Source organism: Chryseobacterium sp. 1B4 (genome assembly GCF_036631475.1).
Classification (GTDB): domain Bacteria; phylum Bacteroidota; class Bacteroidia; order Flavobacteriales; family Weeksellaceae; genus Chryseobacterium.
This window is the reverse complement of sequence record NZ_JAPNUF010000011.1, coordinates 518,242-575,912: the sequence shown is the minus strand read 5'-3', so window position 1 is coordinate 575,912 and position 57,671 is coordinate 518,242. Positions and strand designations below refer to the sequence as shown.

The 57,671-nt window shown below is 38.4% G+C and carries 50 protein-coding genes, 12 pseudogenes and 1 riboswitch (2 of these 63 only partly in view); of the genes and pseudogenes, 20 read left to right on the top strand and 42 right to left on the bottom strand.

Annotated elements, in window-relative coordinates; genetic code table 11:
• The 14 genes and pseudogenes from OWR28_RS25020 to OWR28_RS24955 form a co-directional block, all read right to left on the bottom strand.
• Positions 1-79, bottom strand: partial view of a hypothetical protein gene (locus tag OWR28_RS25020; protein ID WP_332388954.1) — the 5' portion only. It extends 59 nt beyond the left edge of the window; 79 of the gene's 138 nt are visible here — the first part of the coding sequence; its start codon is at positions 77-79; the stop codon falls past the left edge of the window.
• An 84-nt stretch (positions 80-163) separates the two neighbouring features.
• Complete coding sequence (locus OWR28_RS25015; RefSeq protein WP_332388953.1) at positions 164-457, bottom strand: hypothetical protein; 294 nt, start codon at positions 455-457, stop codon at positions 164-166.
• Between the two features lie 200 nt (positions 458-657).
• Positions 658-993: an asparagine synthase C-terminal domain-containing protein gene (locus tag OWR28_RS25010; protein WP_332389010.1), complete on the bottom strand. Its 336-nt coding sequence runs from the start codon at positions 991-993 to the stop codon at positions 658-660.
• Positions 994-1,013: 20 nt separating this feature from the next.
• Positions 1,014-1,688 carry an asparagine synthase C-terminal domain-containing protein gene (locus OWR28_RS25005; RefSeq protein WP_332388952.1) on the bottom strand — a complete coding sequence of 225 codons (675 nt, stop codon included), beginning with the start codon at positions 1,686-1,688 and terminating at the stop codon, positions 1,014-1,016.
• Positions 1,685-2,182, bottom strand: coding sequence for a hypothetical protein (locus OWR28_RS25000; protein WP_332389009.1), 498 nt, complete (start codon positions 2,180-2,182; stop codon positions 1,685-1,687). Before OWR28_RS25000 ends, OWR28_RS25005 begins: the two co-directional genes overlap by 4 nt.
• Before the next feature lie 269 nt (positions 2,183-2,451).
• Complete coding sequence (locus OWR28_RS24995; RefSeq protein WP_332388951.1) at positions 2,452-3,114, bottom strand: oligosaccharide flippase family protein; 663 nt, start codon at positions 3,112-3,114, stop codon at positions 2,452-2,454.
• 8 nt (positions 3,115-3,122) lie between these two features.
• A complete protein-coding gene (locus tag OWR28_RS24990; RefSeq protein WP_332388950.1) occupies positions 3,123-3,704 on the bottom strand; it encodes a hypothetical protein in 582 nt (193 codons plus the stop codon).
• 5 nt (positions 3,705-3,709) lie between these two features.
• Positions 3,710-4,048: a glycosyltransferase gene (locus tag OWR28_RS24985; RefSeq protein WP_332388949.1), complete on the bottom strand. Its 339-nt coding sequence runs from the start codon at positions 4,046-4,048 to the stop codon at positions 3,710-3,712.
• A gap of 119 nt (positions 4,049-4,167) precedes the next feature.
• On the bottom strand, positions 4,168-4,842 hold the full coding sequence (locus tag OWR28_RS24980) for a hypothetical protein (RefSeq protein ID WP_332388948.1): 675 nt from the start codon (positions 4,840-4,842) through the stop codon (positions 4,168-4,170).
• A 98-nt stretch (positions 4,843-4,940) separates the two neighbouring features.
• Positions 4,941-5,429: a hypothetical protein gene (locus OWR28_RS24975; protein ID WP_002983890.1), complete on the bottom strand. Its 489-nt coding sequence runs from the start codon at positions 5,427-5,429 to the stop codon at positions 4,941-4,943.
• Positions 5,430-5,530: 101 nt separating this feature from the next.
• Positions 5,531-6,315, bottom strand: a pseudogene (locus tag OWR28_RS24970) ((Fe-S)-binding protein).
• A gap of 78 nt (positions 6,316-6,393) precedes the next feature.
• Positions 6,394-7,729 (bottom strand): annotated as a pseudogene (locus OWR28_RS24965) (4Fe-4S dicluster domain-containing protein).
• An 8-nt stretch (positions 7,730-7,737) separates the two neighbouring features.
• Positions 7,738-8,688: an MlaD family protein gene (locus OWR28_RS24960; RefSeq protein ID WP_002983898.1), complete on the bottom strand. Its 951-nt coding sequence runs from the start codon at positions 8,686-8,688 to the stop codon at positions 7,738-7,740.
• Positions 8,689-8,816: 128 nt separating this feature from the next.
• A pseudogene (locus tag OWR28_RS24955) lies at positions 8,817-10,967 on the bottom strand (peptidylprolyl isomerase).
• Positions 10,968-11,226: 259 nt separating this feature from the next.
• On the opposite strand from OWR28_RS24955, the pseudogene lon reads away from it, so the two are divergent.
• Together lon and OWR28_RS24945 are read left to right on the top strand one after the other, a co-directional pair.
• Positions 11,227-13,631, top strand: a pseudogene (lon, locus tag OWR28_RS24950) (endopeptidase La).
• 207 nt (positions 13,632-13,838) lie between these two features.
• Complete coding sequence (locus OWR28_RS24945; RefSeq protein ID WP_332388947.1) at positions 13,839-14,951, top strand: AI-2E family transporter; 1,113 nt, start codon at positions 13,839-13,841, stop codon at positions 14,949-14,951.
• A gap of 108 nt (positions 14,952-15,059) precedes the next feature.
• Here the strand turns inward: OWR28_RS24945 and OWR28_RS27400 are convergent, their stop codons facing one another.
• Entirely contained in the window at positions 15,060-15,302 is a 243-nt protein-coding gene (locus OWR28_RS27400; protein ID WP_433988000.1) for a bacteriocin-like protein, read from the bottom strand.
• 152 nt (positions 15,303-15,454) lie between these two features.
• Here OWR28_RS27400 and OWR28_RS24940 point away from each other — a divergent pair, with 152 nt between their 5' ends.
• Complete coding sequence (locus OWR28_RS24940) at positions 15,455-15,832, top strand: DoxX family protein (RefSeq protein WP_332388946.1); 378 nt, start codon at positions 15,455-15,457, stop codon at positions 15,830-15,832.
• A gap of 101 nt (positions 15,833-15,933) precedes the next feature.
• Here OWR28_RS24940 and OWR28_RS24935 read toward each other — a convergent pair.
• Positions 15,934-17,290, bottom strand: a pseudogene (locus OWR28_RS24935) (acyl-CoA dehydrogenase family protein).
• Positions 17,291-17,497: 207 nt separating this feature from the next.
• Here OWR28_RS24935 and OWR28_RS24930 point away from each other — a divergent pair.
• From OWR28_RS24930 to OWR28_RS24875, 10 genes and pseudogenes are all read left to right on the top strand, one after another.
• Positions 17,498-18,409: a DUF4349 domain-containing protein gene (locus tag OWR28_RS24930; RefSeq protein ID WP_332388945.1), complete on the top strand. Its 912-nt coding sequence runs from the start codon at positions 17,498-17,500 to the stop codon at positions 18,407-18,409.
• A gap of 325 nt (positions 18,410-18,734) precedes the next feature.
• Positions 18,735-19,168 (top strand): annotated as a pseudogene (locus tag OWR28_RS27395) (RNA polymerase sigma factor).
• Positions 19,169-19,291: 123 nt separating this feature from the next.
• Entirely contained in the window at positions 19,292-19,762 is a 471-nt protein-coding gene (locus tag OWR28_RS24915; protein ID WP_332388943.1) for a hypothetical protein, read from the top strand.
• A 204-nt stretch (positions 19,763-19,966) separates the two neighbouring features.
• The gene (pgi, locus tag OWR28_RS24910; protein WP_332388942.1) at positions 19,967-21,607 is read left to right on the top strand and encodes a glucose-6-phosphate isomerase; all 1,641 of its coding nucleotides are present in this window, start codon (positions 19,967-19,969) and stop codon (positions 21,605-21,607) included.
• Between the two features lie 47 nt (positions 21,608-21,654).
• Entirely contained in the window at positions 21,655-22,539 is an 885-nt protein-coding gene (locus tag OWR28_RS24905; protein ID WP_002983915.1) for a bifunctional 5,10-methylenetetrahydrofolate dehydrogenase/5,10-methenyltetrahydrofolate cyclohydrolase, read from the top strand.
• Positions 22,540-22,546: 7 nt separating this feature from the next.
• Entirely contained in the window at positions 22,547-23,176 is a 630-nt protein-coding gene (locus tag OWR28_RS24900; protein WP_002983917.1) for a 7-carboxy-7-deazaguanine synthase QueE, read from the top strand.
• Positions 23,177-23,814: 638 nt separating this feature from the next.
• Positions 23,815-24,503 (top strand): annotated as a pseudogene (locus OWR28_RS24895) (sugar transferase).
• Positions 24,504-24,690: 187 nt separating this feature from the next.
• A pseudogene (locus tag OWR28_RS24885) lies at positions 24,691-25,442 on the top strand (MlaE family ABC transporter permease).
• Entirely contained in the window at positions 25,442-26,257 is an 816-nt protein-coding gene (locus OWR28_RS24880; protein ID WP_002983922.1) for an ABC transporter ATP-binding protein, read from the top strand. The pseudogene OWR28_RS24885 and the gene OWR28_RS24880 overlap by 1 nt, the downstream one beginning before the upstream one ends.
• The gene (locus tag OWR28_RS24875) at positions 26,241-26,852 is read left to right on the top strand and encodes an outer membrane beta-barrel protein (RefSeq protein ID WP_332388938.1); all 612 of its coding nucleotides are present in this window, start codon (positions 26,241-26,243) and stop codon (positions 26,850-26,852) included. Before OWR28_RS24880 ends, OWR28_RS24875 begins: the two co-directional genes overlap by 17 nt.
• A gap of 37 nt (positions 26,853-26,889) precedes the next feature.
• On the opposite strand, the gene OWR28_RS24870 is transcribed toward OWR28_RS24875, so the two are convergent.
• Together OWR28_RS24870 and OWR28_RS24865 are read right to left on the bottom strand one after the other, a co-directional pair.
• Positions 26,890-27,201, bottom strand: coding sequence for a hypothetical protein (locus OWR28_RS24870; protein ID WP_332388937.1), 312 nt, complete (start codon positions 27,199-27,201; stop codon positions 26,890-26,892).
• Between the two features lie 86 nt (positions 27,202-27,287).
• Positions 27,288-28,094, bottom strand: coding sequence for a M48 family metallopeptidase (locus tag OWR28_RS24865; RefSeq protein ID WP_332388936.1), 807 nt, complete (start codon positions 28,092-28,094; stop codon positions 27,288-27,290).
• A 194-nt stretch (positions 28,095-28,288) separates the two neighbouring features.
• Between OWR28_RS24865 and OWR28_RS24860 the strand changes: the two genes are divergently transcribed.
• Positions 28,289-28,747 carry a DUF4251 domain-containing protein gene (locus OWR28_RS24860; RefSeq protein WP_332388935.1) on the top strand — a complete coding sequence of 153 codons (459 nt, stop codon included), beginning with the start codon at positions 28,289-28,291 and terminating at the stop codon, positions 28,745-28,747.
• Here OWR28_RS24860 and meaB read toward each other — a convergent pair.
• A pseudogene (gene meaB / locus OWR28_RS24855) lies at positions 28,722-29,734 on the bottom strand (methylmalonyl Co-A mutase-associated GTPase MeaB). The gene OWR28_RS24860 and the pseudogene meaB overlap by 26 nt on opposite strands.
• A 195-nt stretch (positions 29,735-29,929) precedes the next feature.
• Between meaB and OWR28_RS24850 the strand changes: the two are divergent.
• Together OWR28_RS24850 and OWR28_RS24845 are read left to right on the top strand one after the other, a co-directional pair.
• Positions 29,930-30,223: a cytochrome c gene (locus OWR28_RS24850; RefSeq protein WP_332388934.1), complete on the top strand. Its 294-nt coding sequence runs from the start codon at positions 29,930-29,932 to the stop codon at positions 30,221-30,223.
• Positions 30,224-30,241: 18 nt separating this feature from the next.
• Positions 30,242-30,529 carry a cytochrome C gene (locus OWR28_RS24845; protein ID WP_332388933.1) on the top strand — a complete coding sequence of 96 codons (288 nt, stop codon included), beginning with the start codon at positions 30,242-30,244 and terminating at the stop codon, positions 30,527-30,529.
• A gap of 44 nt (positions 30,530-30,573) precedes the next feature.
• On the opposite strand, the gene OWR28_RS24840 is transcribed toward OWR28_RS24845, so the two are convergent.
• The 14 genes and pseudogenes from OWR28_RS24840 to OWR28_RS24775 form a co-directional block, all read right to left on the bottom strand.
• Positions 30,574-31,080 carry a hypothetical protein gene (locus OWR28_RS24840; RefSeq protein WP_332388932.1) on the bottom strand — a complete coding sequence of 169 codons (507 nt, stop codon included), beginning with the start codon at positions 31,078-31,080 and terminating at the stop codon, positions 30,574-30,576.
• Positions 31,067-31,765 (bottom strand): peptide chain release factor H, encoded by a 699-nt coding sequence (gene prfH, locus OWR28_RS24835; RefSeq protein ID WP_332388931.1) that lies wholly within the window; start codon positions 31,763-31,765, stop codon positions 31,067-31,069. The genes OWR28_RS24840 and prfH overlap by 14 nt, the downstream gene beginning before the upstream one ends.
• A 2-nt stretch (positions 31,766-31,767) precedes the next feature.
• The gene (locus OWR28_RS24830) at positions 31,768-32,313 is read right to left on the bottom strand and encodes a hypothetical protein (RefSeq protein ID WP_332388930.1); all 546 of its coding nucleotides are present in this window, start codon (positions 32,311-32,313) and stop codon (positions 31,768-31,770) included.
• A 75-nt stretch (positions 32,314-32,388) separates the two neighbouring features.
• Positions 32,389-33,780 carry an RtcB family protein gene (locus tag OWR28_RS24825; RefSeq protein ID WP_332388929.1) on the bottom strand — a complete coding sequence of 464 codons (1,392 nt, stop codon included), beginning with the start codon at positions 33,778-33,780 and terminating at the stop codon, positions 32,389-32,391.
• Between the two features lie 27 nt (positions 33,781-33,807).
• On the bottom strand, positions 33,808-34,542 hold the full coding sequence (locus OWR28_RS24820; RefSeq protein WP_332388928.1) for a hypothetical protein: 735 nt from the start codon (positions 34,540-34,542) through the stop codon (positions 33,808-33,810).
• A 450-nt stretch (positions 34,543-34,992) separates the two neighbouring features.
• The gene (locus OWR28_RS24815; RefSeq protein WP_332388927.1) at positions 34,993-35,292 is read right to left on the bottom strand and encodes a hypothetical protein; all 300 of its coding nucleotides are present in this window, start codon (positions 35,290-35,292) and stop codon (positions 34,993-34,995) included.
• Positions 35,262-35,489: a hypothetical protein gene (locus tag OWR28_RS24810; protein WP_332388926.1), complete on the bottom strand. Its 228-nt coding sequence runs from the start codon at positions 35,487-35,489 to the stop codon at positions 35,262-35,264. Before OWR28_RS24810 ends, OWR28_RS24815 begins: the two co-directional genes overlap by 31 nt.
• A 56-nt stretch (positions 35,490-35,545) precedes the next feature.
• Positions 35,546-37,662: pseudogene (gene scpA, locus OWR28_RS24805) on the bottom strand (methylmalonyl-CoA mutase).
• Positions 37,663-37,804: 142 nt separating this feature from the next.
• Entirely contained in the window at positions 37,805-39,907 is a 2,103-nt protein-coding gene (locus OWR28_RS24800; protein WP_433988018.1) for a prolyl oligopeptidase family serine peptidase, read from the bottom strand.
• Between the two features lie 92 nt (positions 39,908-39,999).
• Entirely contained in the window at positions 40,000-40,677 is a 678-nt protein-coding gene (locus OWR28_RS24795) for a hypothetical protein (RefSeq protein ID WP_332388924.1), read from the bottom strand.
• A 74-nt stretch (positions 40,678-40,751) separates the two neighbouring features.
• Complete coding sequence (gene prfA / locus OWR28_RS24790; protein ID WP_002983952.1) at positions 40,752-41,837, bottom strand: peptide chain release factor 1; 1,086 nt, start codon at positions 41,835-41,837, stop codon at positions 40,752-40,754.
• 160 nt (positions 41,838-41,997) lie between these two features.
• Positions 41,998-42,876 (bottom strand): amino acid permease, encoded by an 879-nt coding sequence (locus OWR28_RS24785; RefSeq protein ID WP_332388923.1) that lies wholly within the window; start codon positions 42,874-42,876, stop codon positions 41,998-42,000.
• A 23-nt stretch (positions 42,877-42,899) separates the two neighbouring features.
• Entirely contained in the window at positions 42,900-43,295 is a 396-nt protein-coding gene (locus tag OWR28_RS24780) for an amino acid permease (RefSeq protein WP_332388922.1), read from the bottom strand.
• A gap of 7 nt (positions 43,296-43,302) precedes the next feature.
• A complete protein-coding gene (locus OWR28_RS24775; RefSeq protein WP_332389007.1) occupies positions 43,303-44,406 on the bottom strand; it encodes a TonB-dependent receptor domain-containing protein in 1,104 nt (367 codons plus the stop codon).
• A gap of 348 nt (positions 44,407-44,754) precedes the next feature.
• On the opposite strand from OWR28_RS24775, the gene OWR28_RS24770 reads away from it, so the two are divergent.
• On the top strand, positions 44,755-44,922 hold the full coding sequence (locus tag OWR28_RS24770; protein ID WP_332388921.1) for a hypothetical protein: 168 nt from the start codon (positions 44,755-44,757) through the stop codon (positions 44,920-44,922).
• A 19-nt stretch (positions 44,923-44,941) separates the two neighbouring features.
• On the opposite strand, the gene OWR28_RS24765 is transcribed toward OWR28_RS24770, so the two are convergent.
• The 4 genes from OWR28_RS24765 to OWR28_RS24750 form a co-directional block, all read right to left on the bottom strand.
• A complete protein-coding gene (locus OWR28_RS24765) occupies positions 44,942-45,733 on the bottom strand; it encodes a TonB-dependent receptor plug domain-containing protein (RefSeq protein WP_332388920.1) in 792 nt (263 codons plus the stop codon).
• 92 nt (positions 45,734-45,825) lie between these two features.
• A riboswitch (SAM riboswitch) is annotated at positions 45,826-45,929 on the bottom strand.
• Between the two features lie 261 nt (positions 45,930-46,190).
• Positions 46,191-48,623: an alpha-amylase family glycosyl hydrolase gene (locus tag OWR28_RS24760; protein WP_332388919.1), complete on the bottom strand. Its 2,433-nt coding sequence runs from the start codon at positions 48,621-48,623 to the stop codon at positions 46,191-46,193.
• 47 nt (positions 48,624-48,670) lie between these two features.
• Complete coding sequence (locus OWR28_RS24755; protein WP_332388918.1) at positions 48,671-49,027, bottom strand: hypothetical protein; 357 nt, start codon at positions 49,025-49,027, stop codon at positions 48,671-48,673.
• A 191-nt stretch (positions 49,028-49,218) separates the two neighbouring features.
• A complete protein-coding gene (locus OWR28_RS24750; RefSeq protein WP_332388917.1) occupies positions 49,219-51,297 on the bottom strand; it encodes a T9SS type A sorting domain-containing protein in 2,079 nt (692 codons plus the stop codon).
• A gap of 153 nt (positions 51,298-51,450) precedes the next feature.
• Here OWR28_RS24750 and OWR28_RS24745 point away from each other — a divergent pair, with 153 nt between their 5' ends.
• Positions 51,451-52,323: an AraC family transcriptional regulator gene (locus OWR28_RS24745; RefSeq protein WP_332388916.1), complete on the top strand. Its 873-nt coding sequence runs from the start codon at positions 51,451-51,453 to the stop codon at positions 52,321-52,323.
• 93 nt (positions 52,324-52,416) lie between these two features.
• On the opposite strand, the gene OWR28_RS24740 is transcribed toward OWR28_RS24745, so the two are convergent.
• Positions 52,417-52,698 carry a hypothetical protein gene (locus tag OWR28_RS24740; protein WP_332388915.1) on the bottom strand — a complete coding sequence of 94 codons (282 nt, stop codon included), beginning with the start codon at positions 52,696-52,698 and terminating at the stop codon, positions 52,417-52,419.
• 93 nt (positions 52,699-52,791) lie between these two features.
• Positions 52,792-54,398 (bottom strand): annotated as a pseudogene (locus OWR28_RS24735) (fumarate hydratase).
• A gap of 224 nt (positions 54,399-54,622) precedes the next feature.
• Between OWR28_RS24735 and fumC the strand changes: the two are divergent.
• Positions 54,623-56,016, top strand: a pseudogene (gene fumC, locus OWR28_RS24730) (class II fumarate hydratase).
• A 75-nt stretch (positions 56,017-56,091) separates the two neighbouring features.
• On the opposite strand, the gene OWR28_RS24725 reads toward fumC, so the two are convergent.
• Both OWR28_RS24725 and OWR28_RS24720 read right to left on the bottom strand, forming a co-directional pair.
• Positions 56,092-56,949, bottom strand: coding sequence for a porin family protein (locus OWR28_RS24725; RefSeq protein ID WP_332388914.1), 858 nt, complete (start codon positions 56,947-56,949; stop codon positions 56,092-56,094).
• Positions 56,877-57,131, bottom strand: a complete 255-nt coding sequence (locus OWR28_RS24720; RefSeq protein ID WP_332388913.1) for a hypothetical protein — start codon at positions 57,129-57,131, stop codon at positions 56,877-56,879. Before OWR28_RS24720 ends, OWR28_RS24725 begins: the two co-directional genes overlap by 73 nt.
• Positions 57,132-57,276: 145 nt before the next feature.
• Here OWR28_RS24720 and OWR28_RS24715 point away from each other — a divergent pair, with 145 nt between their 5' ends.
• Positions 57,277-57,426: a hypothetical protein gene (locus OWR28_RS24715; protein ID WP_332388912.1), complete on the top strand. Its 150-nt coding sequence runs from the start codon at positions 57,277-57,279 to the stop codon at positions 57,424-57,426.
• 108 nt (positions 57,427-57,534) lie between these two features.
• Here the strand turns inward: OWR28_RS24715 and OWR28_RS24710 are convergent, their stop codons facing one another.
• Positions 57,535-57,671 carry the 3' portion of a hypothetical protein gene (locus OWR28_RS24710; protein WP_332388911.1) on the bottom strand. It continues 97 nt past the right edge of the window, so 137 of the gene's 234 nt are visible here — the last part of the coding sequence; its start codon lies beyond the right edge, outside the window; the stop codon is at positions 57,535-57,537.

The window sequence follows — 57,671 nt, the reverse complement described above, 5'->3', positions numbered from 1 at the left end:
CCTGAACCCTGTTATACAAAACTTTTGAAACCTGAAATACCGTTGGTGTATTGCGATACTGAACTTCCAAAGTGTCCACAACATTATCACTTGCATTAGTACTTTTGTAAATGTAATCTGCATTCTCGAATAATATGAATTACCTGTACCGGATTGTCAGGACTTATAGAGTCCAGACGTCTTCTTTGGCACCCGCAAGATATTCCATATAAAACAGTGAATCTGTAGTCATTTTCAATGGAATGCTTACCGGAGAATTATCTTTGGCCCCAAAAATATCATTGACGGAAAATCCTGTATAAGATCCTGTTTTCTTGCTGTTCAGCAAATCCTGGCCGGCACTGTTCTTTATGTAGATATTCAGTACCTGATCTATTCTCTGCAAAGAATCATCATCACTTTTGCAACTTATCAGTGCAAAAACCGCAACAAGTATACTCCAAAAATATTTCATCATAGCTACAAAGGTAAAATATTAATCTTTAGGCACCTTCTTTATTTTTCAAAATATTTCTGATACCATAGCTCAAAAGTAACCAGCTGCCATATTTTCACCCAGTCATATTCATGTTCCTGATGATTCCACCACTCATCAATCACTGCAGCATTAAAGAAATTTCTTTTTTAAGCTTTCAAGATTTTCAACGATAAAGTCTCTTACTTTTTTTCGTTTTTAATGAAATAATTGACAGGAAATGAAAATCCTTTTTTAGGCATATTCAGAACTGATTCCGGAAGATATTTTTGTGCGGTTTTCCGTAATAAGGGTTTATTCTGAGCACCATTAAATCTGATATTCTCCGGCAGTGCCGCTACATAATCTATCAGGCTGTTGCTCAGGTAAGGATAACGAAATTCAACACTGTATTTCATTGCACTCAGGTCATCACGAAAAACATGGTGGGATGAAAGTGAATATTTCATATCATATTCAAAATATCCGGAATAGCTTTTTGCTTCTGAAAGGTGATATTTTGAAAGATCCGGATCAATTGTATTATAAATACCCTGTTTTATAAGACTTTAGCTTCCAAAGGCCTCATACTGATCTGGCTCTGTCTGAAAAAATCAAACATAGCATTCTGAGAAAAATAGTTTTTTACACGCTGTGAAAGCTTATCTTTTGTAAAGATGAAAGGACTTATAAAATTAAAATGCCTCATGAAAAGCCATCTGTTCAGCTTCAGTGTATGGGAATACCCTGCAAAAAGCTCATCGGCTCCGTTTCCGCTTAACACGACTTTAAAATTTTTATCATGTGCATATTTTGCCGCATTGATCAACACTTCAAAACTGCTGTAGGGTTCTTCAAAATGCTGGATATTTTCTTTAAGCTGTTCAAGCGCTTCTTCATCACCCACTTCTTTCACCTCATGTGAAACTCCAAAATGCTTAGCCGCTAAAGCCGCATTTTCCACTTCTTCTTCCGAAAACGGATATGATATGGTGTAGGTGTTAATATCAGTCTTAAAAGCTTTTGATTTCGAAGCAATTAAGGTAGAATCTACCCCTCCGCTCATCATCACCGCTACAGGAACATCTGCATATAACTGTTCTGAAATACTTTCAGAAAGAAGCTCATCTATTGTTTTCACAACTTCATCTTCAGCAATATTCCCAGCAGAAGATAAAGGCAGTTTCCAGAACTTCTCTTTGCTGATGTGCTGATTTTTTAAATCAACCGTCATAAAAGAAGCCGGTTCCAGAGAAAAATATGCTGAAAACAGGTTTGCGGAGCTAAAGTAGTCTGAAAAAGGAAATTGGTATATACTCCATTCCAGTTGATTTCAGGCTTTACAAACTCATTTTTGAGTAATGCTTTTATTTCCGATGCCCAAACCAACCCATTTTCACTCTGATGATAAAATAAAGGTTTCATTCCCACCCTGTCCCTTGCCAGGATAAGTTTTTGCGAGATAATATCCACAATACAAACAGCAAACATTCCATCCAGCTTTTCAAAGGCTGCGGTTCCCCACTCTTCATATGCCTTGAGCATAACTTCAGTATCAGAAGTACTTCGGAAAACATGCCCGAAACTTTCAAGTTCTTTCCTTAACTTTTTAAAATTATAAATCTCACCATTAAACGTAATGATAATATGTTCATTTTCTGAAAGCATGGGCTGATGACCTTTTTCAGAAAGATCAATAATCGATAATCTACGGAAACCCAAAGCGATCTCTGAATCCCCACCCTTTAAAACCGGAAACTGTTCTTTAATTTTTGTGTGGAATCATTTCCTGAAAAGAAACTCCCCGGCCATCTTTACAGAGCCAGAACCCTTCATCGTCCGCCCGCGGTGCTTAATAGCCTGATTCATTTCCAGAATATTTGTAGAGGAAATACTTTTATGAAATGAATAATAGCCGCTGATTCCGCACATAGTAAACTTAATAGATTTGTAAAAATAGGGAAATGACTTTATTTTTCCGTATGGGTATAGAATAATTATTTTTTCAAAAACTTCTCTCTGAAAAGCAGTATTTCTTCTTTTGAAACCATATAATCTTTAAAGCTGAATGCGGTAGCACTATAAAATCTTCTGAACAGCAGAAAAGCGGAAACCAAATAGGATGATGTAGTGGCAATACATGCCCCCAAAATTCCCCATCTGGGTATCATCATGAAAGACAGTACCACCGTAACCACCAGACCCACAATTGATTTGATATTAAGGATTTTAAGCTCGCGCATTCCTGAAAAGTAGTGTCCCACCATATCACTTATGGCAATGGCAAAAATTCCTGGAGATAAAAGAAGCATAATTTCTTTGGTATCCCTGAATTCTTTCCCGAAAATCATTTCATAAACCTGTGCCGGAATGATAATAATTCCCAGAACGAAACCTATCATCAAAATAAAAGTCAGTTTTAAAGACTCCTTAGTTCTGTCTATAGATTCTTCCCGGCTTTTACTGTTAACTACATCTGAGTATAAAACAACAGCAATACTGCGGGTAATGGTCCATATGGCCTCCGAAAAAGTAACGCCGATGGAAAAAATCCCTACGCTGGCAATGCCTTCAAAATGTTCTAAAAAATAAAACGAGAGCCTGTAATTGAGAAACTGGACAAAAGCACTCAGCTGCGTTTTCCAGCCATATTCAAACATATTCCTGCCTACATCTTTACAGAATGATATTTCGAAATCTTACACTTTTTGATAATTTGAAAAAAACTCGTCAGGAAAAGGAGTGCCAGGCAACCGATCTGGGCAAGAAAATATACGGATACATCTTTCTTTCCGAACACATAAACCAATATTCCAATAAATATAATATGTACCAGTTGTTGCAGAACAGTATATGCATTGAACTTTTTAATATCCTGTGTTCCAATAAATAAACTGATATTCGTAGATAAAAGCGAAGAGAACACTGAGATTCCGATAAGATAGAAAAGATATTCACCCTGAATAGAAGCCAGACTGAATAAAAAAGGGATTAAAAGCCCTGTCAGAACCGACCAGAGATAGGCATAGAGTAAGACTTTTTCTATTTTAAATCTTGAAGCAAAATAAGAAGCGCTGCTCCCTGAAAAAATATTACTGAAGAAACTCACTGCAGCTGCATTGGCAATTACGATGGAAATAGTTCCCTTACCTTCACTTCCCCACATATTCGTAGAATAGATCACCAGTCCGAAACTGAGGATCAGAATAAGAAAACGTGAGACAAATGTTTTAATGATAGTAAGCTGCATAGTGATTATTTATCAATGGATTTTTTCACAAAATCAACGAAAGAATCCTTTATCATCTCCCAATTGTATTTTTCTTTAAATTCTTTTACAGCATTGAGCGCATGAGCGTGATACAACTCAGGATTCCTGATATAATCAATAATAATATCCGAGATCCCATCAGCATTATGAGGATCTGCCAAGCTCCCAAAAGAAAGTTCTCCCATATGTTTCCGGATCCCTTTCAGATCTGAATAAATTACCGGTTTTCCCGCTCCCATAAAATAAAACAGCTTTATCGGCAGAGAATGGTTGTTTTCAAAGTTGATTTCCCGAAGATCAAAACAAAGATCTGCATCAGCCAATTCTTCTGTAAACTGTTCAAAAACCGTTGGTTTTCTTATCTCAATATCGTCGAAATTATATTTCTTCAGTAGCGCTGAGAAATAAAGCTTATCCCTTTCTTCTACAGCGGACCCGATGATCAGGATTCTGATATGAAGCGAAGAAGCTTTTGACGGAGTTTATCTACAGCCTTAAAAAAATTATCAATTCCTTTATCTTTAGAAATCCGACCGGTATAGCAAAGGGTAATTCTACCCTGCTCAAGCTGTTTAACACTTTCTCTGATGTAATGAGTATCCGGATAATAAGGAAGAACCATCTGCTTTTTAAATCCGAAAAAATAGGCTAAAGGGAACTTTTTTGTCGTTTCTCCAAAAATAAAACGGGTACTCAAAAATCCTGCATACAGCTGAATAAAAGTAAATTTCACGGCCTGAAAAATTTTAACAGGAAACCGGTACTTCTGGAGCATTGACATGGAAGGATACCATTCTGTAACATCATAAATACAAGCTGCTTTATGCTGCTTTACAAATTTTCTTACTGCTACCACTGCAAGAGGTTCGGAGCAAATGATACACTGAGGCTGAAACGTATGGCAAACCTTTCTGAAAGTTTCCATTTTCTTGTCAATACTTTCTTCCAGTACAGCATAAGATTCTATATCAATGCCATCAATACTACCGCTGTAATCTGTATATAAACTGCATATTTTTACTTCGCACCCCTTATCTCTAAGAGCTTTTGCCTGATGATAGAAAATACGGTCATCATTATAGCTATGGGATGTCGTTAAAAAAAGTACTTTAGGCATTAGTCTCTACTCGAATCTACACAAAGATACATTAAAACAAAAAAGTGGAAATATATTTTCCACTTTATGATTATTCTGCTGTATTGGCTTTACAGCGGTTATTTTATAGAGGCCGCCCAGCTTTTCTCCAAAGGAAGAAGGAAGTGGCTCAAAAAATCCAGATAAGTATTTTTAGAGAAGTCAAAAACCTGAATATCATCTGAAAGCTCTCCGTTTCTCAGCTTTGTCTTGAAATCCATTAATTTTAAAGTTTTTACTTCACCATTCTCCACAAAACTTGCTTTCATTCTGTCGAAAAGACCTAATTGATATTCTTCATCAATTTCTCTCATTACTTTTCCTAAGGCATCAATACTGCATCCCGAGGCCATTTCTTTTTCTTCGTCTACGCAAACGATGATAAATTGATTTTTTTCAATTTTAAATGAAGAAGAAAGTGGTTTTCCATGAGCTGCCCATGTTGCAAGGAAATCAAATAATTTTTCAGTAATGGCTTTTGCTTCTTTGGTTTCAAAAGGTCTTGAAGCCGGATATATAATGACTCTGTAGTCGTTGGTTTCTACAATATTAGATTCTTCGATTTTCATATCCTTCAATTTAGATGATAAAATTACGATTTTTTCTCCAGAGTAAATAAAAACAATAAACTCAGGATGGCTCCTGAGTTTAAATCTATATGTAAAATTGATTACAAGTCTTCTGCTTCAGCAAGAAGTTCTACGATATCTTTTACGGCAACTTCAGTGTTTTTATTAAAGTGTTTTACCCCGTCTGTCATCATGGTGTTACAGAATGGGCATCCTGTAGCAATTACTTTAGGTTCAAAAGATAAAGCTTCTTCTGTTCTTTCAATATTGATGTCTTTATTTCCTTTTTCAGGTTCTTTAAACATCTGGGCACCTCCTGCTCCACAGCAAAGCCCATTGGTTTTGCAGCGTTTCATTTCTACAAGCTCTGCATCCAGTTTTTCAAGAAGCATTCTTGGGGCTTCATATTCGTCATTGGCACGTCCTAAATAACATGGGTCATGGAAGGTAATCTTTTTCCTCTGAATGCGCCTCCTTCAATTTTCAGTCTTCCTTCTTCCATCAGGCTTTTAAGGAACTGAGTATGGTGAACCACTTCAAAGTGCCCGCCTAAACTTGGATATTCGTTTTTAAGAGTATTAAAACAATGCGGGCAAGCCGTTACGATTTTTTTTACTTCGTAAGCATTCAATACTTCAATATTGGTAAGAGCCATCATCTGGAAAACGAATTCGTTTCCTGCTCTTTTCGCAGGATCTCCGGTACAGCTTTCTTCCTGTCCCAGAACAGCAAATTCAACTCCTATTTTATTTAATATCTTACAGAATGCTTTTGTAATTTTCTTTGCACGGTCGTCAAAACTTCCCGCACATCCAACCCAAAATAAAACTTCAGGGGCTTTTCCTTCGGCAGCATATTCTGCCATTGTTTTTATATTGAAATCCATCTTTTCAAATTTATCAATATGCTAATGTACCAATTTACCAATGATTGCTACATTGCTGCATTATTTTACTTTGTTACATTAATTTTCATTGGCCCAGTTCAGACGGTCGGCCTGATTGTACTGCCAAGGAGCAGCATTGTTTTCCACGTTGGTCATCATCAGGTTCAGTTCCTGCGGAGCAGCTGACTGTTCCATCACGAGGAATCTTCTCATTTCAAAAATAATGGAAAGCGGGTCAAGCAATACCGGACAGGCTTCTGTACAGGCATTACATGTTGTACAAGCCCAAAGCTCTTCTTTTGTAATATAATCGTTTAACAACTTTTTACCGTCGTCTACAAATTTTCCGTTTTTATCAATGTTTCTTCCTACTTCTTCCAATCGGTCTCTGGTTTTCATCAGGATCAGTCTCGGAGAAAGTTTTTTACCGGTAATATTGGCCGGGCACACTGAAGTACAACGTCCGCATTCTGTACATGAATAGGCATTAAGCAATTGTACCTGATTCAGATCAAAAATATCTTCTGCTCCGAATTTTGAAGGCACATCAGCTTCAGCACCTTCAGCCGGGGCAGCGTAAGGATCTGCATTTGGATCCATCATTAATTTGATCTCCTTTGTTACGGACTCAAGATTGTTGAATTTTCCTTTTTCTCAAGATTGGCATACCATGTACTCGGAAACGCAAGAATGATGTGTAAATGTTTTGAATAATACAGATAATTCATGAAGAAAAGAATCCCCACAAAGTGGAACCACCAGGCAGCTTCTCTGTGAACATCAAAAATCCGTTATCAAAATTGAATATTTCCAAAAACGGGACAAATGTCATTTCACTGATCGGGAAACTTCCATGTACCGGTAAAACACCTCTCGACTGTAAAATAAAATCTGAAGCATTCATTTTAAAGAAAGCCATCATCAGGGCAAATTCAATGATAAGAATCCAGTTGGCATCTTCTTTTGGCCATCCGAAAAGCTCTTTCATTGTTAATCTTTTAACCCCGTAAAAGTTTCTTCTGATGAAAAATATAACGACACCAATCACAACCAGAAGTGCTAGGACTTCTAATGTAGCTGTAAAGAAACTGTAGAATCCGTGTCCCAAAACCGAGGCCAGAAAACGGTGAGTTCCAAACAGTCCATCAACAATTATTTCAATGAGTTCTATATTAATGATAATAAAACCAACATAGACAAAAATGTGTAAAATCCCTGCAACAGGGCGCTTTACCATCTTACTCTGTCCCATAGCTACATTAGCCATGGTGCTCCAGCGCTCAGATTTTCTGTCATTTCTATTGATTTCACGACCCAGCCTGATATTTCTGTAGATCTTCTGCAGGCTTTTGGCAAACAGCCCGAATCCGGCTACTAATAAAATCAGGAAAATAATGTTATCGATGTACTGCATAAGGCGTATTAGTCTTTGTTATTTTTACCGAAAACCGAGAAGTTGATGTATCTCTTCGGATTCGCTTTCATATCTTCGATTAATGTATTCAGATTGGAAGAAGCTGAATTCAGGTTGTTGTAAAGCTGATCATCCTTCATCAGTTTACCTAAACTTCCTTCTCCTTTATCAATACCTCCAATCACCTGATTCAATTTTCCTACTGTAGCATCTAAACTTGCAATGGTAGCATTCAACTGTTTAGTGTCAATACTTTCTGCAAGATGTCCGTATTTATCTAATGTTACTTTTCCGCTCTGCATGGTAAGGCTTGCATCATCCAGCACCTTTTGCAGCTTTGGATCATTATGTCCTACCAGATTGTTTACACTTCCTGCTGTAGCCTGTAATGCACCAACCGTTTTGTTAAGGTTAGCTAACAAAGCTTTAATTTCAGCTCTGTTCTGAGCATCGAAAACCTGGTTTGCATTGGCCATCAGGGAGTCTACTCTATGAAGAACCACCTGTAACTGATCTTTTACAGGGCCTACCTGAGAAGAAAGGCTTCCCAGCGTTCCCAGTTTGAAAGCTCCTTTTAATGTATCACCGTCTTTTGCAGTCGGCCCTCCATACATAAGGTTTACTCTCATTTCTTTACCGGACATTAATCCCGGCTCAAAGATCTCCAGTGATGAGTTTTTTGAAAATTCAAATTTATTGTCGACAGTAACTTTTACAACAAAATTAATTTTTCCATCTTTTGAGGTGATAGGAATAATCTTGTCTACCTGCCCCACTTTAAGACCATTGATAGAAACTGCCGCAGACTGCGCCAGACCTTCTACATTGTCATATTTTGCGTAAAATATATTGTCGGTAGTAAAAAGGCTTTTCCCTTTCATAAACTGAAACAATACCACAAAGCCTACGATAGCTAGAAGTGCAATCACACCAGCTTTTAATTCTTTACTGAACTTCACTTGCTAATTTTTTTCTAATAAGCAAATATAATACATTTTAAATAAATCTTTTCCTTTATTATTCTGCGTTAAATACAAAAAAAGCGACAAAAAAATTTGTCGCTTTTTATATCATTGAAATGAATTTCTTATTGTTGCTGATTTCCCAGCTTGTTCCAGATCTCGATTCTGTAATCTTCGATATCTGCATTGTCCTGAAGACTCTTCATCCAAGCCTGTCCGAACATTCCTGCACTTCTCTGTGTAAGAGATTCTGTAAACTGCTTAAGATCTCCAGGCTGTTTGTTTACTGTTTCTGATTTTTTGATCAGAACATAAACGCCTGTTCCTCCTTCAACCGGATTAGAAAGTTTACCTTTTGCAACACCGAATGCTGCACCGGCAACTTTAGGCTCCATGGCACCAGCTACTGAAGGGTTCAATAGATTCACCTGAGCTGATTGTTTTGGAGCTGCAAATAATTTAGCAATCTGATCTAAGCTTGAAGCTTTTGCTGCTGCAATTTTTTCAGAAATTTGTTTTGCGGCCAATTTATTTTTAACGATAACTTCAATCTGATCTCTTACAGATTCAGGATCAGCAAGACCTGCCTCCTGTTTTCCGTTCAGATAAACTACAATTTTATCACCTGTTCCGTCTACTGTAAATAATTCAGTATCTCCTTTTGTTCTTTTCTTATCGAAAGCCCATGTAAGGATATCTGCATCTTTTTCAGTACCTAAGCCCTGAAGCTGGCCTTCAAATCTTTTAGCCGCTTTCGGATTAGAGAACTGGTAATTATTTTTCTTGGCAATATTCACGAAATCGTTGAAAGATTTCCCCTGAACCTGCTGAATGAATTTTCTTGATTTTTTGTCTGTTTCAGCCTCGGTAGCATCTGAAGGTTTGATTGCTTTTACAAGGTTAGCAACTTTATACCCCATTGATCCTGATTTTTTATCTTCAATATTGATGATATGATAACCGAACTGAGTTTCTACCACCCCTGTTGCTCCTTTAGGATTGTTGGCAAGGTAGGTAAGGAATTCAGGAACGAAAGGTGTTTCCGGAGTTGTCCATCCAAGGCTACCACTGAGCTGCAGAATTCGGATCGCTGGAAAGCTTAAGGAATTCTGTAAATTTAGCAGGAGTAGCTTTTACAATAGCACCAATAGAGTCTGCCAATTTCTTAGCCTGCTCTTTGGTTCTTGTCACCCCTTCCCTGCAGGGCTTCCTTTGAATGCAATAAGGATATGTCTTGATAATGTAGAATCTGAAGGTCTTTTACCTACCAGTTTAGATACTACATAAACATCTTGTTCTTTATAAGGACCAAAAGTCTGGCCTACTGCTGCTGAAGTAATCTGATCTTTGATCGTTGGAGGCAATTGAGCAGGATTCAAATACTGAGGGTTGAATGGCGCATCAGAGTTTGCGGTTACAAACATTGAGTCGTTTTTAGTATTCTGGAAGTTTTCAGTACCTCCGCTTGCATCCGTACCTCCTGAATATAATTTTGTAATTTCTTTCAAGGCTGCTGCATCATCTGCTGCGCTAGGCTTGGAAGGGAAAAATACGATACCGATATTTCTGCTTGGCTCAGCTTTGAACATTACAGGGTGCTGTTTGATGTAGTCAGCAAGATCCTGTGTAGTCACATTGATCTTTGTTTTTTGAAGATATGCCGCATAATCCACTTTCACGAAGTCGATATCTGCAAGCTGATCTCTCTGCTTCATCAGCTCCTCAGCCTCTTTCTTACCTGTAGTGATACCTGCTGAAAGATTAGTAAACACCTGTCTCGCCATCAGTCTGTACTCAATTGTTTTTCTGGTTTTCAGCCATTGAGCATATCCCTGGGGGTTGGTGTTTTGTAATGTTTCAATTTCTTTTTTAAGCTCTTGAGTTTTAAAGTTACCTTTCTCATCAAAGAACTGCTGATTCTGAGCGAACATCTGATCATACTGGATCTGATTCCAGAAATAATCATCAGTCATTTCAAAGCCCAGTTTTTCAAACTGTTGTTTGATAAGCTTAGATTGTACAAGTAACTGCCATGCCTGCTCTTCAAGACCGTTTTTCGGACGACCTTGCTGCTCAGCCTGCTGCTGCAACACGAAAAGCTGATCATTGAACTCTTCGCGGGTGATTTTCTCACCATTTACTTTTCCTAAAACATCAGGATTCTTACCAAAAACCTTGTCGATACTATCCGGGTTCACCAAAAACGCTAAAAGCGCTAAGGCTATTACTCCCATTAAAAGCCAAGGCTTACTCCTAATCTGTCCTAAAATTGCCATTTTATAAATTATAGTTTTTTATCAGTTTGCGAAAATACACATTTTTAAGAAATTACAGAAACAGAACTGCTTTATTTTGATTTTTAATGCAAAGATTATCTGAAAAAGGAAATTTTGACCGTATTTTTAAGTAAAAACAAATGGCATAAGTATTGTGCATTTTTAGAATATTATAATATGCCACACGTTTTCAGCGCATATTGTAAAAATTCCCTTTAACGATAAAAAACGAAAATGACAATTTGTCATTCGATTGACTATGACAGAATTTGAAGATATTAGTTTAGAAGAAATGATTAGTGACGGATTTGATATCGTGACTGAAGAAATCAATCTTTCAGATTTCGCAGAGACTGATAAAAATTCCGAACAAAAAATATTCCCTATCCTTCCTGTAAGAAATATGGTAATGTTTCCCAACGTGGTAATTCCTATTACCGCAGGAAGAAAGACATCAATACAGCTTCTTGAGGAAGCACAGAAGAACGGAGATTTCATTGGAATTGTAAGCCAGAAAAACTCTGATCTGGAACAACCTTCCGAAAAAGACATTTATACTGTCGGAACATTAGCAAAAATCATTAAGATTATTAAGCTCCCGGAAGGCAATATTACTGCTATAACCAAAGGTTTTCACAGGTTTAAGATCAAGAAAATTGTTGACAACCGCCCTTATTTCAAAGCAGAAATATCAAAATTAAAGGATACCCGTCCTAAAGATCAGGAAGAATACGAAGCATTGCTGGAGAACATCAAGGACCTTGCTTTAAAAATCATTGAGCTGGATCCTAATATTCCTAATGCAGCCAATTTCGCGATCAAAAATATTAACAATAATGATGATCTTCTGAATTTCATCTGCACCAACGCCAATTTTTCTTCGGTAGCAAAGCAAAAACTTCTTGAAGAGAAAAGTCTGATGACCAGGGCTAACCAGTGTTATGAAATGATGCATGAAGATTTCAGAAAGCTGGAACTGAGAAACCAGATTCACCAGAAAACTTCAAAAGATCTGGATAAACAGCAAAGAGAATATTTTCTGAATCAGCAGATCAGAACCATTCAGGAAGAACTGGGCGGAGGACCTGAAAGTGATGTTGAAGATCTTCTTGCAAAAGCTAAAACCAAAAAATGGAGCAAGGAAGTAGAAGAACATTTCCAAAAAGAAATCAGCAGACTTCAGCGTCAGAATCCTAATTCTCCGGACTATAACGTACAGAGAAATTACCTGGATTTCTTTACAGATCTTCCGTGGGAAACTTATACAAAAGATATTTTTGACATCGCAAAAGCTGAAAAAGTACTTGATAAAGCCCATTTCGGACTGGAAGACATCAAGAAAAGAATCCTGGAGCACATGGCTGTTTTAAAATTGAAAAACAACATGAAGTCTCCTATTCTGTTATTGGTAGGTCCTCCGGGTGTTGGTAAAACGTCTTTAGGGAAATCTATTGCAGACGCTTTAGGAAGAAAATATGTAAGGTTATCATTAGGAGGACTTCACGACGAGAGTGAAATACGCGGACACAGAAAGACCTATATTGGAGCTATGGCGGGCAGGATTTTACAGTCTATCAAAAAATCCGGTACTTCAAATCCGGTAATCGTTCTTGATGAGATAGATAAAATCGGACAGGGACTTCATGGGGACCCAAGCTCCGCACTACTGGAAGTCCTTGATCCTGAACAAAACAAATCATTCTATGACAACTTCCTGAAATGGGTTACGATTTGTCAAAAGTAATGTTCATTGCTACAGCCAACTCACTTTCAACAATACAGACTCCTCTTCTGGACAGAACGGAGATCATTCAGATTGCCGGTTATACGCTGGAGGAAAAGATTGAGATCGCCAAAAGACATTTGATCAAAAAGCAACAGGATGAAAACGGTCTGGATGCAAAATCATTTAAACTCGGAAATGCAGAGCTTAAACATATTATTGAAGCGCACACTTCAGAAAGCGGAGTAAGAACACTGGAGAAGAGAATTGCTGCCGTTGCAAGATGGGTAGCGCTGCAGACCGCTTTGCTAAAAGAATATGACCCAAAAATTTCAGTTGAAAAAGTAGATGAGATCCTTGGGGTACCAAGACCGAAAAGCTTATCTGAAATCACTGGTGTTCCAGGTGTTGTAACAGGGCTTGCCTGGACAAGTGTGGGCGGAGATATTCTTTATATTGAAAGCATCCTGAGCAATGGTAAAGGAGCTTTAACAATGACCGGAAACCTTGGAACGGTAATGAAAGAATCGGCTACCATTGCCCTGGAATATATTAAAGCAAAGCATGACGAACTGGACATTCCACAGGAAGATCTGGATAAGAAAAACATTCACGTACACGTTCCTGAAGGCGCAACGCCTAAAGACGGACCTTCTGCCGGTATTGCCATGCTGACTTCAATGGTTTCTTCATTTAAAAACAAGAAGGTAAAACCTCACCTTGCCATGACCGGAGAAATTACATTGAGAGGCAAAGTGCTTCCTGTAGGAGGGATAAAAGAAAAACTCCTTGCAGCAACAAGAGCAGGAATTAAAGACGTCATTCTTTGCGAAGCCAACAGAAAGGATGTAGAAGAAATCAAAAAAGATTATCTGAAAAACCTGAGAGTACATTACGTCAACAGAATGGAGGAAGTCATTGACATCGCCATTGAAGAATAAAACAACTTATAACATATCAACTTCTCAATATGAAACACGTTCTGAATATCAGAGCGTGTTTCTGTTTTGGGTGTAAAAAGTATAACATTCCCGGCCAGCTGGAATAAAATTTGCTTCAATACAAGAAAAATCCCTTAGAATTGAATAAAATTTTCAATTTACACAGGTTTTTTCTTATTTTTATTCCACACTGCAGACTTATAGATTATGAATTTTCTTAGACTTCCTTTCCTTGTCAAGCTTACACTTGTGGTGGTTTCCATCATCGGGCTTGGCTATCTTCTGGCATTGGGACAGAGTATTTTAGCTCCGTTTTTCCTGGCATTCCTTATGGCTATGTTGTTTTTACCGGCAGCCACTTTTATGGAAAGAAAGTTAAAATTTCCAAGATCAATGTCTACAATGACCTCAGTGTTCATTATGCTGATGATTTTAGGCGGTATTATCTACTTCTTTACCAATCAGCTGTCTGATTTCAGTAAAGATCTTCCCCACCTTCAGGAACAGTTTACCACTGTTTTTAACAACCTTCAGCATTGGGTTTCCAAAACTTTCAATGTAAAAGTGGATGAACAGGTGGATTATATCAACCAGGCATTGAATAAACTGTTATCTTCTTCAGGAGTAATTTTAGGATTTACCTTCGGAATTTTTTCAACGGGATTTGGATTTATAATATTTTTCACGCTGTTTTTTATCTTCATTTTAAATTACAGAAGACTTTTAAATAATTTCATCGTTACGGTTTTTAATGAGAGACACAAAGCAAGCGTACAGGAAGCGGTAAATGAGATCCGTATCATGACCAAGAAATACATCTTCGGGCTTTTTCTCCAGGTGGTCATTGTTTCTATTTTAACATCTATTCTCCTTACCATCTTGGGAGTAAAGTATGCTATCCTCCTAGGAGTTCTTACGGGATTACTAAATGTTATTCCGTATCTGGGAATTTTTATTTCACTTTTAATTTCCTGCTTTATAGCTTTTGCCACTTCTACTCCTTCAACGTGTATTTATGTTGCTTTGGGCTATATTGCCATCCATGCTGTAGATGGAAATATCGTTCTGCCATTTGTTGTGGGTTCTAAAGTCAAGATCAATGCCTTATTTTCCTTTATCGGTATTCTTCTGGGAGAGCATCTTTGGGGAATTGCAGGAATGTTTCTGTGTATCCCGGCGATTGCTATTATTAAGATTATCTGTGAAAGAGTAGATGACCTTAAACCGTGGGGCAGATTACTCGGTGAAGAACAGAAGCCTGATAAGAAAAAGAAAAGTTATAAGATTTCCAAGAATATTACGCTTAAGGAAATGGACTAAGCATGAGTAATGAGTAATAGGCAATAAGTAATAATTGCCATACTCCTGCCGATGAATTTAGATTTTAAATAAGAAGACTGCCTTTTCGAGACAGTCTTTTTTATTGTATTATGGAAGAGGGCACAACGGGCTCGTTCCATTTGGACAAGTTTCTGTACAGAGGATATAAGATGGGTTATCCGGGCAGTATCCATAAGCCGGGCCTTCAGGATTTCCTCCGGGACCTCCTAAACAAGGATCTCCAGGTGGAATCTTACACGGACATCCTATTGGTCCTATATCACATTTTTCAACTCCTCCATGGATTTCTCTTAAACTTGTACGGTTTAATTTTTTAAGATTTTTTAGCATTTATTATTAGTTTAGTTTGTCCTCTAAGATACAGAATAAAATTACATATAAACCATTAACTAACACAAATCAACAATCGATTTCATATTTTACGTTAAATAAATAACAAAATATTCTATTTTTATTTTACATTTGATATAAAATCATCAATCATGAAAGTAATAAAATTTATCTTATGCTTACTTTTCGGACTTATGTTTATTAATGCCGGATTAAACAAGTTCTTTAATTATATGCCAATGGAGAAACCTACTCCTGAGCAGATGAAACTTTTCGCTGCTTTTGGAGAAATAAGCTGGCTGATGCCACTGGTAGGTACTGTAGAAGTAATTGGCGGATTATTGTTTATTTTCCCAAAAACAAGAGCACTGGGAGCGATTATCATTTTACCTGTTATGGTAGGAATTGTGGCTCACGTTTTCACATTGGACAAATCTCCAATGGGAATGGGTATTGCCGGAGTAATGTTCCTGATCAACCTTTGGATGATTATTGACAATAAAGAAAAATACAAACATTTAGTTTCGTAAGTGACAGATAATGGATTTCAGGTAATAGGCTGCAGGTGGCAGTACCAGTAAACTTCAAACGCTACTTTACTACCTACAACCTATTACCTGCTACCTGCTACCTATACAAAAGCACTGAAACCTGTAATCGATCGTCCAACGATGAGCGAATTGATTTCTTTTGTTCCTTCATAGGAATAAATGGCTTCTGCGTCAGCAACAAATCTGGCTACATCATACTCCAGCAGAATTCCGTTTCCGCCCATCACTTCTCTGGCTCTGGAAACAATATCTCTTGTTCTGAGTGTACAGAAAACTTTTGCCAGTGAAGCATGTTCATCTTTTAAAATTCCTTCATCCTGCATTTCAGATAATCTGAATACCATGGTCTGCATGGCAGTAAGATTAGACAACATTTCCACCAGATGCCCCTGAATCATCTGAAACGACGCGATAGGCCTTCCAAACTGTTCTCTTTTTCTGGTATAATCCAGTGCACTTTCATAAGCTCCTCTTGCACAGCCTGTAGCCATCCATGCCACTCCGGCTCTTGTCATTCTCAGTACTTTTCCTGTATCTTTGAAGGAATTGGCATTCTGCAGGCGGTTTTCTTCGGTGACCAGACAGTCTTTTAAAGTGATCAATCCGTTCTGGACAATCCTTAAAGCCATCTTCCCTTTGATTTTTCCACAGAATATCCGGGATTATCTTTTTCCACAATAAATCCTTTTACTTCTCCGCTATCCAGATCTCTTGCCCAGATAATGATCAGGTCAGCAAAAGTGGCATTACCGATCCATTTTTTCTGACCGTTAAGCACCCAGCCTTCGGGTGTTTTTCTGCAGGTTACCGTAAGTCCGCCTGCTGCTCCTGAACCTACTTCCGGTTCTGTAAGCCCGAAAGCTCCTATCTTTTCAAATTTCTGCATCTGCGGAAGCCATTTTTGCTTCTGCTCTTCTGACCCGCAGATATAAATGGATCCCATTGCCAATCCTGACTGTACTCCAAAAAAGTAGCAATTGAAGCATCAATTCTGGCCATTTCCATTGCGATGACACCTTCCATAAGGAAAGGCATTCCCGGGCAGCCATATCCCTGATAAGTAACTCCACAGATATCAAGCTTCTGAAACTTCGGGATCAGTTCAAAAGGGAATTCATCCCTGAGCCAGTAATGATTGACAAGAGGTTTGACTTCTTTTTCCATGAAAGCTCTTACTTTAAGCTGAATTTCACGCTGTTCGGGCGTCAGTGTATGGTAGATGTCATAGAAATCGCCATCAACAGGAGGAAGCTCTTTCTTTTTCTTATCTGGATCAAGCATTTTCATCAGCCCGGAAAGCTGTTTATCATCCAGTTTTGAAAAATTATGCATCAGTTTTGGCAGATCCACTTTTTGAGAAATGGCGCTCAACTGATCAAAATCTATGGATGTGAATAACCCTATTGCGTTTCTGATTTTGGAAAAAGTATTTGACATAGTGATAGATTGTAGTTTTGGTTTGTAAAAGATAAGCAAAAACTGCTCCGAAAGCAATGGCTGAAGCCCTAGCCTGTTTTACAAAACCCTAAATTTCAATTCATTAAAACTGAAAATATTATTTACAACCTTTTTACTTTTGATTTTCAAGCGTTACAAAAGATCCTGACTGAACTTTGACTCAAGCAAACATTTAAAATCAACGCTATGAAAACCACTTACATTACATTATCTCTATCTGCAGCTCTTTTATTAGGAGCTTATTCATGTAAAAAAGGAGAAGCTGCCATCTCAGATCCTGAAGCTTATGCTACTGCCGATTCAGCCACCACTATTGTTTCAGACAGTATATCATCTGCAGCCGGTATGAAGGTAAAGGATAAGCAGTTTATCAAGACCGCTGATGTGAATATGGAAGTAAAAGATGTGTATAATGCAACGATTGCTATTGAAAAATCCGTACAGGAACTTGGTGGTTTTGTTACTAAAAGCAACCTTCAGAGTAATGTGGTTTCTGAAAACACTTATAATACTTCCGACGATGAAGCTATGCTGGTAAAAAAGTACCAAACGGAAAATACAATGCAGGTGCGTATTCCTACTGAAAAACTGGGTGAACTTTTAACAGCCATCAATACGAACAAATTGTTTCTTAATTCAAGATCCATCAACGCGGAAGATGTGACTGCCAACATCAAATATTCTGAACTGGAAGGAAAAAGAAATCAAAAAACCTCTGAAAATATCAGCAAGCTGAAAACAAATAAAGATAAAGTGAATCTGGATGACGGGAATATGTCTGAAGGGAATGCCCAAAAGCTGGCAAGTATGAATATGGCAGACAATCTGAAATACAGCACTATTGATATCTACATCAAAGAACCCCAGCTGCGTATTGCTGAAATAGCAGTGACCAATACCACAAGCATCGACAATAAATACAGGTACAATTTTATCTATGACGCTAAAGATGGTTTTGTGTACGGATTCTATCTGATTCAGAGGATTATAGTCGCCCTTATCAACATCTGGCCTATCTTATTAATTGCTGCAGCAATGGTCTATTTTTTAAGAAAAAGAAAAGTTTCAAAACCGGAACATTCAAAAGTACAGGAATAATAAAGCAATCCTAACCAATTGGTTATCATCATAATTTTAGATTTTACGGCCTCCTTTCCCGGGAGGTTTTTATTTTTTGAAAATAAACTGTAACGTTTACCATATTTGTTTTACCAACCTTTTAAAAGAACAGAAAATCAAAACATGAATACTATGAAAATTTTAATAAATTGGGGTTCTCAGCAGTAGTCAAAAGGCTATACCGTAAAACCCGCATCATACTTAACAGTAACCCAACCATGAACCCATTGTGAGTAACCCAACTGAAACTACTTTTTTAAAGCTTGTTAACCGGCATAAAGGCATTTTATATAAAGCCTCACGGATCTATGCTGATTCTGTAGAAGACCGGGAAGACCTTCAGCAGGAAATTCTTATCCAGCTTTGGAAATCCTATCAGAATTTCAAAGGAAACAGTGAGTTTTCTACCTGGATGTACCGGGTGGCCATCAATACCGCTATTACTTATTTAAAAAGGAAAAACAGAGGTCCCGTAATCATACTGATGTCCCTCATCACTTTGAAGTACAGCAGGAGGATTACAATCCTACCAGAGACAGGCAGCTGGAAATTTTCTACAGTGCTGTTCAGGAGCTGAATCCCCTGGAAAAAGCCGTTATATTCTATTTCATGGAAGGAATGTCACATAAAGAAATCGGAAACAATCTGGGACTCAGTGAAGGCAATGCCCGCGTGAAACTCAACAGAACAAAAGAAAAAATACAGCAAATCATAAAAAAATCAGGCTATGAATTTTGATGAATTAAAAGAACAGTGGAATAAAGAAGACAGCAATGTCCGTATTCCTGATACCATAGAGCAATTAAAGGAAAGCAAACACCCGATAGAAAAAATCCAGAGAAATATGAAAAGGAATTTCCCATGCAGATTCTTGCCATCATTCTCATCGCCTTGTTCCCTATTCAGTTTCAGTTTCCGTCTTCACAGTACATCATTTATTATGTATCCTATACGGTAATGGTTGTCATATCATCTTACTATCTGTCTGGGTTTTATAAGTTTTACAGGCAGACAGAGCTTTATACCGGAAACACTAAAAACAGCCTTTGGAAAATATATCATGAACTGCGTCTGAATATGGAACGATACCAGTCATTCGGGTTCTTACTGCTCCCTCATTTTCTGGTAACGGCAGGCCTGATCATCTATAATGCGATGGAAAAACAGGGAAAATCATTGGCAGAGCTTACTTCTTCTCATCAGCAGGGGCTTATCATCTTAGTGCTGATCGGAACTTTGGCAATCATCACAAGCATTGTTCTATGGACAAAATACATCTATGGAAGAAGCGCTAAACAACTGGAAAATATTCTGAATGAAATGGATGAATAATATCTCAGCTCCCATTATAAAAGACTTGTCACAAAATCTCAGAGTAGCTCCGGGGTTTTGTTTTTTTAAAAAATTGTTATTTATCATCTTCAAATTTATCTGAGGTTTTATTTTTCCGTAAATTTGCAAATCAGAAATAAATGATTATGGATTGTCAGCCCTATCATCCATATATGATTTTCTGAATGATAAAAATTCTGTAATATGCTATCAAAAATAAATCCAACACAAACCAACAGCTGGAAAGCACTTGACGAGCACTTCGGTGGAAATGACTTTGACCTTAGAACTCTTTTCCAGTATAACCCGAACCGTTTTAATGAGTTTTCCCTGCAAAAGGACAACTATCTTTTTGATTATTCTAAAAATTTAATTGACTCAAAAACAAAAGATCTTTTATTACAGCTGGCAGAAGAATGCCAGCTAAAAGATGCTATTTCCAAAATGTTCTCCGGTGATAAAATCAATGAAACAGAAGGAAGAGCGGTTTTACACACAGCATTGAGAGACTTTTCTGACCGTGAAATCCTTGTGGATGGAGAAAATATCAAACCACAGATCAAAAGGGTTCTTGAGCACATGAAATCTTTTTCTGAAAAAATTATTTCAGGAGAGCATAAAGGTTTCAGCGGAAAAGAGATCACAGATGTAGTAAACATTGGGATCGGCGGATCAGATTTAGGACCTGTGATGGTTTGTTCAGCTTTAAAGCATTTTAAAACAAGATTAAACGCTCACTTTGTTTCCAATGTGGATGGGAATCATATCGCAGAAGTGGTGAAAAATCTGAATCCTGAGACCACTTTATTCATCATTGCTTCCAAAACTTTTACAACCCAGGAAACGATGACGAATGCACATTCAGCCAAAGACTGGTTCCTGAAGGCAGGAAAACAGGAAGATGTGGCGAAGCATTTTGTTGCCTTATCTACTAATATTGAAGAAGTTAAAAAGTTCGGAATCGCAGAAGAAAACATTTTTGAATTCTGGGATTGGGTTGGCGGAAGATATTCTCTTTGGAGCGCTATCGGATTGAGTATTGTTCTTTCTGTAGGATACGAAAACTTTGAACAGCTTCTGAGAGGTGCTTATGATACTGACCAGCACTTCCAGACAGCAGAATTCTCTGAAAATATTCCGGTATTAATGGGTCTTTTGGGAATCTGGTACCGTAACTTTTATGCTGCCACTACTTACGCAATTCTCCCTTATTCTCAGTATCTTGACAGATTTGCAGCGTATTTCCAGCAGGGAGATATGGAAAGTAACGGAAAATGTGTTGACAGAAACGGTGAATTCGTAGAATATGAAACGGGACCTATTATCTGGGGAGAACCGGGGACAAATGGCCAGCACGCATTCTATCAATTGATTCACCAGGGAACAGAATTGATTCCGGCGGATTTTATTGCTTATGCTAAAAGCCCGAATCATGTTTCTGATCACCAGGATAAATTATTAGCCAACTTTTTCGCTCAGACTGAAGCACTTGCCTTCGGAAAACTGGAAGAAGAAGTTGAGGAAGAACTTAGAAATGCAGGAAAATCTGATGAAGAAATAGACAGGCTCATCAATTTCAAAGTCTTCCACGGAAACACTCCGACTAACTCTATATTATTCAAAGAGTTAACCCCTTATTCACTAGGGCAGCTGATTGCTTTATATGAACATAAAATTTTTGTTCAGGGTGTGATCTGGAATATTTTCAGCTTTGACCAGTTTGGAGTGGAATTAGGAAAAGTATTAGCCAATAAAATCCTTCCTGAACTTGAGAACAATGAAACCATAAGTTCTCACGACAGTTCTACCAACGGATTGATCAATTACTATAAGGAAAACAAATAGTAAGTAAAAAGAAAGTAAAAGTAAATCTATAAAGTAAAAAAGTAAAAATGGCAGAAATTCTTGACGGACTTAAAGTATCCAAGGAAATTAAAGCGGAGATCAAGGTTGAAGTAGAAAAGATTCTGGAAAGCAAAAGAAGAGCACCGCATCTGGTGGCTATTCTTGTAGGAAATAACGGAGCAAGCAAAGCTTATGTAAACTCCAAAGTGAAAGACTGTGAAGAAGTAGGATTTCAATCCAGCTTAATCAAATTTCCAAGCACAGTTTCTGAATCTGAACTATTGGAAAAGATTGACGAGCTTAACAAGTCTAAAGCAGTAGACGGGTTTATCGTTCAGCTGCCTTTACCGGATCAGATTGATCAGGAGAAGATCATCAATGCAATTGATCCGAGAAAAGATGTGGATGGTTTCCATCCTGAAAATTTCGGAAAAATGGCCCTTGAGATGGATACTTTCTTACCGGCAACACCTTTCGGAATTTTAACATTATTGGAAAGATATAATATTGAAACGAAAGGGAAAGACTGTGTAATTATCGGAAGAAGTAAAATTGTAGGAAGACCGATGAGTATTCTTATGGGAAGAAAAGATTTCCCTGGGAACTCTACCGTTACCCTTACACACTCATATACAAAAGACATCGAAGAATACACCAAAAAAGCAGATATCGTTATTACCGCTTTAGGAGATCCTCACTTCTTAAAAGGAGACATGATCAAAGAAGGAGCCGTAATTATTGATGTGGGTATTACAAGAGTAGACAACGACTCTCCAAAAGGATATTACCTTGCAGGTGATGTGGATTTTGACAGCTGTGCCGCAAAAGCAAGCTGGATCACTCCGGTACCTGGAGGTGTAGGCCCAATGACGAGAGCAATGTTGATGAAAAATACCATCATTGCTTACAAAACTTCGGTCTATAACGACTAATTTTAAAATGAATAAAGAAGAAGATATTTTATTAAAAGAAGGTAAAATGCTCCCTGTGATGGAGCATTTTTACACTTTACAGGGAGAAGGGGCACATACCGGAAAAGCCGCCTATTTTATCAGGCTGGGAGGCTGTGATGTAGGATGCCACTGGTGTGATGTAAAAGAAAGCTGGGACCCTGAACTTCACCCTCTTATGAATGCAGAAGAAATTGCAGAAACAGCTGCCAGACACTGTAAAACAATTGTGCTGACCGGTGGTGAACCTTTAATGTGGAATTTAGACATCCTGACATCCAAACTGAAAGAGCTGGGATGTACCATCCATATTGAAACTTCCGGGGCCTATCCTATGAGCGGACATCTGGATTGGATTACTCTTTCGCCTAAGAAAACAGGGCTTCCGAAAGAAGAAATTTATCAAAAAGCCAATGAGCTTAAAGTAATCATTTTCAATCATCATGATTTTACGTTTGCCCAGGAGCAGGCAGCAAAAGTTTCTGAAAACTGTAAGCTTTATCTTCAGAGTGAATGGAGCAAGAGAAATGACATGTATCCGAAGATCACAGATTTCATTCTGGAACACCCTGAATGGCAGGCATCTGTTCAGACTCATAAATATCTGAATATCCCGTAAAAAAGTGTAAATTAGCTGGTGTTATTCGCTATAATACCGATAGATGCAGAGAATTCGATACTCTAGATACCTGAAATCGATCATTATGTTGCTTGACCTCATGGTTATTGCATCTATCTTCATATTCTTTTTTATAACCAGAAACGAAAATTTAAAATACCATAGAGAAACCTGGTATCAGAATATTTTTTCTCTGATTCTGTTGTTTTTATTCTGGGTGCTTCTGAGCGGCAGAACAAAAATATACAATATCCCGAGGAACCTTACCTATACCTTGTTTCTTGAACGTCTTTTAATTCATTTCCTTTTTTTATACTTGGTGTTCTGCTTATAGGAAAGGTAAGTAAAAATGTATTTTTCAATTCGGATATTTACTGGCTTTCACTATACCTTTTTATTTTCATTTTTTTGGTGAAGTCATTGATCTATTTCGCCATCAAGTATTTACGATCGCTTGGAGCCAATTACAGGAATGTTATGTTTTTGGGAGACAGCCATTCCACAGAAATTCTGAAGAATATTTTTACAGAACGTAAAGATTATGGATACAGAATATTTGAATACGGAAATTCTGAGCTCAGCCTCAATGAATTAGTCGCCTTCTGGAAAAAAACGGAATTCATACCTTGTTTTTATCAATGGAGAACTCATATGATGAAAACATGGAAAATGAAATTTTCAAACTGGCAGAAGATAACAAGATTCATATTTCACTTATACCAAGTATTACTCAAAGCGATTTTTTCCTTTATGATCTTGGTTACATCCAGACTCAGCCGGTACTTAACCAGGCACGGTATCCGCTGGATTATTATTCTAATTATCTGATGAAAAGAACGTTCGATATTTTCTTTTCTGTCATTATATTGGTTTTCATCTGTTCATGGCTTTTCCCTATCATTGCCATTTTAATCAGAACGACTTCCAAAGGACCTGTTTTCTTCCTTCAGAAAAGATATGGTTTTCATGAAGAGGTTTTTAATTGTATCAAATTCAGAACAATGGTTGTCAATGATGAGTCTACCACCAAAACCACATCATTGAATGATTCCAGGATCACCAGAGTGGGAAGGTTTTTAAGAAAAACCAGCCTTGATGAGCTTCCCAGTTTATTAACGTGTTGAAAGGAGAAATGTCTGTGGTAGGCCCTCGCCCGCACATGTTGTCGGTTGACAATTATTACAAGCCAAAAATCGGAAGATACAGCTTAAGAAGTATGGTTAATCCAGGCATTACGGGGCTGGCACAGGTAAACGGACTGCGTGGTGACTTCGGAGATGTGGAAGTAGAAATGAAGAAAAGAGTCCTGGCCGATGCCTTTATGTAAGAAACTGGAGTTTTGTACTCGATCTGGTCATTATTTTAAAAACCATTTTTTTGGTTATCGGAGGAGATAAAAATGCAAAATAAAAAAACGGGCAAGGTTATCACTGAAATAAATTTTAACACAAAACCAGGCTTCAGTCTTATCCCTGACTCTAGCCCAATTAAATAAAAAAGTCTAATTTAGCAGTATGTTAAAAAAGTTTTTCACAGCGGTAGGGGAATACATTATCCTCTTAGGAAAATCCCTGCAGAAACCTCAGAAAATGAGGGTTTTCTGGAAGCTGTTCATGAGAGAAATTAATGATTTGGGAGTAAATTCTTTCGGGCTTGTAGTCTTCACATCAATATTTGTGGGGGCTGTAGTGGCCATTCAAATGTTCAATAACTTTGACGCTTCATCATTTCCTATTCCTACTTCATTTGTAGGATATGCTACAAAAGCAGTATTGGTACTGGAGTTTTCGCCAACCATTATCAGTCTCATTCTGGCAGGTAAGGTAGGTTCCTATATTGCATCCAGTATCGGGACGATGAGGGTTTCCGAACAGATTGATGCCCTGGATATCATGGGTGTGAACTCACCAAATTTTTTGATTTTCCCCAAAATCGTTGCTTGTGTTCTCTTTAACCCCTTCTAATTGCCATCAGTATCGTATTTGGTATCGGAGGAGGATATATTGCCGGAATCTTAACAGGAAACTGGACCGAGAACGACTATATTGTGGGAATTCAAATGTATATGCCCAATCTGTTCATTTATTATGCATTTATCAAAACGACTGTTTTTGCCTTCATCATTGCCACTGTACCTTCCTATTTCGGATATAATGTAAAAGGGGGATCGCTGGAAGTAGGTAGAGCCAGTACGCAGGCGGTAGTGTGGACAATGGTATTCATTATCATTTCCGAATTAATTTTAACCCAATTAATATTAAGCTGATGATTGAGGTAAAAGATCTTAAGAAAAGTTTTGGAGACGTTGAAGTACTTAAGGGAATTTCAACTTCATTTGATAAAGGAAAGGTAAACCTGATCATCGGGCAGAGTGGCTCAGGAAAAACTGTTTTTCTTAAAAGTTTATTGAATGTATATATGCCTTCATCAGGAGAAATCCTGTTTGACGGAAAGGATATCAATACCATGACAAGAGATGAAAAACAGCACCTTCGTTCAGAAATCGGGACCGTGTTCCAGGGGAGTGCATTATTTGACTCTTTAACTGTTGAAGAAAACATTATGTTTCCTCTTGACATGTTTACCAATCTTACCTACAGAGAGAAAAAGAAAAGGGTTTTTGAAGTAATAGGAAGGGTACATCTTGATAAAGCTGAAAAGAAATACCCTTCTGAAATTTCAGGGGGAATGCAGAAAAGGGTTGCTATTGCAAGAGCTATTGTAAACAATCCCAAATATCTGTTCTGTGATGAACCCAATTCCGGACTTGATCCCTATACTTCAAAAGTAATAGATGATCTTCTTTACGAGATCACAAAAGAATACAACACCACAACCATCGTCAATACCCACGATATGAACTCTGTAATGACGATTGGCGAGAAAATTGTATATCTAAGACTGGGAATCAAAGAATGGGAAGGCAACAAAGACATTCTGATTACCGCAGGCAATAAAAATCTGATTGACTTCGTTTATTCTTCAGAACTGTTTAAGGAACTGAGAGAATATTTACTTGAGAATAATAAAACGATTGAAACGACAAATACAAAAATAGACGATAATGAAAAAGGTACTTAGTATAGCGTTATTAGGGTTTTCAATGTGGGCATCTGCACAGATTTCACTGGCAGGTAAAGCTAACTTAATTTTTCCTACAGGGTCTCCTTCATGGTCCAATATCAAAGGAACAGTGAATGATGCGATTGAAGGAACAGGTAAAAATAATGTAGGATTTAATGTGGGACTTTCATTAAAAGTGGGTCTTCCTACTTCGCTGTTCGTGATGCCGGAAATCTATTATACTCATTTCAAAAATGAATTTACTACGGAGAATACTACTTTTGATGTAAAAAGCAACCGTATTGACGTTCCGGTTCTTTTAGGGTATAATCTTCTGGGAAATATGCTGGGCGTTTTTGCAGGACCTGTTGGAAGTTTTAACCTGAATAAAGACAATACTTACAACGATTTTAAAGAAAATGCCAAGAATGACTTTACAGTAGGATACCAGTTTGGTGCGCAGCTTGAAATCAAAAAGCTTATTGTAAATGCAAGATACGAAGGTGCTTTCAGTAAAGATCAGAGAAATTTTATCAACAAGGTTTCCGGTTCGGAAATCAGATATGACAACAGACCTAATCTGTTTATGGTAGGTTTAGGATATAAATTTTAATTTGATATCGAAAATAACAACTTTAAACCCTCAGATTTTATATTTGAGGGTTTTTATTTTGTTCTTCGAGTTCAGCCTGGCGTTTTGCAATTTCTGCAGCCTGTTTTTCAAGCTCTTCTTTGTCTTTCTGCAGCTGCTTGAATTCTTTTTTCTTCTGTTCCGCTTTAATAGCGCTTCCCTTACTTACATATCCAACCATTCCCCCGATGATAAGCCCGATACCGACACCAGCCATCATTCCCATAATGTGGGAAATTTTTATCTGCTCTACGGCAAAATCGGTTGTTAAATAGAAAAGTAATGCGGAAACAGCCAAAAGTATAAGTCCGGTAATTGATAAACTCTTCATAATATTGTGTTTAGGTGGTTATATAAAAAAGCCTTACCAAATTTACTAAAAATTTAATAAGGCCTTACTCAAGATTAAAATTCTAATTATAATTTTCCTCCCGCAGCCTTATAATATTCCAAAGCTTTCGGAAGATCTTTATTGATATCTGAAATTCTTGTTTCCGGGCTTGGGTGGGTAGATAAGAATTCAGGCTGTCTTGCTCCTGAAGAAGCTGCTTCCATTCTGTTCCAGAAAGGAATGGCTGCTCTCGGGTCATATCCGGCCATAGACATCAGATAAAGCCCCATTTCATCTGCTTCAGATTCCTGCCCTCTTCCATATTTCAGTAAAGCCACTTGTGAACCGATAGGATATACCTTCTGGAAAACACTGGCCCATTGTGCATTGGAGATGGTTCCTCCCAGGATAGCACCTCCGTACTGAGCTACCATTGCCTGAGAAATTCTTTCATTTCCGTGACCTGCCAGTGCGTGGGAAACCTCATGTCCCATTACCACTGCAAGACCGTTATCGTCTTTTGTTATCGGTAATATTCCGGTATAAACCGCTACTTTACCGCCAGGCATACACCAGGCATTCAGCTCGTTGCTCTGCAACAGATTAAATTCCCAGTTGTAGTTGGCAAGATCTGCTGATCTTCCTATACTCTGATAATATCTTTCTGCTGCACTTTTAATTCTGTTTCCTACATTTACCACTCTCTTTGCATCTGCCGTACCGGTAATTACCTTACCTTTAGACAATGTCGTTCTGTATTCCTGCGAAGACATTGTTAAAATTTCCGAATTGTTGGCCAGCTGTAAAGAAGACCTTCCTGTAATCGGGTTTGTAGTACAGGCAACAGCCGACAGAGCAATAGCTCCTATTCCAAATAGATGTGTAACTTTCATAGTTTGAGTGTTAATAATTCAACCTTAACAATTTTTATTCCAAAATATTTTGGAAAGAATATATTTGCATACATTTTGCTGTTTAAATTTAATAATTATCTCATTATGAAAAAGTATATTTCCTTACTGATGATTTTTGGATTTCTGTTTCTCTTCAGAGCTGTGCATCACAAGGAGCTTCAGATCCGAAAACGGTGAGCGCTTTGGTAGATTCCCAGGAGTTTACTTTCTATGCACAAAGAGCTAATCCTACCAATTATGATGTTATCAATGTCATGAATTCAATGCCTAATGCCACTGCAACCAGAATAATTAATCTGAATGGGGATTATACCATTGATGTCAGTAAAAATACGCTTGATGTAGTTCTGCCTTATTTCGGAAGACTGTTTAATCCAACTTATGGAAATACAAGTGATAACAGCTACCGATTTACTTCAAAAGATTTTACAGTAACTAAAACTCAGAATAAAAAGGGAAAATGGACTTTAAAGTTCAAGCCGAAAGACGTAAGAACCGTTGATGAAATCAATATTGAGATCTTTAAAAACGGTAAAGCTTTCGTTTCTATGAGAAGTAATGACAGACAGCCGATTAGTTATGACGGCTACATTTCTAAAACTGAGGTTAAACAGGAAAAAGGCAAACCTTAGTTTCTGTTTTCGTCAGATAAAAATTTTTCAACAAATAATTTTGCTTCAGTACTTGGATTGGAAACCATTGCTGAAGCATTTTTTTGTGCATATGGTAAGCTTCTTCTATGGCATTGCTTTTTTTCATGAGTGATAAAATATATTCCTGCACCCAATATTCGAATCGCTTTTCAGCCTGCTGAACACGGATTTCTTCAAAACGGCCGCTCTTCTTTTTCAGATCAATAAATTCAAAGATTTTATCATAGACTTCCTGCAATCCTTCATTGTGGAGGGCAGAACCTAACAAAACAGGGATTTTCCATCCTTTTTCTTTAGGCGGAATAAAATCGAGCGCTCTTTTTAATTCAAGTCTTGTATTTTTTGCTTTCTGAAGATTGTCCTGATCCACCTTATTGATAAAGATAAGATCTACCATTTCCATAATTCCTCTTTTTATACCCTGGAGCTCGTCTCCGCCTCCAATGATTTTAAGGAATAAAAAAACATCGGTAATATCAGCTACCAATACTTCTGACTGCCCTACTCCAACGGTTTCTATTAAAATATAATCATATCCTGCGGCCTCGCAGATCATCATGGTTTCAAAGGTAGTATTGGCTACTCCGCCCAGAAAGCCTGAGCTTGGGGAAGGACGTATGAAGGCCTTTTCTTCTTTGGCAAGCTCTTCCATTCTGGTTTTATCCCTAAAATACTTCCTTTGTTGATTGCCGAACTGGGATCAATAGCCAAAACCGCTACTTTTTTTCCCTGAGCAATAACCAATCTTCCGAAATTTTCTATAAAAGTGGATTTTCCGGCTCCCGGAACACCGGTTACTCCTACCCTCACAGAGTTTCCGGTAAAGGGCATAATCTTCTTCAGCAGCTCCTCTGCCTGTAGCCTGTGTTCAGCTTTTTTACTTTCAACCAATGTAATAGCTTTTGCAATCAGGCGTTTGTTTCCTGATCGTATTCCTTCTATTAGCTCTTCTGTAGAAAATTTCATTGATTCAAAATTAATAATTAAAATGGGAATGATCAATAGCTGCCTCATAATGACGGGACAAAAGGCATAAATTGCCTGATCTGATACGGACAATTCTCTATCATTTAATTTTTATTTCTTCTAAATTAAAACTACAAAGCCCTATATCAACGGCTTAAGGAATTTATTACATTTGTTATATATCAAAAAAGAAACATGAAAAAACTTATTGCTGCGGCTTCGTTAACTGCTATTCTGCTGGTTTCCTGTACGCCGAAAGCTGCTACATCCACTGCTACTGCAGGCGCTTCAACATCTACTGCCGAACAGATCGCTCAGGGGAAAACTATTTTTGAAAATTCCTGCGGAAGATGCCATAAACTACCGGATCCTGCTTCACATAACCCTGTACAATGGGTAGGAATCATGAATTCTATGGCTCCCAAAGCTAAACTGACGGATGAACAGCATCAATGGGTCTATGATTATATTGTTTCTGTGAAGAAGTAATCATCAAACAAAAATAGTATGAAAAAATTCATCTTAACCGGTATTGCAGCATCAGCATTTCTGGTGTCTTGCGGACCAAAAAGCGTGGCTGTAACAGGGCCTAAGTATACCTCATCTGAGCAATTGGCACAGGGAAAAACAATTTTTGAAAATTCCTGTGCAAAATGTCATAAGCTGCCGGAACCTACCAAGCATGATGACAAAGGATGGATCAATACGTTAAGCAGAATGGCTCCAAAAGCCAAGCTGACGGATGAGCAACATCAAATGGTATATGATTACCTGATTTCTGTCAATAAAAAATAAGCTTTCTAATGAAAGCTTATTTTTTTAGTATGAAGTCCGGCCGATTATTTTGTCTTCTTTACTGTTCTCGACCGTGTTACTTTTCCTTTGACCAATTTTTCTCTTTCTTCAATTGTTTCAAGCGCTGCCCTGCTGTAAGCAAATTTTTTAGCTTCTTTAAGAGTTCCCAAAGCCTGCTTATACTCAAAATTTCTTTCCTGTAAAAGCGAGAGACAGTTCAGAATTTCTGATTTGTCAATTCCTTTTATTTTCATAGCAAATGCGATCAGCTTTTCAGCTTCTTTATAATCTTCGTTATTCAAGAGGCATTCGATATAATATTTAGGCGTATTGATATTCCCGATGTTATTCTGCATGGCTTCATCAAAGTACTTCTTTGCCGTTTCATAATCTTTTAATTCTTCGGAATATACTCTTCCCATCAGACAGAGACTGTCAGCATCTTCAGGCTCGTAAGATAATGCATAGTTCAGTGCATCCATACATTCAGAAAGATTGAATGGAAAGTAGTCTAATGCTTCAAAATAATATTTACTTTTAGTTAAGGTCATTTCTATAGTTTTTGAGTTCATTTTTCAAGACATTCCTTTGTTTTTTGAATGTCCTGTCTTCATAATTCTTTTTAAAATCCGTCCCGGAAAATGTACGGACCGGATTTCCGCGTTCTACCTGCATCTGAAGGGACCATGTATCTTTCATCTTTCTTTCCAGCTGCCGGATATAAACGGCCATTACCTTTTCTTTAAGTCTGATAACGGATCGCTTTTTGTTCTCCAGCTGCGAGCGGGAATCCTGTACAAAGACCGTTTCATTAGTAGGAATATGCGTGGCTCGCACAGCGGTATTTACCTTGTTTACATTTTGTCCTCCGCTCCCCTGGCTTCTCACTGTCTGAAACCGGATATCTTTTTCATTGAACTCAATCATTTTTACATCATCAAGTTCAAAGATCCCGATAAACCAGTTACTTCTTTTATGCAGTTTTCTGAATGTACTTTTTCCTGTCCAGCAAACAGTTCCCAACCAGTTCTTTAAGAAAAGATTCATCTCTTTTCCTTTCAAAAGGATAGTCACAGATTTTAATGTCAGATTTTCATCACCGTTTTCACGATGAATGATTTCGTATTCTATTGTATTTTGTTTGGCCTCTTCAAGAAAGGTCTTCAGAACCTTGGCGGCTACCCACTGACATTCCAAAGGACCTCTTCCTGAAGTGATCTGTATTAATTTTTCCATTTTTATACAGGCATTTTGCTTAATAAAGGGTGTCCAACAGGATCTGTTCCCTTTTGTAATAAATCTTTTGCAGCCATCACTGCCCAGCACTTGTCACTGGAGTGGATATTTCTGTAAAATGAAAGTAAAATATCAGGACTCACAACGGTAAAACCATTAACCTCTATGGTTTCAAGATCATTTCTTTCAAAGAAGTCTATGGTAATTCTGTGGAATGTATCATTTTCAAGCTCTACCGTTTTTTCATACCTGCGGAAGTTCTCTTCACTGGGCAGATGATCATACCGGGTCCAGACTTTCTGAAAGCCTTCCTGCTTAAGGATGATAACAACATCTGCTACATTTTCTTTTTTTACAAAAACATCAATATCCTTATGGTCATGAGCATGCTTATATTCTGTATGTCCTGTTTCAGACATAAAATGCCATGCCCAGCCGCCTGATATAATGACTTTATCTTTTAATTTATCTAAAATTTCGAGTCCGGACCGGATTCTGAATTCCGGCCAGACTTCACCGTATCTTTTTATGTTATGTGGTGCTCCCATTCTTTTGTTTTAAGTATTTCTTTATTAAACCTTACAGATTTTTGAAACCTGTAAGGTTGTAAAATATCAGGCTGACTACCTATCCATTCTCACGATTCGCGGCTGGAAAGTTCCCAGGATATCTACCAGTCCGCTCTGTGCATTCATCACTTCATTGATATCTTTATAGGCCATTGGTGCTTCTTCTGCATTTCCGCCCATCAGGGTGACATTTTTCAGCTTCAGCTCTTTTTTGATATCATGCTGGGTAAAAAGGCTTCTGCACTCTCCTCTGGAATATGCTCTTCCTGCTCCATGTGATGCTGAATTCAGGGATTCCGCGTTTCCTTTTCCACGCACAATAAAGCCTTTCGCTGTCATGGATCCCGGAATCATTCCCAATTCATTTTCGTTGGCAGGCGTTGCTCCTTTGCGGTGAACAATCACTTCTTTTCCATTATGGATTTCTTTCCATGCAAAATTGTGATGGTTCTCAATCCTGGCCTTTACTCTTCCACCAACCGCTTTAACGAGCCTTCTGTGAATATCGTCATGGCAGGCTGAAGCATAATCTCCTGCAAGATTCATAGCTGTCCAGTATTCCAGTCCCAGATGGGTGCTCAGATCAAGCCAGGCGAAGTGTTGAGCTTCTTTTGGCAACGGGCACTGTTCTGCAGCCATTCTTGAGTAATATTGGGCAATCTCTGCTCCCAATCCTCTTGAGCCGCTGTGAGAAAGAATCCCCAGATATTTTCCTTTTGGCAGGCCAATTTGTTCGTATTCTTCAGTGATTTCCACTTCCCCGAATTCTACAAAGTGATTTCCGCCGCCTGAGGATCCCATCTGTTTGACCGCTTTTCCTTTTAATCTTCTTAAGATCGGGATCATATCAAATGTATCCCTGTCGAAAATCTCATGATCTATATGAGATTTATGTGTTTCATACATTCCGAATTTGGTATGCTCAGCAAGCGCTTTTTCATATTTATCCCTTGCTCCTTCAAGATATGAAACGGGTGTATCCAAAATACTGAGACTCATTCTGCAGCCAATGTCCATTCCAACTCCGTAAGGGATTACTGCATTTTCTGCTGCAAGAACGCCTCCTATCGGAAGACCATAACCACTGTGGGCATCCGGCATTAATGCGCCCTGAGTAGAAATTGGCAGTTTCAAAGCAGTGTACAACTGATTTTTTGCCTCTTCCGAAATATTGTTTCCAAAAATCTGAAACGGGGCACGCTGTGAATTCAGCATTCTCTTTTCAGTTTTTTTGGATGAAAGCAGGGTTTCTGCAATTTGCCCGAAGGTGAGATCTTTTTCAAAGCTCTCCGGATTCAGCAGGATTTCCTTTAAAAGAGATTTTACATGGTGAATATTTTTGGTTGCAAAATTTCTTTTCATGACTTCCAATGCTACGTTTACGCTTTGGTTATTTGGATAGCCCAGTTTTAATATATCTTTTCCTTTTAGTTTTAAATTTCCCATTGTTTTTGTTTTAAATAACAGTCGGACTTATACGTCCTGTAAGCTTTCTGCAATCTCTGTTGCAGACATTTTGTAGTGAAAATATTTTGTACTTTCATTTTGATCAGATTTGTATTTCATCTTCCATGAATTAGGCTTTCCATATATTGTTTTATGGATAATCCCGGCAACCTTATGCTGTCTCAAATAGGACTCCAGCTCTGCATATTCTTTTTCAAGTTCGAAATCTACAGGCTTATAATGGGTAATCATATTGGGTTTTATTCTAAGGATAAACCTCCATGGTTCAATGAATTCGTAGTAAATCTCATACTTCTTCCTTATAGGACAGTATTCTTCCTTTTGCAAAAAATACTGTCTCTCCATTGGTGTAAGTCCGAATTTAGGATCATTCCAGGCATATGCTGAAACTCTATTGAGCTTCTGTTCTCTTTCCACATAGATTCTTCTTCCGGATTTTCTTTTCTTTTTAAGAAATTTTCTGCTTTCAGAATACATGTATGTATTGATTTTCTTCAGAATTCCTTCAAAGAACTCTCCGTATTGGGATCTCATTACATCTTCCCTTACTACAAAGAATCTTACAAATCCTCTTTGATAAGGTTTATCCAAAGGAATCCATGGGATATTTCGTCTGATTTCCCAAAGTTCTTTACTACGTTGATATTTTTTTCTGATCTGTTTTTCTACATCTTTTCTAATTGTTCTTTTTCTGCTTCTTATGCTTCTCAGCCTGGAAAACAGAAAGTTATCATTTTCCATTGTTTACAGAAGTCTGATACGAGATTTTGCATTAAGCTAATTATCTCACACAGCTTATAATCAACTAAAACATTAGTTGAATGGATTAATAATAGACGATTACAGTATGATGATATAATTCACCTGATTCGTCTGTAATGACACTAAAAAGATTTCGGGTAAACCCGGGAGTTTGAAATATTGCGCAATAAAAAACCCGAAATCTCTACGACTTCGGGTTTTGATATTTCATTGTACTGTTATTCTAAGAATGTACCAAACCACGAAGCCTTACCACCATAAGTGGCAATCCAACTGTAGAATTCTGTTTAGTTCTGAACATTGCTTCGTTGTCTTTTATTGGTTAAACTTGATTTTCAGGTGCAAATATATAAATTTTTCTGATAATCAAAATTATTTTAGTAAAAAAGCTGATTAAAAAATAACCAGCCTTATAATTTATCGTGAAAATTAATCTTTTGAGCCTAAACTATCCATTTCGTCATCCATTCCTTTTACCTGATTGGAATGATAGACTCTTTCTGATCCGAGAAAGTAGATGTCATGTCTTGCTTTGGCAATGATTCCATTATATTCATGCTCAGTCATACCATCCGGAATGCTGTCTTTACTTTCCGAAGGTCTGCGATAAACTTCAAGAGCACCATATTCATTTAATACTTCTTTGGCTGTTTTTGCCTGTTCAAGATCATCGGTATAAACGATAACATTGCTTCTGCCTACACTGTGCTTGCGGTAAGCGTCCAACATTTCCGCATCGTGAGCGAAAACATAGTCAAAAAATCCTGTGTCTGTTTATCTTCCTGGTACTGATCAGACATTCCACTTTCTACTCTGGACTTTGAAATAATAATGTTTGCTTCGTCAAAGCCTTTTTGTTTTAATCCTTTTTTAATTTCCTCTGTATCTACAGTCACCGGAAATACTGAAACTACTGTATAAGCCATAATGAAATTTTTCATTAAACTATACAAAAGCCATGCAAGTTATTCTTTACAAGGGATTAATTTAGAAATCTTTTCAGAATTTCCACGGCACATTTCGGAAGATTGGTTCCGGGTCCGAAAATAAAGTCTGCACCGTTGGCATACAGAAATTCATAGTCCTGTTGCGGGATTACTCCTCCTACAACGATGGTAATATCGTCTGCTCCCAGTTTAGCCAATTCTTCCACAACTTGCGGAACTAATGTTTTGTGTCCTGCGGCCAATGAAGAGACTCCTAGAATGTGAATATCATTTTCCACGGCCTGTTTAGCGACTTCTTCCGGTGTCTGGAATAGTGGAGCGACATCGACGTCAAATCCCATATCGGCAAATGCTGTTGCTACTACTTTTGCACCTCTGTCGTGGCCATCCTGACCCATTTTGGCAACCATTAGCCTTGGGCGTCGTCCTTCTTCTTCTTCAAATTTCTGAGTCAGTTGAAGCGCTTTTTCAAAGTATTCATTTTTACCGGCATTCATTGCGTATACACCAGAGATTGTTTTAATATTTGCTTTATATCTTCCAAAGGTTTCTTCCATGGCATCACTCATTTCACCAAGGGTAACTCTTCTTCTCGCCGCTTCGATGCATAATGCCAGAAGGTTTCCTTTTCCTGTTTTGGCGCTTTCGCGGATTTCATTCAGGATCTGCTCAACAGCCTGGGTATTTCTTTCTGCTTTAATAGTATTCAGCCTTTCGATCTGTTTTCTGCGGACTTCTGTATTATCAATGTCCAGGATTTCTATCTGGTCCTGTTTTAATGAAGATTTGAATGAATTCACACCAATGATGAATTCTTCACCACTGTCGATCTTAGCTTGTTTTTTGGCAGCAGCTTCCTCAATTCTCATTTTTGGAATTCCGGCTTCGATGGCTTTGGTCATTCCTCCTTCCTGTTCTACCTCATCAATATACCTCATCGCTTCTTCAATCATCTGCTGGGTAAGGCTTTCTACAAGATTGCTTCCTCCCATCGGATCTACAACATCACATATTCCGCTTTCCTGCTGAAGAATGATCTGTGTGTTTCTTGCAATTTTGCTGAATAATCTGTGGGAAGGGCAATGGCTTCATCCAGGGCATTGGTGTGGAGAGACTGCGTTCCTCCTAATGCTGAAGACAAGGCTTCAATAGCTGTTCTTGTGATATTATTAAAAGGTTCCTGTTCTGTCAGGGACCATCCGGAAGTTTGAGAATGGGTTCTCAATGCCAGAGATTTCGGATTCTGAGGGTTAAACTGTTTTAAAAGCGTTGCCCAGATGTATCTTGCGGCACGCATTTTAGCAATTTCCATGAAATGATTCATCCCGATGGCCCAGAAGAATGATAACCTTGGCGCGAAATCATCAACATTCATTCCTGCTTTGATTCCTGTTCTTACATATTCAAGGCCGTCTGCCAATGTGTAAGCCATTTCCAGGACGGGAGTGGCTCCGGCTTCCTGCATATGGTAACCGGAAATAGAGATAGAATTGAATTTTGGAATGTTTTGCGAAGTATATTCAAAAATATCTGCAATGATCTTCATGGAAGGAGCCGGCGGATAGATGTAGGTATTTCTTACCATGAATTCCTTTAGAATATCATTCTGAATGGTTCCTGAAAGCTGTTCCTGTTTTACGCCCTGCTCTTCTGCGGCTACAATGTAGAAAGACAAGATAGGGAGCACGGCACCGTTCATGGTCATGGATACTGAAATCTGATCTAACGGAATTTCATTGAAAAGGATTTTCATATCTTCCACAGAATCTATGGCAACACCTGCCTTTCCTACGTCTCCTACGACTCTTGAGTGATCAGAGTCGTATCCTCTGTGCGTTGCTAGGTCAAATGCTACTGAAAGTCCTTTCTGACCTGCAGCAAGGTTTCTTCTGTAAAAAGCGTTGGACTCTTCAGCGGTAGAAAATCCTGCATACTGGCGGATTGTCCACGGTTTCTGTACATACATCGTAGAATACGGTCCTCTCAGGTAAGGTTCAATTCCCGGAGAAGTCTGTGTTAATGATTCATCTTTTACATCTTTTTTCTCATAGGATGATTTGAGTTCAAGCCCGTCTTTTTCAAAGTTGTAAATCTCTTTTTCCTGAGGTGATACACCAAAATCCGGTTTTTTCACAGAAATTGTCTTTCGCATTCCAATTATTTTTGTCCCCGTAAAGTTAATTTTTTTGAACGAAACATGAAACTTCTGTTAACCTTCTGTTTTTCTTCTGTTTAGTGAAATAAAAAAGGCCGGGCAAATGCCCGGCCTTTTTATTGGAATACTTGTAAAAAATCTATTTCATTATTCCCATTTCATACAAAGCAAATGATATAAGATCTGCATTTTCACTGATTACCTGATCTGTTGATCTTCCTGCTCCATGACCTGCGTTCTTTTCAATCCTCAGCAAAATAGGATTTTTACATGCCTGTTTTTCCTGAAGCTCGGCTCCGAATTTGAAGGAATGCGCCGGCACTACCCTGTCATCATGATCACTAGTAATAATCATTGTTGATGGATAACAAGTTCCTGCTTTTACATTATGTACCGGAGAATATGATTTAAGGTATTCAAACATTTCTTTACTGTCTTCTGCAGTACCATAATCGTAAGACCAGCCTGCTCCGGCCGTAAATTTATTATATCTCAGCATATCCAAAACGCCTACTCCAGGGAAGGCTACTCTGGCCAGATCCGGACGCATTGTCATGGTTGCCCCTACCAGCAATCCTCCGTTTGATCTTCCTGAAAGTGCCATATATTGTTTTGAGGTGTACCCTTTATTCTGAAGGTATTCTCCGGCAGCGATGAAATCTTCAAAAACATTTTTCTTCTGTTGTTTTGTTCCGGCATCATGCCATTTCTTACCATACTCACCTCCTCCGCGGATGTTTGGAACGGCATAGATACCACCATTTTCCATCCAGATCGCATTTACTACAGAGAATGAAGGCTGTAAACTGATGTTAAAACCTCCGTAAGAGTATAAGATAGTAGGATTTTTACCGTCAAGTTTAGTTCCTTTTTTATAATTGATCATCATAGGAACTTTTGTACCGTCTTTTGAGGTGTAGAATACCTGTTCTGAAACATAATCGTCCGGATTAAACTTCACTTTAGGCTTTTGATACACTTCTGATTTTCCTGAGTCTACATTGAATTTATAAGTGGTTCCCGGTGTAATATAATTACTGAAAGAAAAGTAAACATCTTTCTCTTTTTCTTTTCCTCCAAACCCTGAAACATTGCCTTTACCGGGAAGTGTAATTTCTCTGATCAGTTTTCCGGTTTTATCAAATTGCTTCACCTGGTCTATTGCATCAATCATATAGGTTGCAAAGAAATACCCTCCCCCGGAAGAAATTCCCAATACATTTTCAGTCTGCGGAATCACATCTTTCCATGTTGACGGAGCAGGGTTGCTTATCGTAGTTTTTACCAGACGCATATTCGGAGCATCTTTATCGGTAAAAATAAAAAGATCATCACCTTGTGTATCTACAATGCTTGCGTTGATATCAAATCCGCTTACAACCTGTACAAAATCTCCTCCTTTTTTCAGGTCTTTAATATACAGTTCGTTGCCATTGGTAGCATTAGCAGCAGAAATGATAAGATACCGCTGATCTTCAGAAACTCCTGCGCTCAGATATCTTCTTGGTGTTTTATCACCTCCGAAAATTAATTTATCTTCAGACTGTTTTGTCCCCAGCTTATGGAAGAACACCTTATGTTTATCTGTCATTCCGGAAAGTACGGTTCCTTCTTTTGGTTTGTCATAACTTGAGTAATAGAACCCTTCATCTCCCTGCCAAGAAATCCCACTGAATTTCACATCCAGCAATGTTTCATCAATCTGTTTTTTGGTAACTGCATCAATGATAATAATCTTATTCCAGTCACTTCCTCCTTCTGAAATGGAATAAGCCGCAAGATTTCCTTTTTTATTGAAAGAAAGATTGGAAAGAGAAGTGGTTCCTTTTTCCGAAAATTTATTGGGATCTAAAAATACTTCTGTAGCATTGGTTTTGTTATGGGTTCTGTACAGCACAGACTGAGCCTGCAAACCATCATTTTTATAATAATAGGTATAATCTCCTTCTTTGAAAGGGGCTGAAATTTTTTCGTAATTCCAGATATCTTTCAGCTGATTTTTAATTTTTTCCCTGAACGGAATTTTAGAAAGGTAATTCTGGCTGTAGGCAACTTCTTCATCTACCCATTTTTTAGTAGCTTCAGAATCATTTTCCAGATCTCTGAAAGGGTCAGAAACAGCGGTTCCGAAATAGGTATCTGTCTGGCTTCCTTTTAATGCTTTAGGATAATTCATTTTCTGAGAATAAAAAGATGCTGAAAACAATACTCCAGCAGTTAGCAATATAGGTTTAAAATTCATACTGAACGGTTTTCTCAAAAATACGTAAAGTATATGAAATAAAAAAAGTCCCTTCAGACGGGACTTTTTTTATTTATAACTGTGTTTTTCTACTATTCGTTTGCTCCGAAGCTTTCAAAATAGAAATCGGTGAGGTTGGTAACAATCTCATCCGGGCTGCCGTTCCAATAGTATATTTTACCGCCTTCCTTCAATTCGTAAAGATTAAAATTCTGCTCAGTAGTTACAGTTTTATCCGCATTTTTGAAGTCCTGAGTTGCCTGAATCAAATATTTTTTCAGTTCTTCCGGTTTTATTTTATTGAGGTCACCTTTTGGTCCTGATGTTAATTTTGACGGAACAAGGAAACTCACGGAATAACTTATTTCTGCTATTTTTTCGTCTTTGAGATATTCATTCGGGACTACTTTTACATTTTTAACCGTCAGCTTTCCGGTTTTAAAATTCCCAAACATGGCAGTGAAATAGTCTTCTGCCTCTTTTTTGCAAGCCGCAGCGGTAGCTTTGGGGAAAGCAGCAAGGAAATTCTCCACACTGCCGTTCATCATTTCTTTGGAAGTTTCTTTAAAATCTACCTGGTAAGCATTCTGCCCTTCAACGGTAGGCTTCAGATAGTCATTAAGCTTATTCAAAGCTGCTTCATCATTGTTGACAAAAGTTCCGAAGAACAATTCAAAAGCTTCTTTTGGTTTCTTTACTTCCGTCTGGGCAAACACATTCTGCCCGATCATCGTAAGCAGCAACAACAAAATAATTTTGTAATTTTTCATAGTTTATATTTATGTTTTGGTATTAAAAACAAAGCCCCTGAAGGATCAGAGGCTTTGCTTATCTATTATAATTTTTAATAATTTTCTTCTTCCCCTTTCATTTTCTCTGCATTTTCTGCCATGATTACCGCATCAATCATTTCAGAAATATCACCATTCATGTAAGCATCAAGGTTGTACATAGACTTGTTGATTCTGTGGTCTGTTACTCTTCCCTGAGGATAGTTGTACGTTTTAATTTTTGCAGAACGGTCTCCTGTAGATACCATAGTTTTTCTCTGAGCTGCAATATCTCCCTGAACTTCCTGAAGTTTGATATCATATAACTTGGCACGAAGCATTTCCATTGCCAGCTCACGGTTAGCCAGCTGAGAACGGGCCTGCTGGCAAACTACTACAAGCCCTGAAGGTTTGTGGGTAAGCTGAACTTTCGTTTCAACCTTGTTTACGTTCTGACCTCCGGCACCTCCTGAACGTGAAGTCTGCATTTCAATATCAGCAGGGTTGATCTCTACATCTACCTCTTCAGCTTCCGGTAAAACCGCTACTGTAATCGCAGAGGTATGTACTCTTCCCTGAGATTCTGTTTCAGGAACACGCTGTACACGGTGCACTCCCGATTCGAATTTCATGATTCCGTAAACACCTTCACCTTCCACTTTCATGATCAGTTCCTTGTATCCTTTTGCTGCTTCGTTGGAATCTGTTACTTCATGTCTCCATCCCTTGGCTTTGAAGTACATGGTATACATTCTGTAGATGTCTTCTACAAAAATAGCCGCTTCATCACCTCCGGTTCCCGCACGTAATTCTACGATAACGTTTTTATCATCAGCAGGATCTTTAGGAATCAGTAATACTTTCAGCTCTTCTTCCAGTCCCGGAATTTTAGCCTGGGCTTCCAGCTTTTCTTCTTTAGCCAAATCTACAAGGTCTCTGTCTGAACCATCGGCAATGATTTCTTCAGATTCTGCGATACTGTCCAAAGCCCCTTTATACTGATCGTAAACTCTTACAATTTTCCCCAAATCACTGTATTCTTTGTTTAAAGAAGAATATCTTTTTTGGTCTGAAATGACATCAGGCTGTATAATAAGGTCTGCAACCTCATTATATCTTTGTTTTATAGCTTCTAATTTTGGAATTAATGATTTAGACATTGTAGAAATTTTGTGGGTGCAAAGATAAGAATTATTAATTCAAAATTAAAATTCCGAATCAGCATAAATTTTTGAGCTTTAGGGATAAAGGGAGCAAAATGGCAAAAAGGGTGTATTCTAAATTTGTTTATTCCGGTCTTATCTGGTGCAGAAACCGGCTCTAGTATCTTTTAGAAAGTCTTCTGTCAACAAGATATAAAACAATTCCTACTGCGATAATTCCCAGTCCTATAAGACTTTCTTTAGGATTATGAATAAATGTAAAATAGAGAATATACATACTGAACAGCAGAAAAACGGCCGGGAAAATGTGGAAGGCATTCGATTTAAAGATTTTTCTGTCCTTTTTCTTCAGGAAGAATACAGTAGAAATAGCCAGACTTGCAAAAAGCTGTAAAATAAAAGCAGTGTAAACAAAGATCTCTTTGAAACTTCCTGTTAAAATAATAACAGCAGCAATCACAGCATGAGCAAAAATGGCTCTTACCGGAATTCCTTTTGCATTTCCAACTGATAGCGGTTTCCAGATAGAGGTATGTTTCGCGAAAGCCTGGGTTAATCTTGACCCTACCCATAAATATCCGCTTATCGTTGCAATCAGCTGCAAAGCAATAAAAATGTTAACGATTTTTCCAAAAGCAGGACCAAGCATATTGACCGCTGCTTCTCCCATGACGTCTTCTTTTCCTGCCAACTGGCCAACGGGAGCATGTTTCAGCATAATATAATTCACCAGAATATAGCTTACCGTCACAAAAACAGTTCCTATAATGAGTGATTTGGGAAGGTTTTTCTGAACATCCTTAATTTCTCCTGCGATATAGGAAGCTGAATTCCAGCCTGTATAGGAATAGGTTACAAATACCAGCGAAGTAGCAAAAGCAGGGAGCATGATCTCATCCTGCCAGCTGTCACTGAAATTCAAACTGCTGCCGATCTGTGGTGAATCTGAAAGCCCCACTCCCAGAATAACCAGTACAATAATAAAAGCTATTTTAATAAAAGTGAAAAAGTTATGAAACCGGCTGGATGTTTTCAAACTGAATGACAAAGTAACCGCGATCAGAAAATGGCGGCAATCGCAAACCCGTTTCCGAAAGAATAATTAAATACGGAAAGATATTTCGACATAGCCAATGCAGCTAAAGCAACAGGAGAGGAAAATCCGATAATCAGCGAAATCCAGCTTATAAGATACCCGAATAACGGATGATAGGTTTCTTTCAGATAAATAAAGTCGCCTCCGTTTCCTTTGAAATGTGAGCCTAACTCTGCATAGCAAAAAGCACCAAACAGAGCCAGGATGCCTCCAATGATCCACAGCAGGAAAATACTGTAGGTGTTGGTAATATCGGATAGCTGAAATCCCAGGGTGGTAAAAATCCCTGTTCCGATCATATTGGAAACAACAATTGCAGCAGCTGTTTTCCAGCCAATCTGATGTGAGGTAGTACTCATTTAATGATTAAAAGTTAAAATTAAGTCTTCCGAAGAAATAATTCCCCAGCGTTCCCATCTGCACCGGCGCATACTTGAATACCCCATAGTATGAATTTCTGTAAATCTGGCGATCCGGGAAAACATCAAAAATATTATTGGCACCTGCTGTAAAGTTGATACTTTTTGTAATATCATATCCAACACTGATATCAGTAACGACTTTTGGAGAGAACTCCTGCACTTCTCCAAACGGATAGCCATCTCTTATGACTTTGCCAAAATAGGTATTTCTTACGAGAAAATTGAACTTCCCGATTCCGTAATTTAATCCTAATGAAGCTTTTGTTTTGGGAGACAGTGTTTCAATGATATTGATCTGATCCGGGCCAAAAAACTGTTCCTGAGGCGTTCCTAAATTTTCCGGAAAATGGAAATCTGTGATTTTTGTCTCCGTATAATTTCCGGCAAGATTCATATTTAATTTTCCGTTGCCAAGAATCCAGTCATAGGTGACCACTACATCTACCCCTTTTGTTTCTGTATCAATGGCATTGGCGAAAAATCTTCCGCTTTCAACCTTAAACTGATCTAGCCTTGTGTCGGTAATATTACTGGTGATCACAATTCTGTCTTTCACTTTGATCCAGTATCCATCTATAGTGATGGTCAGATTGTTTAAAGGTTTCAGGGTAAATCCGGCACTTGCATTGACTGAAGTTTCCTGCCTGAGCTTATCAAATCCAAGAATTGCTGCGGCTTTGCTATCATTACTAAAGATTCCTTTGGTAACAATTTTCTCGCCGGAAGTAGAAATATCTGCATAGGAGTTATTAAAATACTGCTGCTGAAGGGAAGGAGCCCTGAATCCTGTACCCACAGCTGCTCTTACTGCATAATTTTTTACAAATTCATATCGTACAGCAAGCTTTCCATTCAATGTATTTCCGAAATCTGAATAGTTTTCAAATCTTGCAGCCGCATCAATGTTTAACTTTTTATCCAGATCATAGGAGACATCTGCATATACCGCTGTGGAATGCCTGTCCTTTTTCAGTGCATTATCCGGAGAAAACCCGATAAAGGACTGAGATCCGCCTGCACCAAGCACTGTTGAACCTTCGGTGGCGATATTACCGTTGACATCATACTGGGCATAAGAAGCTTCATCACCAGCTTTGATCTGATATTGTTCAAATCTGAACTCTCCCCGAAGGCAATATTGAAACGGTTTATATTTCTGGAAACATCAAGATTAATGGTGTTTTGTAGGAAGCTGTGTGCTCCGGCGTAGAAACTTGTTGGGGATTTTGCTCCTAATGAAGCATTATTCGTATTGTTTACATTGTAATTGAAAGTATTGCTTCCCAATGTATTACTAAGATCCAGAAGCCAGTCACTGATATTATATTTTGCTCCAACAGCATAAGAAATATCGTATATCTGGGATGCCAGCGTTGCCTGAAACCCATTCGGGTAAATGGATGAAACTACGTTAGATTTTTCACTCGGGAGCCTTCTGAAGCCAAAACCTTTTCCTTCCTTAATGCTGAAACCTCCGAAAGAATACAGTTTAAAATGGTCATTAAAAGGATATTCTGCATTGAAAAATAACTGTCCCTGTCTGATCTGTGCATCCCCGATCTGAAAATTAAAATCGTCACGTGTTAGTCCTCTTTTTGAATTTCTGCATCATCCGCAGCTCTGGCAGCTTTTACGGCTTCATCATCACCTGCAAATTCATAAGCAAAATTATCCCCGAAAATATCCAGATCATGATTTTGTGTTCTTGTTGTTTTCCCTCTGTGGCTTAGCTGCAGTGAAAGATTGATGTAACCGTCTTTCTTTCCTAATGAAGCACCGTAATTCGCTCCTGCCTGATATGTATCGCCATCATTTCTGCCGCTTATACCGTAAGTAAGGCTTGCTGATGCCCCGGCATTCTTTTTAAGAATAATATTGATGACTCCTGCAATGGCATCAGATCCGTACTGTGCGGCTGCCCCGTCTCTCAGAACTTCAATTCTGTCAATGGCAATCACCGGAATGGTACTTAGATCTGTTCCCACCGAACCATTCCCTACTGTATTCTGATAATTTACCAAAGATGTTGTATGTCTTCTTTTTCCGTTCAGCAATACCAGAACCTGATCCGGACCCATTCCTCTTAAGGTAACAGGGTCAATATGCTCTGTGCCGTCTGAAGCGGATTGCCTTACTGCATTAAATGACGGAATCACATAGTTCAGCAGATCCTGGGCAGTCATTTGCGGAGCACTCTTCTGAATTTTGTCGATATTAATAACATCTACCGGAACCGGTGTCTCCAGCTTTGTCCTTTTGACATTACGGTTTCCAACAATGATAATATCTTCAATTTCTTTCTCTTTATTCCCGCTCTCCTGAGCAGCCACCCAGATTGCTCCAAGCAATAATACAGCTGTACTTATTTTTTTCATTTTGTTCTTCCCAATTGATCATAACTTATCCGGCGGTTTTTTCCGCAGATACATAAGACTTCAAGAAATGGGATTCATATAGGCAGTCATTTCACTTATCTTCCCTCGGGTTGGAATTAGCACCTTCGCACTTCCGGAACCGTGCAGGTTGCTAAGGTTTCACCGGGCCAAATCCCTCCACCTTTCTTGATAAATCTACTGCAAAAGTAGACTATTTTTTTAAATGAACAAAAAAGGCAGATCTGCTGTCTGCAAATCTGCCTTTATTTTATAGAAATTGTTTAAACTTTTATTTTTGAACCATTAGTAATAAGAGTTTAAGAGTATTAAGACAAGCTTGGCTTTAAGCTTAAAAATCAGAATGATTCACCTTAACTATACTTTATTTCTCAAATCCTTCTTAATGGTTTTAATAAATCAACATTTTTATCAGTCTAAACAACTTCATAATCTGTTTTTATTTAATCATCATCTTTTGAATGGCGGTTCCTGTGTCTGACTTCAGCTGTACCAGATAGGTTCCTGCCGGATAGTTCACTTTCACTTCATAGGTTCCGGCTTCTTTATCCAGTTTGAATGAATTCAACCTTTTACCGGTCATATCAAAAATGGAAATTTCCCCGTTTTTCACTTTATTAAAAATTAATTTTGCCGTTCCGTTTTGTACCGGATTATCCGCAATCCGAAGCGATAGTTTGTTGTCTGCATTTACATCTGCTGCAGACAAAGCACCTGCATAATTTCCAAAGATTCTGAATTCTCCCGGCTGCAAAGTAATCGGAGCCGTTGTAGAAGCCACATCCGAAATACTGTCATCCATAAGGTTCTGCCATTGGCCTGTATAAGGAAAATAAGGAACCACATTTTGTGCAGAAGTTGTATAATTGGCCAATACCACCACATTCTTTATTCCTGTAGTAATAGCTGTATCGTAAAGGTAAATTCTGGTGATGAGCCCATTAGGGTCATTCGTAAGGTTATTGGACTCTATGCTGTATGTTTTGGTTTTGAAAATCTGATGGGCATTTCTGATGGTAATGATTTTTGCCCATGTATCATATACTGCTTTTCTGCTTGCATTGGTATCATATCCCAGCGTGAATGCGACAGGTTTCTCATCGGTTCTGCAACCACTGTTGATGGTACCGTCCGCACATCTGTTAATACTGAATTCATAGCCTAATTCTCCAAACTGCCAGATCATTTTCGGGCCGGGAATGGTAAAGAAAGTTGCACCGAAAGTTTTCATTCGGTCAAGAGCAGTATTCAGGTTTTTAACATCATAACTTCCGTTTACTGCACCGTAAGCAAGGTTTTTAAACATCAGCCTTTCCTCATCATGACTTTCTCCGTAGCCTACAGCACTCATGTTGGTAAAACCGTGAAGGCTGTGGTTCATACGGTCATAATTGCTGTTTTCCTTATATCCCATCGTATTCTGGTTATAAGGATCTGTCTGTTTATTCCAAAGCATAACACCTTTTCCTTCTGCTATTCTGTAGTTGGCCCACTGCTGTTCTTCCGCATCTGTTCCCAGGTGTTCAAAAATCATGTATGAATTCGGATCGATTGCCCACTGTCTGTCTGCATAATGTTTCATAATATCTACTCTGTCCTGCTGATAGGCATTGGTGCAGGTTTCATCATTTTCAGAACAGCTCTGAGTGAATCCTTTGGTTAAATCCCAGCGGAATCCGTCTATGTGATATTCTGTCAGCCATTGTTGAAGGCATCTTTCAACGTAATATTGCGTTGAAGGGCTTGTATGGTTAAAGTCATTGAATACATTGTATGAATGTTTCGGAACCTGATTAAAGTAAGGATTGTCCGGAGCTACATTTCCATAACCGTCGCCATCCGGATCTATATTCCAAAGTCTCACCAAAGGTGAACGTCCTGTAGCATGATTAAATGCGACATCGAGAATTACTGCAATTCCGTTCTGATGGCACAGGTCTACAAATTCTTTGAATTTTTCAGGAGTTCCGTAGGCTTTATCCAATGCATAATGGAATGAGGTATTGTATCCCCATGAAAGGTTTCCGTCAAATTCCATGATGGGGAGCAGTTCTATCGCATTGATTTTTAAATTCTTCAGATAAGAAATTTTATTGATCAATGACTGCCAGTTCTTTTCCTGTGTAAAGTCCCTTAATAATAATTCATAGACTACCAGGTTTTCTTTTGCCGGCCTTTGAAAGTTGGTCACCTGCCAGTTATAAGCTGTCTGCCCGGTTTTAAATGTTGAAACTTCAAAACCCTGCCCGGCCGGAAATGCAGGTAAATTCGGATAAGTGACAGCCGAAATCCACTGATCATCATATGAAGACAGGATTTGTGGTGAATAGGGGTCTGCTACTTTTCTAAGGTCATTGGTTCTGTATTGAAAAGTATAAAGCTGCTGTGGAGTCAGTCCAATCAGTTCAATCCAGTAAAGATCAGGATTGGTGGTATCTCTTTTCATTAAATACGTATCATTCACTACCCAGTTGTTAAAGCTTCCGATAACATGGACGAAATTTTTACCCGGCGCATATAAAGCCAATCCTACTTTAGTCTGATCTGTCGGGTGATAATTGATTCCTTGTTTTATCCAGTTCGGTATTGCTTCAGAAACCACATTTCTCGGAACCTGCAGAATAAATGCAGCGTTTTTTGAACTGGATCCCTGCGTCGCAACGAGCTCCATATTGGCATCCTGGGTAACAGTAAAACTGTAAGAATAGGACTGCGAAGGTGTTGTCGTAGTGTTGACAACCGTTCCGTTGGCTTTTAACTGAAATGTTGCGTTGACATTGGTTGTAGCAGTAATATTGATGGAATTACCAACCGGAACAGAAGTCAGGCTATTCACCAATGGGTTTGTAAGATTTAGGCTTAAAGTCCCCACATTTACAAAAATATCTGGCGAGGTCTGGTGTGACCCTGTTTTATCTTTTAATAAAACCCGAACCTTCCGATTCCTGTTCGCCCGAAGAAAGCAGTTGGAGTAAAGGTAAGCGAATAACTGTCCGTTGCTGCATTATAATTCAGCTTATTCAGGTCGTTGGAATTGTTCCAGCTTCCATTGGTAGGACAATCCTGACTGTTCTGATAATTGGTATCAAAAGACCAGCTCCAGATATAAATGGCATTATTGGAAACTCCCCAGGCAGATTCATCAATCTGATCTCCGGGAACTGTAAGCGTAATGGCGTCTGTTTCATTAAACGGATTGGGGGAAATTGTATAACTGATCTGCCCCAATACACACATGGCAATCAGCAGAAAAGCAACAGAATAAAATTTTCTCATGTCCTATTTTTTTATCGAATATAGGATTAATTTTTATTCATATTGCCTGTTTTTATTAAGTTCCCGGTAATATTGCCATTTTCAGAGAAAAATAAATAAAAAAAGACTCATGAAATCTCATGAGCCTCCCAATAAAAAGTAATTGTAATGAACTATTTTTTATATGGCGAATATCTTACCAATCAATTGGATTAATCTTTTATAATCTTTTTAGAAACGATCTGTCCGTTCTTTAATTTTAATTCTACGATGTATAACCCTGAAGGAAATTCAACCATGTTAATCTGATTATTTGAACATTGTACATTCATTCTTTGCCCTACCGCATTGATAATATTTACTTTTTCAATCTCTGAATCAGATTTAATCGTAAGAAATCCTTTTGTAGGGTTAGGAAACATTCCCGCCACAGCATTTTTAAGTTTAATTTCTGATGTACTCAAAGAAGATGTAGGTTTGATGCATCTTACTGATGCCCCCTGCCCTCTCATGGCACCAGCAGATGGATTGGCAATCGTTGATCCGATATAAAGATATTTTCCTCCTAAGCTTGATGTATCAGAGCTCCAGAAATACCCTCTTTGTCCTACGAAAGTAAAGTCTCCATTACTTGAGCCTCTGTACCCTCCCGCCGGTAGTTTCAGATTACTGCTGTAAGCAGTAGCAGGACTAAAAATTCCTTCAGCACCTACTAAAGTTGTCCAGTCTGCCTGAGAAGGCATTTTCCAATCCTGTCCTATTGCTTTACAAGGATCTGCTCCAACTGATGCATTAATCTCCGCAACTGATGCTCCAGTCCAGGCATCTCCACCTGAAAAACCAGCCCACCAAGCCGGAGAACCTGCTATATAACCACCTCCGGTAGTACTTATTCCTTCCGGTGTATTAGGGAATGGCGCCTGTACAATCTGGGAATTTCTAAGCTGATGGCCATCATCCCATCTTCCCCACTGGAAGAGATCTCCATATGAATTGGCATCAGCCACTGAGGAAGCAACCTGTGCGCTTCCCAGGTTCTGCTGAAGCCATATTTTTCCATCTGCTCCCCTTACAGTGGTATAAGCAACCTGCTGGCCGCGATACATAAAACTTACACAGCCTATATCACCCGTATTGGCACCAGGGTCTGTATTGCTGCATGTTTGTGGATTTAGATTCAGGGAAATTCTTTTAACTTTTGTTGTATCGCCGGAATACGCCAGAACCAGGTAATTTTGTGACTTATCTATGGCCAGATCATTATATTTTGCTTCACCATCTGAAACAAAGTCTCCTCCAAAAGGAATCCAGTTTTGTGAATCGTCTAATTTATAAACGGTATTTCTCAGGAAATTATCATTTTCAAAACGGCTGGCCACGACATATGGTTTTCCGGATTCTGTTACTGCTAATGCAATATGCTGCACCTTTCCATTGGAGAAATTAGCATTTCCAACCTGAATCCAGGAGTTCCCGTCAAACTTTTTAACATTCAGTTTTCTTCCTTCTCCTGAACCTGAAACATAAGCTACATAAATCATATTGGATCCGTCCAAAGCGATATCAGCATTGTACTGTTCACCCGATGAAGCAGCATCTGCAGCAGTTCCGCCCACCAGGCTCCAGTTTTGTGCTGAGCTGGCATCAGTACTGTTCTGATACACATTTATACCTCCGGAAACATTACATGTATAGATCATATTATTGGTTCCGATAACCATTTCAGCAAATTCAGCGCCACCCGAAAAGCCAGTATTGCCTACCTGCTCCCATGCTCCGCCGGAATATCTTTTAACTGTTCCAGAACCATAAGATCCATAAGTGAATAGGATATTATCAGAAGATACTGCTGAAGCCTGATAGTTCACAGCACTATCTGTAGCATTAGGAAGCTGAGACCATAAAGATCCTGTGAACAGACGTACTTCCATTCCGGAACCCGGGTAACTCAGCTGATTGGTGTAATAAATACTATTTCCGCCTGGGTTTACAGATAATGAATTGTAAGTGGCTATTCCTGTAGTTACTCCAGCAACACCTCCTAAGTAAGACCATGAATTCCCGTTAAATTTCTGAACAGAACCTTTAGTTACAGAAACATCATAATATGACAGATAATAGTTCCCTGAGTTGTCAATAACAAGATTATTAAAACTACTTCCGCCTGCAGATACATCCTGAACACCTCCTACATTTTCCCATTGCTGGGCATATATATAGCTTCCGGCAACGGTTAACAGTGCTAATCCTGTTCTGATTTTCTTTACAGCAAAATGTAAATCTTTAAACATATACAATATTATTTTTAATTATTCTAAATTTAATTTAATTTTGCGCAAAAGTACCTCTCATTATTAACGCCGGGTTATCATTTCCGAACTTTTGGTTATCCTGCGAAGACTTTCAATTTAAGAAGTTGTACCATAGCTGTAAAAATGTGCTGTATGAGGAAAACATCCGAAAGCGGACTGCTGTTCAGCTCCGAAGACATCAAAATCATCATGCAGGAAAACCTGTGCCCTGACCATTCATTCAGATCTCATGTACGGGAAGGAAAATCAAGCTTTAATCTTATTTTCCTGCTGAGTGATGGCATCTACTTAGAAGCTCCTGATTGCGGAACGAAGTTTCTGTTCAGAAAAAGCCAATATATCCTTCATTATTCTCCGAAGGAAAGTATGGCTGAACTTTGGACAGAAAACCAGGAAATACTGAAATACCTTCAGATTCAGATCAATTATCAGTATATTTTTAACCTCATCAATCCAGGACTTCATCGTGATAATGCTGAAATTCTTGAAAATATGATCCGTAATAATTTTATATTCCTGCATAAAGAAACACCACCGGATATGACGGTTGAAATGCATATGATCGTAAGGGAAATTCTGGGCTGTACCAAACGGGGAATTATGCAGAAACTATTCATAGAAGCCAAAATTATCAAACTTCTTATTCTGATCTTTGAGCAGTTCAATGAGAAAAACACACTGGAATCTACCCCAAAGACGCCTGAAATGATCAGAAAATTTATTGATGAAAATTACCACAGAAATATAAAAGCTGAAGAGATAGGAAAGTATATCGGGATGAATCAAAGTATCATCAGAAAGGAATTCAAATCTCGATATCATACAACAATAGCTCTTTATATTTCGGAACTCAGGATGCTGAAAGCTAAAAAGTTAATCACCAATAAAGAAATAATGATCAAAGAAATCGCAATAGAATGCGGTTACGAATATCTTCAGAACTTTACACGGGCATTCAAAAGGAAGTTTGGCATCTCTCCTGAAAGGATGAGGAATAATAAATAGAAAAACCGCTTAAAAAAATTAAGCGGTTCATATATGTTGTTTTGCTTTGATATTACTTTTTCAGAATTCAGGTGAAAAAGCAATGACAATCAATTAATGATGTCCGTGATCGTGAATGAAAGGTCCGTTTCCTTTAGGCTCGTTATAAATAACCTCTACACCTTCCTGCTCAGTAATAAGCTTTCTTCTGATGTCTTCAGGATTGAAAGGTTTTACTTTTCCGAAATACTCTTTCAAACCTTCAGTTAGCCACATTGGGATTACTAATCCGAAGAACATAAAAATACACCAGAATCCTACTAAGAACATAGTAATGAAGAAAATAGTCCACAGGAACTGGTAGAACGGCCAAAATGCTGATAAAATCGTTATCATTCTCTTAAAGATTTTAGGCAAAAATAGAACTTTTTTCCTTTTTACACAAAAGATCAGCGTTCTATTTTGTTATTTATTTTAATTTTAAACTAATTAATGGGCAAGATCTGCGAAGAAATCGTTGCCTTTATCATCGGTAATGATGAATGCGGGGAAGTCTTTTACTTCGATTTTTCTTACGGCTTCCATACCTAATTCAGGGAAGTCTACAACGTCTACAGACACAATATTATCCTTGGCAAGGATGGCGGCCGGTCCTCCGATAGATCCAAGATAGAAACCTCCGTATTTGTTACATGCATTGGTAACATCTTTACTTCTGTTTCCTTTTGCCAGCATAATCATACTTCCGCCATGGCTCTGGAATTCATCTACATAAACATCCATTCTTCCTGCAGTAGTAGGTCCGAAGCTTCCTGAAGCCATTCCTTCCGGAGTTTTTGCTGGTCCTGCATAATAGATCGGGTGATTTTTGAAATACTCCGGCATTGGTTTACCGCTGTCAATAATTTCTTTGATTTTTGCGTGAGCGATATCTCTTGCCACGATCAATGTTCCGTTCAGCTTCAGTCTCGTTTTGATCGGATATTTAGAAAGTTCCGCAAGGATTTCCGGCATTGGCTTATTCAGATTGATCTCAACAGCTTCTTCCAGGTGCGGAGGTGTATCAGGCAAGAACCTTTTCGGATCCTGTTCAAGTTGCTCAAGGAAAATTCCTTCTTTGGTAATTTTTCCTTTGATATTTCTGTCTGCAGAACAGGAAACTCCCATTCCTACAGGACAGGATGCGGCATGTCTCGGAAGTCTGATTACTCTTACGTCATGAGTAAGGTATTTTCCACCAAACTGAGCTCCAATGGCACTTTCCTGGCAGATTTTCTGAACTCTGGCTTCCCATTCAAGATCTCTGAATGCCTGTCCGGCTTCATTTCCTTCTGTCGGAAGATTATCGTAATATTTTGCTGATGCTTTTTTAACAGCCGCAAGGTTGGCTTCTGCTGATGTACCTCCGATTACCAATGCCAGGTGATACGGCGGGCAGGCAGCTGTTCCAAGGTCTGAAATCTTTTCTTTGATGAATTCTTCAAGAGATTTTTCGTTCAGTAAAGATTTTGTTTTCTGGTATAAGAATGTTTTGTTGGCTGAACCTCCACCTTTTGTTAAAAATAAAAATTCGTAGTAATCCCCTTTTTTAGCATAGATATCAATCTGTGCCGGAAGGTTAGATCCGGAATTCTTTTCATCAAACATCGTTAAAGGTACGACCTGAGAATATCTTAAGTTTCTTTTCTGGTAGGTATTGAAGATTCCTTTGCTCAGGTATTCTCCATCGTCTACTCCTGTATATACATTTTCACCTTTTTTCCCATTACAATCGCGGTACCTGTATCCTGGCATGAAGGAAGAGCTCCCTCAACAGCTACTGCAGCGTTCTGCAAAAGATTGTAAGCAACGAATCTGTCATTATCTGTAGCTTCAGGATCATCAATGATTCTTCTAAGGCTTTCCAGGTGTGAGGAACGAAGCATGAAAGACACATCTGCCATGGCCTCTTCTGCCAGTAACTCCAATCCTTTCGGGTCTACTGTTAAGATTTCTCTGTCACCCAGTTTTTCAACCTTTACATAGTCTGATGTAAGTTTCTTGTACACCGTATCATCTTTCTGAATAGGATACGGATCCTGATATCTAAAATCCATTCAATTTTTGTTTGTACAAAAATACGCCTCCTTAAAAAATATGAGTAAAATCAGTCAGTTAAATTGATATTTATAATGATTATAAATTGTGGGTTTCTGAGTTTATAAGTACCTTTATAGAAGATAAATAAATTAAGCCAAAGCATTATTTTTTTTCATTACAAATTAATAATGTCAAAATTTCATGGCTTTTGAATCAACAGATCATACAAATTTCAACCACTATGAATTACAGAATAGAAAAAGACACTATGGGGGAAGTGCAGGTTCCTGCAGATAAATTCTGGGGTGCACAGACAGAACGTTCCAGAAACAACTTCAAAATAGGGCCTGAAGGCTCGATGCCGCATGAAATCATTGAAGCTTTTGCTTATCTTAAAAAAGCAGCAGCCTATGCCAATACTGACCTGGGAGTGCTTCCTGCTGAAAAAGGGATATGATAGCGAAAGTATGTGATGAAATACTGGAAGGAAAATTGAATGACCAGTTTCCTTTAGTAATCTGGCAGACAGGCTCCGGAACACAGTCGAATATGAATGTCAATGAAGTCATTTCAAACAGGGCTCATGTGAATAACGGAGGAACATTAGGTGAAAAGTCTGAAATTCACCCGAATGATGATGTGAACAAATCCCAGTCTTCGAACGATACTTATCCTACAGCCATGCACATCGCTGCTTATACAAAAGTGGTGGAAGTAACGATTCCCGCAGTGGAAAAATTAAAAAATACACTGGCTGAAAAATCGAAAGCTTTCAAAGATATTGTCAAAATCGGAAGGACCCATCTGATGGATGCTACCCCACTTACTCTTGGACAGGAATTTTCTGGTTATGTAGCCCAACTGGAATTCGGATTGAGAGCTTTAAAAAATACATTACCTCATCTTTCCGAGCTGGCACTAGGAGGAACTGCTGTAGGAACGGGTCTGAATACCCCTAACGGTTATGATGTAAAAGTAGCAGAATACATTGCTCAATTTACAAAACATCCTTTCGTTACGGCTGAAAATAAATTTGAAGCTCTTGCAGCCCACGATGCCATTGTTGAAAGCCACGGTGCACTAAAACAGCTGGCTGTATCTCTGTTTAAAATCGCTCAGGATATCAGGCTTATGGCTTCAGGGCCGCGTTCAGGAATCGGGGAAATCCATATTCCTGAGAATGAACCGGGATCTTCTATTATGCCGGGAAAAGTAAATCCAACTCAAAATGAAGCAATGACCATGGTGTGTGCACAGGTTTTAGGAAATGATACCACGATTTCGTTTGCCGGAACTCAGGGGAATTACGAGCTGAATGTTTTCAAGCCGGTAATGGCTTTTAATTTCTTACAGTCTGCCCAATTGATTGCTGATGCATGCATTTCCTTCAACGACCATTGTGCCGTAGGTATTGAACCTAATCATGAAAGGATTAAAGAGCTTGTAGACAAATCTTTGATGCTTGTTACAGCTTTAAATACCCACATCGGATACGAAAACGCCGCTAAGATCGCTAAAACAGCTCATAAAAATGGTACGACATTAAAAGAGGAAGCCATCAATCTTGGTCTGTTAACTGCTGAACAGTTTGATGAATGGGTAAAACCTGAAGATATGGTAGGAAGCTTAAAATAATGATTATATAACTGATACAATGTAAAACTCCGGGAGCAGGTCTTCCGGAGTTTTTGTTTTGCAATCAAAATATATTTAATCCAATCCGATGGCTAGGCCGAATATCAGCGCTTTATCATTTTTAAAATAGCCGTCCTTAAAGAAGTTGCTGAAGTCTTTTTTTACAAATATGCTGAAGCCGTTATAAGAAAGAGTAAGCTGTGCCCCATACACAAAAGGATTTACCTGGTAATTTCCGCGGTCTCTTCTTTCTCCGTCACCGTCTTTCACAATATTATTCGTAGACATTTTCACCCCTCCATATACATTCGCTCCTATTTTAAATCCGGTATAGTAACTACGGTACTGGATATCCATGCCGGCATTTTTAAGTTTGGAGAAGTTATACTGTATTCCAAGAGGAACGATAATATATCCCGTTCTCAGTTTACTTTTATCCAGATTTTGATTGGCCTGAACCAAAGCAACTCCCTGGTCTGCACTTTTTGCAAAGTACATATTATTATCTGTTCTGACGGTTCTCCAGGAAAACCCTAATCCTGAAGTAACCGCCCAGGGGCTGGTTCTGCTGAGCTGATAATTCAGTTTCAGCCCAAATTCCAGATTATTCGCATATCCGATGTTCTTATCCAGTTCGTTATCCTGAGAGCTGTTTGTCAGTGTCATAATTCCGTAGGAGAAATATCCCGTAAAGCTTCTGGTAGGACGGAATTTTTTCAGCAGTTTTTCTTTAAGCTCTTCATTGGAAGTCACATCAGTATTCAAAAGAGAATATCTTACCTGCTTCTGAATCACATCATCCAGATCAAATCCCAGTTCTTCAATTCTTTTATCCATTTTCTCGGAATAGCGATCTGCAATCAGGGCCTTTTCTCTGTCGAATTCAGCCTTGTCCAGATTCCTGGCCTGCAACACCTTAAGCTCTTCTTCCATGAGCTTTTTTCTTCCTGGATAATGGCATTGATCTTAGCAGCATATTCTTCCACTTTTTCTTTGACAATCGGGCTTACCTCAGTATCTTTTTTGGAAGACAGGTTAATATTGAAGGTCTTTTGTGCATGGAAAGATGCTGAAACAAAGCATAGCAATCCCATTACGATTAATTTCTTGATCATATTATTAATTTTTAAATTTTCGGATGGATTATCTGGCATTCAGGTCAATAGTAGTAGCAACGTTGCTACCATCCTTCGTTTTTTCGATAACGTCTTTATGCTCTACTGAAAAAAGGAGCGTGGACGGGTCTACATATTTCTTTTTTTGGCCGGAGTTTTTAAAGAATCGGCTTTTGCCATGAGCTTAGGAGTGGAAATCTGGATAAATTCCGCTTTCTTTGCAGGGACAGTTTCTTTAGGAATCAGCTTCTCTGATCCTATTGCCACAGCAGAAACCACTTCATCCTTATCCTGAGCAGGTATTTTTGTATGTCTTTTTTATCATTATTCTCGGCTGCCAGCGGAATGCTGTTCTGTACCGGATCTTTTACGATACTGTCAGCAGTAATTTTTTCTGTTTTCTTTACAGTTTCAGGATGAATTTCCGCAGGTTGATTAAGAAAAACAGAACGGCACCCAAACCAAAGGTCAACATTAAACATGCAGCTATTAAAACCCATTTCATTTGTAACCTTGGTGAACGATTACTGTTATTATGGA

Excerpts from the sequence above, each read along its gene's own strand:
- OWR28_RS24780 (WP_332388922.1), bottom strand. The coding sequence starts at position 43,295 with ATGAGTACTACCTCACATCAGATTGGCTGGAAAACAGCTGCTGCAATT.
- OWR28_RS24725 (WP_332388914.1), bottom strand. The coding sequence starts at position 56,949 with ATGGAAGAAGAGCTTAAGGTGTTGCAGGCCAGGAATCTGGACAAGGCT.
- OWR28_RS24915 (WP_332388943.1), top strand. The coding sequence starts at position 19,292 with ATGCAGATTCTTGCCATCATTCTCATCGCCTTGTTCCCTATTCAGTTT.
- OWR28_RS24840 (WP_332388932.1), bottom strand. The coding sequence starts at position 31,080 with ATGACCTTAACTAAAAGTAAATATTATTTTGAAGCATTAGACTACTTT.
- OWR28_RS24800 (WP_433988018.1), bottom strand. The coding sequence starts at position 39,907 with ATGAATTTTAAACCTATATTGCTAACTGCTGGAGTATTGTTTTCAGCA.
- OWR28_RS24940 (WP_332388946.1), top strand. The coding sequence starts at position 15,455 with ATGAAAGTAATAAAATTTATCTTATGCTTACTTTTCGGACTTATGTTT.
- OWR28_RS24930 (WP_332388945.1), top strand. The coding sequence starts at position 17,498 with ATGAAAACCACTTACATTACATTATCTCTATCTGCAGCTCTTTTATTA.
- prfA (WP_002983952.1), bottom strand. The coding sequence starts at position 41,837 with ATGTCTAAATCATTAATTCCAAAATTAGAAGCTATAAAACAAAGATAT.
- OWR28_RS24945 (WP_332388947.1), top strand. The coding sequence starts at position 13,839 with ATGAATTTTCTTAGACTTCCTTTCCTTGTCAAGCTTACACTTGTGGTG.
- OWR28_RS24850 (WP_332388934.1), top strand. The coding sequence starts at position 29,930 with ATGAAAAAACTTATTGCTGCGGCTTCGTTAACTGCTATTCTGCTGGTT.
- OWR28_RS24880 (WP_002983922.1), top strand. The coding sequence starts at position 25,442 with ATGATTGAGGTAAAAGATCTTAAGAAAAGTTTTGGAGACGTTGAAGTA.
- OWR28_RS24845 (WP_332388933.1), top strand. The coding sequence starts at position 30,242 with ATGAAAAAATTCATCTTAACCGGTATTGCAGCATCAGCATTTCTGGTG.
- OWR28_RS24765 (WP_332388920.1), bottom strand. The coding sequence starts at position 45,733 with ATGAAAAAAATAAGTACAGCTGTATTATTGCTTGGAGCAATCTGGGTG.
- OWR28_RS24905 (WP_002983915.1), top strand. The coding sequence starts at position 21,655 with ATGGCAGAAATTCTTGACGGACTTAAAGTATCCAAGGAAATTAAAGCG.
- OWR28_RS24830 (WP_332388930.1), bottom strand. The coding sequence starts at position 32,313 with ATGGGAGCACCACATAACATAAAAAGATACGGTGAAGTCTGGCCGGAA.
- OWR28_RS24815 (WP_332388927.1), bottom strand. The coding sequence starts at position 35,292 with ATGTTGGACGCTTACCGCAAGCACAGTGTAGGCAGAAGCAATGTTATC.
- OWR28_RS24865 (WP_332388936.1), bottom strand. The coding sequence starts at position 28,094 with ATGAAAGTTACACATCTATTTGGAATAGGAGCTATTGCTCTGTCGGCT.
- OWR28_RS24825 (WP_332388929.1), bottom strand. The coding sequence starts at position 33,780 with ATGGGAAATTTAAAACTAAAAGGAAAAGATATATTAAAACTGGGCTAT.
- OWR28_RS24975 (WP_002983890.1), bottom strand. The coding sequence starts at position 5,429 with ATGAAAATCGAAGAATCTAATATTGTAGAAACCAACGACTACAGAGTC.
- OWR28_RS25015 (WP_332388953.1), bottom strand. The coding sequence starts at position 457 with ATGATGAAATATTTTTGGAGTATACTTGTTGCGGTTTTTGCACTGATA.
- OWR28_RS24740 (WP_332388915.1), bottom strand. The coding sequence starts at position 52,698 with ATGATAACGATTTTATCAGCATTTTGGCCGTTCTACCAGTTCCTGTGG.
- OWR28_RS24720 (WP_332388913.1), bottom strand. The coding sequence starts at position 57,131 with ATGATCAAGAAATTAATCGTAATGGGATTGCTATGCTTTGTTTCAGCA.
- OWR28_RS24875 (WP_332388938.1), top strand. The coding sequence starts at position 26,241 with ATGAAAAAGGTACTTAGTATAGCGTTATTAGGGTTTTCAATGTGGGCA.
- OWR28_RS24995 (WP_332388951.1), bottom strand. The coding sequence starts at position 3,114 with ATGTTTGAATATGGCTGGAAAACGCAGCTGAGTGCTTTTGTCCAGTTT.
- prfH (WP_332388931.1), bottom strand. The coding sequence starts at position 31,765 with ATGGAAAAATTAATACAGATCACTTCAGGAAGAGGTCCTTTGGAATGT.
- OWR28_RS24990 (WP_332388950.1), bottom strand. The coding sequence starts at position 3,704 with ATGCAGCTTACTATCATTAAAACATTTGTCTCACGTTTTCTTATTCTG.
- OWR28_RS24870 (WP_332388937.1), bottom strand. The coding sequence starts at position 27,201 with ATGAAGAGTTTATCAATTACCGGACTTATACTTTTGGCTGTTTCCGCA.
- OWR28_RS24750 (WP_332388917.1), bottom strand. The coding sequence starts at position 51,297 with ATGTTTAAAGATTTACATTTTGCTGTAAAGAAAATCAGAACAGGATTA.
- OWR28_RS25005 (WP_332388952.1), bottom strand. The coding sequence starts at position 1,688 with ATGACGGTTGATTTAAAAAATCAGCACATCAGCAAAGAGAAGTTCTGG.
- OWR28_RS24770 (WP_332388921.1), top strand. The coding sequence starts at position 44,755 with ATGGATGAAACTACGTTAGATTTTTCACTCGGGAGCCTTCTGAAGCCA.
- OWR28_RS24900 (WP_002983917.1), top strand. The coding sequence starts at position 22,547 with ATGAATAAAGAAGAAGATATTTTATTAAAAGAAGGTAAAATGCTCCCT.
- OWR28_RS24820 (WP_332388928.1), bottom strand. The coding sequence starts at position 34,542 with ATGGAAAATGATAACTTTCTGTTTTCCAGGCTGAGAAGCATAAGAAGC.
- OWR28_RS24745 (WP_332388916.1), top strand. The coding sequence starts at position 51,451 with ATGAGGAAAACATCCGAAAGCGGACTGCTGTTCAGCTCCGAAGACATC.
- OWR28_RS24980 (WP_332388948.1), bottom strand. The coding sequence starts at position 4,842 with ATGCCTAAAGTACTTTTTTTAACGACATCCCATAGCTATAATGATGAC.
- OWR28_RS24755 (WP_332388918.1), bottom strand. The coding sequence starts at position 49,027 with ATGAGAAAATTTTATTCTGTTGCTTTTCTGCTGATTGCCATGTGTGTA.
- OWR28_RS24795 (WP_332388924.1), bottom strand. The coding sequence starts at position 40,677 with ATGAAAAATTACAAAATTATTTTGTTGTTGCTGCTTACGATGATCGGG.
- OWR28_RS27400 (WP_433988000.1), bottom strand. The coding sequence starts at position 15,302 with ATGCTAAAAAATCTTAAAAAATTAAACCGTACAAGTTTAAGAGAAATC.
- pgi (WP_332388942.1), top strand. The coding sequence starts at position 19,967 with ATGCTATCAAAAATAAATCCAACACAAACCAACAGCTGGAAAGCACTT.
- OWR28_RS24810 (WP_332388926.1), bottom strand. The coding sequence starts at position 35,489 with ATGGCTTATACAGTAGTTTCAGTATTTCCGGTGACTGTAGATACAGAG.